Below are 47,003 nucleotides of genomic sequence, written 5' to 3'. Positions count from 1 at the left end.
GGCTGACATATACATTCTCTGAAACTCTGGGTGATGCGCTCCAGGTGCTTGGTCTGCCGCTGCCGGACCGGATGTAGACTGTTCCCTCCGGAACGCACAAAGCCTTCCGAAAGGAAGGCTTTGTGTGACGTCCCGGAAGGGATACCGCCCTTTCGGGCGGATTGCGAAGTAGTTGCTAACGATGCTTATGCTCCAACGAACCCGCGGGGGTTCTCTCCCCCGGAACGCACAAAAGCCTTCCGAAAGGAAGGCTTTTGTGTGACGTCCCGGAAGGGATACCGCCCTTTCGGGCGGATTGCGAAGTAGTTGCTAACGTAGCGTATGCTCCAACGAACCCAACGGGGGTTCTCTCCCCCGGAACGCACAAAAGCCTTCCGAAAGGAAGGCTTTGTGTGACGTCCCGGAAGGGATTCGAACCCCCGACCGTGCGCTTAGAAGGCGCATGCTCTATCCGGCTGAGCTACCGGGACATGATTTATGGATTTAAGGCAACGTTATATATTATAACCGATTGAGCGAATATTTCAAGACTGCAGATGAATATTTTGGGTAGAGGTGGCACTTTACTCAAGAGGAACGTTCAGAATTAAGGCGATATCCATCAAGGATACCGCCTGAAATGCGCCTCCAGCTCTTTTTTCAGATTGCCATAAATCAGCAGTTCCCGCTGGAACTTGGACCGCTCATCCTCCGGCGTCATAATAGGGCTACCCTCAAATGCGCTAACCGTCACATCCTCAAACGCCTGATGCATATTGTTGTCAAACCAGTCCGATGTGATGTCGGCATCATTGGTCAATATGCGGACAATCTCAAATCCCTCTTCACGCCGGTCCTCCACGATATATACCAAAAGCGGCGAATCGCTCACCGCACCAGGCAAAACACCCACCTCGGCACATGGTGCACCATCGAAGTCCAGCATTCTGCGGATTTTGGCATCCTTAATGTAATACACTTGTCATCCATCCCTTCTGCAAAAATCACTACCCCCTAGTGTTCGGATAAGGACATACATTTTATGCCTTCCTTCGGCATATATCTGTATTACTTGGCAAAAAAGCAAGGACAACAATCGCACACAAAGAGAGGATGAACCATCATGTGCGGAATAACCGGATTTATCCAGTGGCGCGGGGACTTGACACAGCATTCACAGCTGCTCGTGAGAATGACCGAAACCCTGGCCAACCGCGGTCCCGATGCAGCAGGAACCTGGATATCAGGTCCTTGTGCTTTTGGACATCGCCGACTTAGCGTTATTGATCCCGAGAACGGTGCTCAACCCATGATTACCCGCCATGAGGAGAATGTATACGCAATTGTATATAACGGTGAGCTCTATAATGCTCCTGAACTAAAAAAAGAATTAGTACAGCGCGGGCATCACTTCCGGACGGAATGTGACACCGAGGTACTGCTTCATGCTTACATCGAATGGGGGCCGGAATCGGTAGAGAAGATGAACGGTATCTTCGCTTTTGCCATTTGGGACGGCCAACGGGATCATGTCTTTTTTGCCCGCGACCGGCTGGGGGTCAAACCGCTGTTCTACAGTCAGGTAGATGATGTATTTATATTTGGCTCCGAACCTAAAGCTTTACTGCAGCATCCGAAGGTTGAACCGGCTGTCGGGCCGGAAGGTCTGGCTGAAATCTTCATCATTGGACCAGCGCGTACACCGGGGCATGGAGTATACAAGAACATGCTGGAGCTGCGCCCGGGTCATGCCATGATTTACAGCCGGGAGGGCCTGCGGTCGTATGCGTATTGGAAGCTTGAAAGCAATACCCATACCGATACCGTTGAAGAGACCGCAGCGAAAGTACGTGAACTCCTTCAAGATACTCTCGAGCGCCAGCTGGTTTCGGATGTTCCGGTCTGCTCGCTTTTGTCCGGAGGGCTGGATTCCAGTGCACTAACTGCTCTGGCGGTTGATTATTATAAACGGACAGGACAGGGACGTGTAGATACCTTCTCTGTTGATTACGTCGACAACGACAAGCATTTCAAAAGCCATTCCTTCCAGCCCGGCGCAGACGGCCCGTGGATTAAACGGATGGTTGATGAACTGAATACGAACCACCACTATGTGGATTTCGATACCCCGGAACTCGTTGCGGCTTTAGATAACGCACTGTATTCACGCGACTTGCCCGGTATGACGGATGTGGATTCTTCGCTTTATTTATTTTGCCGGGAGATTAAAAAAGAGGCCACGGTCGCCATTTCAGGCGAAGCCGCTGACGAGATCTTTGGCGGATATCCCTGGTTCCACCGTGAGGATATGCTCTCCTCGGGAACCTTCCCGTGGTCGGTAGCACCTAAAATGCGGGCAGGACTGCTATCTCCGGAGATCAATGAATGGATCCGGCCGCTGGAATACTTGGGAGACCGGTACAGTGATGCCGTAGCCGAGGTGCCTAAGCTTGCTGGCGAAACCGGGAAGCAGGAGCAGATGCGCGTCATGTCCTACCTGAATATCACCCGTTTTATGCCGACACTGCTGGATCGTAAAGACCGTATGAGTATGGGCGTCGGGCTTGAGGTACGTGTGCCATATTGCGATCACCGACTTGTACAATATGTCTGGAATATTCCCTGGGAGATCAAAACGACAGGCAACCGCGAAAAAGGCATCCTGCGCAAAGCCCTTGAAGGCGTTCTGCCGGATGATGTGCTGTATCGCAAAAAAAGCCCTTATCCCAAAACGCATAATCCTGCTTATTTGAACGCCGTACGCGAGCAAATGCTGAACATACTCGATGATGCGAGCTCGCCGATTCTACCTCTAATTGATGCTGCCAAAATCCGCGAGATCGCTGCGTCCCCGGAGTCTTCCAGTAATCTGCCCTGGTTCGGGCAGCTAATGTCAGGCCCGCAGCTGTTCGCTTATCTGTCTCAGGTCAACCTGTGGCTTCGGTCATACAATGTGAGTATCCGCTGAAAGAGATCCGTGATATTCCCCACATCCTTCGGGAGATAAATCCTCTACAACTAAGAGAGGAACTATCTATATGTGAAGGAGTTTCTCCGGAATGAAAATCAATGTCAGTACTAATAATCGGTATAGAAGCAATCTGATCCTGTTTATTGCTGTAACCTTCGGTTTCACATGGCTGTGCTGGCTTCCGCTGCTGCTTAACCGGCAGTGGGATGCCGGCCTTTCGGTGCTGCCGGGGCAGTTCTATCTGGGATCATTTGGGCCGCTGCTTGGAGCAATTATCACCAGGTTGAGACCAGGTGGAGCAGGCGTTAGAGCTTGGCTGAGGACGCTCTTTTCATTTGCTTTTCCGAAAAAATGGCTTCTGCTCGCCTTCCTTCTTCCCCTGTCTTACGGCGGCATCGCCATCGTGGCGCATATGTTCATTACCGGCAGTTGGCCGGATATGAACCAGTTCGGATTGACCTCCGATCTTCCACCAAGTTTTAATCTATGGATGACCTCTCTCGTATGGATGTTAACCTTTGGCATAGGGGAGGAAAGCGGTTGGCGCGGCTTTTTGCTTCCCGAACTCCATAGACGCTACTCTCTCTTCACCTCGGCGTTGATCGTTGCTGTAATCTGGATGGCTTGGCATCTGCCTGCGTTCTGGTTCAATGAAAGCTATCTTGGCATGGGATTTGGCGTACTGGGCTGGGCGATCAGTCTGACCTACGGTTCGGTGGTGCTGGCCTGGATTTGCGCTGGCAGCAAGTGGAGTATTATTCCCGTTATTGTGTGGCATGGTATCTTCGACCTGCTCACCGCAAGCGATCAGGCCGCCGAAGTAATGGCGATGGTGTGCAGCATGCTGGTCATTGTGCATGGCATCCTGCTGATGCGGACTTTGGGCAGACGCAAGAATCCTCCTAAGAGGTAGTAGCTGATATTCAGCGGTATTTCTACCGGTGATTCCGCTTGAATTGGCTCTTTTGCCTTACTCAGCGGTATCTCTCCCCTTCATTCTACCTGCTTCACCCCATTTGCCTTACCCAAAAGGATTTTCAGAGCTAACTTGCTCATTAATCCCTATTTCACACAAAAGCCCCGTCCTGCCGAAAACATCATTTCGGCGGAACGGGGCTCTATTAATCAAAAGTTAAAGTTATCCGGATCCGGGCCAAAACGATGGTTTTGGTTCAGATCTTCAATGGCTTTTACATCCTCATCACTAAGCGTGAAGTCAAAGATTCCTGCGTTCTCAGCGATGCGCTCGGCATGTACCGATTTCGGGATCGTGATTATACCCTGCTGCAGATCCCACCGGAGTACAATTTGTGCCGGGGTCCGGTTGTATTTGGCAGCCAGCTCTGACAGAAGCGGCAGATCCAGGTGGCCCTGCATGAGCGGACTCCATGCTTCAAGCTGAACCCCTTGCTTACGGCAGTATGCTAAAAGCTCACGCTGCGTCAACAGTGGGTGGAACTCCACCTGGTTCACCGCAGGTACTACGCCTGTATCCTCAATAATATCCTTCAGATGATGAACTTGAAAATTGCTCACGCCGACGGATTTGATATACCCTTCCTTTTGTAGATGAATTAGCGCCTTCCAGGTATCCAGGTATTTGCCCTTCACCGGCCAATGGATGAGGTAAAGATCGATAACATCCAGCCCAAGCTTGCGCCGGCTGACTTCAAATGCCTGTAGCGTAGATTCATAACCCTGATCGGGGTTGCGGACTTTCGTCGTTATAAACAACTCATCCCGCGGAACTCCACATTCACGGATAGCTTGTCCAACCCCATCTTCGTTATTGTACCCGGCTGCGGTATCGATACTTCGGTATCCGGTTTCCACTGCTGCTTTAACCGCATGAATTACTTCATCTCCGTCTTTAGTCTGCCATACTCCAAGACCTAGCCATGGCATCGTAACGCCGTCATTCAGTGTAGGTCCTCCTGAAAATGGTCCGTTCAATTGAGTCATCGTTATACCCTCCAACCCTATCTGATTTGGATAAGCTTACCCAAAATTAAGTATATCAGATCATTCCACCGTTACCAAAAAGCAAAGAAAGTCCCGACAATCCACCTAAATGGATTGCGGGACTTTGTCATTTCTTATTTCTCAATCATTTTGAAATCGTCAAAATGGAATTCCGGGGATACGATACAGGAGACAAGCACAGGCTCTTCGCCGAGTGGACGCGCGGCCTGCCATACTCCCGCAGGAACTACCACCTGTGGCTGCTGGCCGGAAGCGACATCCAGACCCAGTATAACCTCTTGCACATCTTCAGGCTGGTCCCCGCTCCCGCCAAGGCTGAGCACAATCGGGCTTCCGGAATGCCACAGCCAGATCTCATCGGAGAGCACTGTATGCCATTCAGAAGCTTCATCGGCGTGCAGAAGGAAGTAGATCGAGGAAGCCGATGCCCGGACTCCGGAATACTTGCCGCCAAGCACCTCCTGCGGGATGTCGAAGGAAGATTTCCATAGTCGTTTGTACCAGCCGCCTTCAATATGCGGCTCCAGCCCCAAAGCCTCTACAAGGGGGGATATTTGTTTTTGAGTCACGTTATTCAAACCTCCTAAAAGTTTTGCGAAGCAAAACTTGCTTCGTAAGCATGTGCTTTAAGTTTTGCGAAGCAAAACTCGCTTCGTAAGCATCTGCTTCATTGGGTTATGTAAATCCGCTTTGTTATATCAACTTTCGCCTTGCAGATATGATCACAAACAAAACGGCTTCGTAAGCCTTAATCGTTGTGTTATTTACTTTAACGGAATACGCTGCAATTGTACAATAGCTTTTTACTTGCCATCCTTGCTGGCTTTGAAAATTTCGGCGATCGCACCCAGACTTCCCAAAGTTTCGACTGCACTGGTTGGCAGGAAGATTTTGTTGGCTGGACCTTTTGCGATTTCTCCCAGCGCTTCGAAGGATTGATAAGCCAGTGTCCGCTCATCCAGCCCTGCAGAACTGATCAATCCGATACGGATTTTCTCAGCCTCAGCTACAGCCTGAATCGCTTTGGCCTGACCTAGTGCTTCCAGCTCTTGAGCCTGACGCAGACCTTCCGCCTGACGGATACGTGCTTCCTTGTCACCTTCCGCCTTCAGAATCTTGCTCTGCTTGTCGCCTTCCGCACGCAGGATCATATCCTGTTTGGCAGCTTCCGCTTCCAGGACGATTGCCCGTTTGCTGCGTTCTGCTTTCATCTGTTTATCCATGGCTTCCTGGATATCTACCGGTGGTTTGATGTCGATGACTTCCACCCGTTCAATCCGTACGCCCCACTTCTCGGTAGCTTCATCAAGCGCAAGGCGGATATCAGCGGAAATTTTTTCACGTCCGGACAAGGTTTCATCCAGCTCCAGCTTACCGATAATTTGCCGCATGGTGGCCGTTGAAATGTTCCGTACCCCGTATACATAATCGGAAATGCCGTATGTGGCTTCTTCCGGTCCTACAACCTGATAGAAGATGATCGTGTCGATCTGCACCTGTACGTTATCCTTGGTAATTACCGTTTGCGGAGGCACGTTCGCCTGTTGAATACGCAGATCGTGATACGTCCGGACATGGTCGATGATTGGAATTAGAATATTAAGACCCGGTGTGAGCAGACGGTGAAATTTACCGAGACGTTCCACAACCCCAACGCGCTGCTGCGGTACAATTTTGACTGTTAAAGCTACGAATACGACGACTACGATAAGTACAACCGCAATAATAGGCCATTGCATTAATTTGTTTCCCCCCATCGTTCTACTTCAATAATGGTGCTGCTTCTTCTCACAACCCTAACAATTTCACCTTTGCCAAATGCTTGAAGTGATGTTGCACTCCATGTGTCTCCGCCAACCTTCACCTGCCCGTATTGGCCCAACTCGATTGGCTCCACCACCACACCTTGCCGGCCGACGATCTCAGTTCCTATGTCCTTGAATCCGCGTGATGTGCGGAACCGCTCGACCAGCGGCTTCGAGAACAAAGTGAGCCCTAAAGCAACCAATGAGCCTAAGACAACCTGCAGCAAGAATGCATCCGGAAATATCAGGGATATCAGAGCCGCAGTCAAAGCACCAATACACAGCCACAGCAGATAGAACGTAAGCGTCATCATTTCTACAACAAACAGGACACCGGCTGCAATCAACCAGAATACCCAGACAACCATCGGTGAACCCACCCCTTCCGCTATATACTACTATAACGAAATAAACGGCAATGCGTTGCAAAAGTTTTATGATCCTGAGGAAGAAATCGCTTCGCTGTCCTTCTCATCAACAGAGACCGGTTCACAAGGAGCTGCATTATGAAAAAAAGCCTGCAGGATTCAGGCACACGCCTATTCTGCAAGCTTCTTCTCCGTTAGTTATTCCATTTCATATTTGTCCAGGCGGTACATACCCGGAGGATAATTTCTCTGTCAACAGCCGCAGCGCAGTGCCGCGATGGCTGATCTCCTGCTTCTCTGACATGGTAAGCTCAGCCATGGTTTTGCCGTAATCCGGCAGGTAGAACAGCGGGTCATAACCAAAACCTCCACCACCGGCAGGCTCAGACGTGATCCAGCCTTCTACCTTGCCCTCCGCAGTCCACTCCCGGTTGGTCGTTGGATCGTAGAGTGATAAAGCACATACGAACCGGGCCGTGCTCAGCAGAGGCTGGCCTGTATCCTCACCCTGCTTCAACCGCTCCAGTTCATCCAGCAGCTTCAGGTTATTGGCTTCATCGCCAGCCGATTCCCCGGCATATCTGGCCGAATAGACACCCGGTCGGCCGTCCAGTGCATCTACACAAAGTCCGGAATCGTCTGCGAGAACCGGAAGCCCCAGCGCATCGGCTACAGCTTTCGATTTCTTCCGTGCATTCTCCGCAAAAGTACCCCCGTCCTCCACAACATCCGGCAGGTTCGGATAATCGAACATGCTTTGGACCGTCAGTCCAAGGGGTGCAAAGGCATGCTGAAATTCACGTACTTTCCCCTGGTTCTTCGTCGCAACAATGAGAATTCCGCCGGCGGACTCCATCTTAGACCACTTGGCCCGGCTGGCCGCTTGGAATTTTGAGGGCAATAGCCCCTAAGGCTTCCTTCTGAGCCTCAATCAGTTCATAGATCCCTTTCTCGCCAAGCCCAAGCAGCTGATCCAGCTCCTGGCGCGTGAAAGGTCTCTCTTCTCCGGTTCCTTGCAACTCAACAAAAGCGCCTCCGCCAGTCATGACTACGTTCATATCAACCTTGGCTTTGGAATCTTCTTCGTAATTCAAATCAAGCAGTGCTTTATCGCCTACCACGCCTACACTAATGGCTGCCAGGTAGTCTGTTATCGGAAACACGGCAAGCTTGTGCTGCAGGGCGATTTTGTTAATGGCAAATGCCATCGCTACAAAAGCACCTGTAATCGAAGCCGTCCGCGTACCTCCGTCCGCCTGAATGACGTCGCAGTCGAGCGTAATGCTCCGCTCGCCCAGTGCATGCAGATTCACCACAGAACGGAGCGCCCGTCCGATTAGACGCTGGATTTCCATCGTCCGCCCTGTCAGCTTGCCGCGCGCGGCTTCACGCTGGTTGCGTGTTTGGGTGGCCCGGGGAAGCATCGAATATTCGGCCGTTACCCAGCCTTTCCCCTGTCCTTTAAGAAACGGCGGAACCTTCTCATCCACGGTTGCCGTGCAAATCACCTTGGTATCGCCCATCTCAATGATTACGGATCCTTCAGCATATTTATTCGTTTGGGTTGTTATCGTCAATGACCGTAGCTGGTCGTCATTCCGCCCGTTTGTTCTCATCTTTTCTGCCTCCTACGTCAGCTCATTTAAAGCAACCTTTATTCTACCAAAGAGCAGGCAAGAAAGCATCTTTTTGACCGAATTCTACATCGGCATTTCATTTATATATTCTGGTGCAGATACTGGCTTTCCATAATCCACATTATTGCTTCCGGTGACCGCTTCCTTGCCGTTCATTCGGATTTGCACTAATGAATCTTTGCTGTTCTGCGCAACGGTCAGGACCACGGATTCAAGCATATCCACCGGAATCTTGTCGCCGTCCTCGAACATGTCGTCCTTGATGGAGACCGTTATCACTCCGTTCTGTCCGGCTTCCACAGAGTCAAGCACTGTATCCTCCGTCATCACCATTTGCAGGCCCTTCGCGGATTCAGGTCCGGTGAGCAGCTCATTCAAGGCCGCTTTTACCGAATCCTGCCCTGGCGGAACAAACCGTGTCACAGGTACATAATATTGGATGCCATCGGGAGAAGCAGCAGAGAAATAGACCGTAACTGCACTGGAATTCATGGCCGTCATCCCATTCCTCGGCAGGTTAATACCCATGCTTCGCGACAGCGGGCGATCCAGCGGGGTACCTTTTAACGGCATTTCAGTCAGTTTCTTGCCGTCAACCCATAGCTGTACGCCCTGAATGCCTTCCTGCCCGGTAAGGGTCCAGGTTATAGCCTCCAGCAACTTACGTTCATCCGCAGGATCATAGTCAGCGAACTTGGCGTTAAACTCAACAACCGCAAGACCTTGTTCTTTATCAAGTGTAACGTTCTGAACAACCGTCCCGGCAGGAAGAACTCCCTGAAAGCCTGAAGGAATCGACGAGGCATAGGCACCTTTGTCAACCAGCAGGGTAAGTGAATCTTTTAGCAGGGCAGCTTTTTTACCTGAAGGGATACTAAGGGATACAGGAGCAAGCAGGCCATTGCCGTCCTCCAGATAGACGGTTGTCCGGGATGAAGACGCGGTGTTTACTGCAGTAGGCGCTTTAGCCGCATCCGTCTCTGTTCCATCCAGTGTTACCGGACCAAACACGCCGGAATCCAGCGGATCCCCACTCATTTCCAGCATTTGTGCCTCCACCCCGCTTGGCGGGGGATCCACTACGGCGGATTCCTCCGATCCGAACCAGTCGCAGCCGGATAAAGCCAGCGGAACAGCCAGCAGACAGGCTGCGGATATCCCGCGAATCTTGTGCAGATGTGTCATGATTATTGCCCCTTTCAGAGGTTAAATGGCATTTGTACTGCTATGTATACGAGCCCCCTCTGCAAAAAATAACAACAGCTTATCCTAAAAGTTTGGCAGGTGGACAATTGTAAGCGGTTACAGTACAATTTCTGTACCGGCGGGGATTCAGAAGGACTCCGCTGGAAATGATAGTAGACTAACGACTTATTTATGGAGGGACTGAACATGGCCGACGCAAAAATGCCCTACAGTCTGAACAGTAAAGCTGTCGCAGCGGCAACGAAAAACTGGCTGCAGAAGCGGGGGGTAACCATACTCGAAATCGCAGAGCTCGTTATGCTGCTGCAGAAGAAGTATTATCCCAACTTAACCATGGAAGAATGTGTTCATAACGTAGAAATGGTACTGAGCAAGAGAGAAGTGCAAAATGCGGTGCTGACCGGTATCCAGCTGGATATTCTGGCTGAAGAAGGTAAGCTCTTCCCGCCACTGCAGGATATGATTGAGAATGACGAGGGACTATATGGGGTTGACGAGATTCTCGCCTTCTCGATTGTAAATGTCTATGGAAGTATAGGTTTCACCAATTACGGGTATGTGGACAAACTTAAACCAGGGGTTCTTGAGCGCCTGAATAATAAGAGCACAGGGGAGATTCATACCTTTCTCGATGATATTGTCGGAGCTGTAGCCGCCTCGGCCAGCAGCCGGATTGCCCACCGCAAGCAGGCGGAGCGCGAGAAGGAGCTTGGGGAGCCTCATATGCCGGAGGACATCGAGGAAGCTGCCAAGCCGGGCATCATTCTTACCGAACCTCTGGAATAGACTTTTACAACCATGTATACCTAACGGATTAACGCAGAAACCTCCCAGGAACAGCAGGCAAGCTAAAGCTGCCTCAATCCGGGAGGTTTCTTTCGTTCAAATCAACCGATACCATATCTTGCCGTCTTCATCATATTCGACTGCACGCCCGCGGCGTACCAGCTCTTTCAGATGCGCCAGTGTTTCACTGAGTGCGAAGCGCAACTGATGAAGTGAAGTCACCCGGCTGCGGAACAGCTGGCTGCACAGCCCGTAACCGTTGAGCGGACCCAAAAGCAGCAACGATTCGGCTTCTTCCAGACGTTCCTCGTGATGGCGGAGCAGCTCATGAATCCGGCTGTTAAATCCTTCGAAGGGATCCAGATGACCCGCAAAAGCCATCCTTGTCTTATACTCCGACAGCTTGTGCAGGCTCTCGATAAATGTCAGCAGGGGCTGCGGATCGCTGCCCGGCAGCAGGCTGACATTCGGAGAAATGATCGGCAATACAGCATCTCCGCACAAGATCTGGCCGCTGTCCCTTTGGTAAAAAGACAGATGCCCCGGTGCATGGCCACCTGTTTCAACCGGAATCCAATCCCTCCCTCCCATAATGAAGGGAGCGCTTGTATTCACATAGCTGACCTCTGCGTGTGGTGATACCTGCGTCAAGAAGCTGTCCATATGCTCCTTCATCTCCGGCACCAGGGAATCTGGGAGACCATGCTGGACGAAAAAGTCCGGCAGAGCCTTGTTCATCCCCCCTGCCTCTCCCCACATAAGCTGCGTCTCGGCATACGCACGTTCCGACATCCAAACCCTGCAGCCCGTCTTGGACTGCATCCACCCGGCAAGACCGTAATGGTCGGGGTGATGGTGGGTAACCACGATACCGCTGATTGAACTCCATGAATACCCGAGCTCTTCAAGCGCTCCCTCCCAGGCCAACTCTGATTCTAAGGAACGAGGGCCGGGATCCACAATGCTCAACCGGCCGTTTTGATCCGGCAATATATAACTGTTCACCCGGCGCAGCGGCGGCTGCATGGGGACAGATACCCGGATCAGATTTCCTTCCCACTTTGTAATCTCCGCTCTTCTTAAGCTCTGATGCTGTTCACTCTCTCTATGGAATCCTCTCATACAGGTCTAACTCCAACAAAAATCATGCGGGTTGAAGTCTCCTCGTGATAGGTGTCTTCATCATAATTGCCATGGACCATATCCAATTGAAGACCCGCTTCGGCGAGCATTGCCCGGAATGCGTCTAATGAATACAGCTTCACACGTTCCTGATAGCAACGGGGAGTTCCGTCGGCTTTAGAAGTCAAAGTAATGTCTTTCTTCACATAACCATCCTCGATCCGGCGCTGCTCATCAATCAGATTATCACTGTCTTCACGGCTCGAATGAGGTACGAGGTTTCGAATTACATATCCCGGATTCAGAAAATCAATAATGAATTTGCCTCCCGGTTTCAGCATTCGTCTAATTTCACGCAGCACCTTGAGCTGCTCCTCATCTTCTTCAAAATATCCGAATGAGGTGAATAGATTGACGACCGCATCGAAGCCTCCATCAAGCGACAAACATCTCATATCGGAGCGAAGCCAGGTAACGGCTCCAGCCCCCTCTTGAGCGCGCGCTTCCCGCAGTAACGGCTCCGAGAGATCCACTCCGGTCACTTCGTATCCTGCTTCCGCAAGCACCAGCGAATGGCGGCCCATACCGCAGCACAGATCCAGTACTTTAGCTCCGCACGGCAGATTAAGCCAGACAATCATTTTATCCACTTCCCGACGTGCTCCCCCGAAATCCCGGTGTCTATATACAATGAGGTAATCTTCTCCAAAGCTATCCTCATACCACTCGCCCATGTCTTCTCTCCTTCCATGGACATTGGTCTGCCCATCACTCTATCTCATCGCTCGATGTGAATAAATATAACGCTTATTGTACCCCCTTTCAGGACCAAAAAAAAGGCCAACCCGAAACTTCCGGCCGGCCGGGGCCACAGATACAGGTGCGTTTGTGGAACCTGAACCGGGGGCAATTAAGTTAGCTTGTGCAGATATACTCTTGCTTCATAAGGACGGAGCTTGAACTGTCCGGGGCCTATTTCCCGATCCTTGGACGGCTCGTAGTTCGAGATGAGCAGCTCCATATGTGTGAGGGCCAGCTCCTCCACTGGCATTTCAAATACCGGTTCATGCCCGAAGAAGTTGAGGATCACCAGCAGCCGCTGATCCTCAAGTGTCCGGCTGAACGCATAAATCTCCTCATGGTCCGGGAGTAACAGCGCATATTCACCGTATACCACAACCTTATGTTTTTTGCGTAATTCTATGAGCTTCTTATAATAGTGATAGATAGAATCCGGGTTCTTAACCGCATCCGCCGCATTAATCTCTATATAATTGGAGTTAACTCTGATCCAGGGAACACCCGTGGTAAACCCGCCTTCATGGCTGCTATCCCACTGCATCGGGGTACGGGCGTTATCCCTGCTTTTTTTATGAATTGCCGCCATGATCTGCTCTTCGGGAACGCCGTTCCGGCGTTTCTCTTCATAATAATTCAAGGTCTCCACGTCCCGGTAATCATCAATGGAATCAAAAGCGACGTTGGTCATGCCGATTTCTTCCCCTTGATAAATATAAGGCGTGCCTTCAAGCATATGAACGAAGGTTGCCAGCATTTTAGCCGCCGGAATCCGGTAGTATAGATCGTCTCCAAACCGCGACACCGATCGCGGCTGGTCATGATTGCACAGGTAATTGGCGTTCCAGCCCCGGTTATGCAGAACCGTCTGCCAATTCGTGATGATCTTCTTCAGCTCCAGCAGACTCCAGGGTACGACATCCCATTTTCCGCTGCCTGCCGAAGCGGCATCCAGGAACATGTGCTCGAACTGGAACGTCATATTCAGCTCCCGACGCCCGTCCCCCACATAATCCAGTGCCTGCTCCGGCCCCAGTCCCGAGGTCTCGCCGACCGTCATAATGTCATAATAATAGAGTACTTTATCATACAGATTCTGCAGCAGCGTGTGCACATTCTCCAGATTCGAGAACATTTCATAGGCTCTCACAGTAGGAGCGCCATTCGGATTAAGGGCATCCGGATACCCTTCGGTTTTGACAATATGGGCGATAGCATCGAAGCGGAAGCCGTCCACCCCTTTTTTCAGCCACCACTGCACCATTTCATGAAGTTTATCGATGACCTCCGCATTCTCCCAGTTCAGGTCAGGCTGAAATCTGGAATACAGATGAAGATAATATTCATCCGTCTCCGGATCAAGCTCCCAGACCGAACCGCTGAAATACGATTCCCAATTGTTTGGCGGACCGCCATTTCTGCCTGTTCGCCATATATAATAATCTCGTTTAGGGTTGTCCTTCGACTTCCGGGATTCGATAAACCAGGGATGCTGGTGAGAGGTATGGTTCAGTACCAGATCCATCATCAGCTTCATTCCGCGTGAATGCATATCTGCCAGCAGTCGGTCGAAATCCTCCATCGTTCCGAATTCATTCATAATGTCACAATAATCGCTGATATCATATCCATTGTCGTGATTAGGAGATTTGTAGATCGGGCAGACCCAGATTACATTCACACCCAAATCCTGCAGGTAATCCAGCTTCGAGATAATCCCCCGAAGATCGCCAATTCCGTCACCGTTACTGTCCTTGAAGCTGATTGGATAGATCTGATACACAACGCTTTCTTTCCACCACTTGGGGTTCATGTCGTTGCCTCCTGGTTCTAGGAATAGTTGTCCCGGACATATTAATATATCTTAACCATTCCTGAGGGAAGCAATAACACAGATTTCATGCAGCTCTAATTCTCCAGCCCCTTCTGATATTGTGAGGGTGTAAGGCCGGTCCATTTCTTGAAGGTCGCACTGAAATGGCGTTCCTCCCCGTAACCCACCAGTCTGGCAACGGCATAGATCTTTAAATTGAGGCGCAGGAGCTTCTTGGCTTCCTCAACCCGGAACTGATGGAGATAGTCGAGGAAATTAATCCCGAGCTCCTGGCGGAACAGCGAGCTTAAATACGTATTGGACACAAATGCTTCCTTTGCGACAAACTCCAAAGTTAGATTGGTATTGTATTTCTGATGGATGACATCAAGTGCGGTGATCACAGTACGGTGCAGGGGACGATGCTTGGAGAACGCCGCCACGACATTTTGCATGATTTTATTCAGGATGGTCGACAGCTCTTCCAGAGTCTCCACCTGTGGAGCCTGCTCTATCCAATTGACGATATGCTGCTTCCATTCGAATTCATCCACCTGCTTCTCCTGCATCAGCCGCTTCAGCCTGACGACAAATGCCGTAGCCCGGATATTCACCTCTTGCTTGTGGCTCCAAGGGTTCCCCCGGAAAATATCGAGCCAACGCTCCAGCAGATCCAGCGCCCGCTCATAACCTCCTTCCGCAACAGCTGAAAGCATCTCATCCTCAAGTTCATTGAGTTCCGGGTCATTCATAATTCCGTCCATGGAGGCCTCAGCTACCTGTTTCCTGCCGTCCTCTGAGTAGAGGTACACGCCTTTTCCGTTCAAAAATCTGGATTCCAGAGCCTGACTGGCCTCCTTATAAGAAAGATGCACCACCGAAATATCCGGATGGCAAGAGCCGACGGCAATGCTGATGGAATGCTTCAGATAGGTCTCCAGATTGTGCTGGAGTTGTACCAATTGCTCTTTCAAATGATCGGGTGCAACAAAATCCGTATGTGAACTGCTGTCCGGGGACCCGCTGCCGATCCAGAGCAGATAATTACCGTCATGAAAAATCTCCACTCTTCCCTCATATACGGGTGCCAGCGTCTCGCTGATAATATTAAGCGCGGCATAACGCAAAAGGACGAAGTCCTGTCCGCTTCCCTGCCACGCAGAGGACTCCGGATCAAAGCTGACCAACCCGATTTGCGGCCCTTCAGCAGTAATTGCCATCGATAACTCTGATATGAGCTCCTCCCTCCGTTCCAGGGGGACGGGCGGATGATGAATCCATTGTGAAAGCACTTGGCTTTTGAGCAATGGGGCATTTTTATGCCAAGAGCGTTCGCGTATATGCTGTTCAAATTCAAGGCTGCGTTGAGCTTCAATGACCTTTTTGGCTTTAAGTACGGTGCTCAGAATTTCTTCAGGGCGGCACGGTTTTAGAATATAGTCGAGTACTCCAAGGGAAATCGCCTTCTTGGCATAAGAGAATTCGTCATAACCCGACAGCACAATAGTATGGAACTCGTATCCCCGGAGACGCGCAGCTTCAATCAGCTCCAGTCCGTTCATCAGCGGCATGCGTATATCGGTCAACAGCAGATCCGGCTCCTGCCTGTCCATAAGGGCCAGCGCTTCCTTACCGTTGCCCGCTTCACCGATGACATCAATTTGATGCGCCTTCCAGTCCACCATTTGCACGATACCCTCACGAATTGCTGCTTCATCTTCGGCAATCATCAGCTTCAGCTTCATGTTCACGGCCCCTCCACAGCGATTTGAATAATGATTCGTGTGCCTGTGCCTTGCGTACTTTCAATCTCAAATGAGGCTTCTGTAAAATATAGCTCCAGCCGTTCCTTCACATTCGCCAGTGCGAATCCCGGACGGCCTACGCCTTCCTGAACGTCAAGCTTATCTGGCTTAGCCAGATTTTGTTGAATCTCCCGGAGCTTATCCGGCTCAATACCAATGCCGTTATCCTGCACTTCAAGCATGATTCTGCGGTCCCGACGGTACGCATGCACCGCTATGAATCCGCCATTTTCGTGCAAAGGCTCCATGCCGTGAATGACAGCATTCTCGGCCAGAGGCTGCAGCAGCAGCTTGGGCACAATATAATCTCTAACCCCTTCCTCCAGTGAGATCTCGAACTGAAACCTTCCGCGGAACCGGTTCTTTTGCAGGAATAAATAATTGGTGACCAGCTCCATTTCCTGCGCCAGCGTATAAGAATCCCGCCCGTCATTGAGGCTGAGCCGGAATACCTGGGATAGGGAGTAGACCATATCGGCAATCTCTTTATCTCCTTTCTTCTCTGCCTCCCAGCAGATGGTATTCAGCGTGTTATACAAAAAATGCGGCCGGATCTGCGCCTGCAGCGTCTTCAGCTCCGCCTCCTTCTGCTTCAACCTGGAAGCGTATACATCTTTGATCAGTGAATCAATCCGCTGCACCATCAGGTTGTATCCGTGCCCGAGCAGCCCGATTTCATCATTGCCTTCAAAAAATACCCGCTGCGAGAAATCCCCTGTCTGCAGTCTGCGCATAGAGCGTGATAGCTTCTTCACCGGTTTCGTAATCGCCAGCGCTGCAAGCCAGGTAACCATTACACTGAGGGCCAGACAAATAAAAGCAATGGTGACTGTAACCTGAAGAATTTGTCCCAGTTCCTTAACCAGTTGAGCTTTGGAATGAACCACTACCACATACCAGCCTGTTGTCGGAGACTGCAGATACGATACAATCCACTGGTCATGATCAATATTCGATACCAGCCGTTCTTTAGTGCCTACTGCCCGGTCGCTGTCTACAAAATACGGCAGATCAATATCTTTTTTGCCAATCCAATCCTGGTTGGAGGCGGTTATAATTAGCCCGTCGCGGTCCAGAACGAACATATCGACGTTGTCCTGGGTGTTGTCTAGGTATTGGCTGGCGACTTTGCTTGCATCTACTCCAACTACAGCGATCCCCGCCGGCTCCAAGGTATATATATTTTTAATCACCCGGCAAAGTACGATCTTGTGATAGTGCTCTCCCACAAATATCCCGTCCGTTTGCCCTGTAACCTTAAAGGTAGAGCTGCCTGCAGCCGTTATTGCATCGATATAACATGGAGTCTTACGGAAATCGGCCAATTTCATAGCGGCAGTAAGACCTGCCTGATTGGCGGCAAAGGGCTCCGCCCCCTTATTCTGTTCCTTTAGGGAGTAGAGAATAATGGACTGGATGGAATTGCCGGCAACCATTAAATTCGTTACAGTCTTGAACACCACGTCGGGTCCATTCTGTGCTTCGGGGAAGGCCAGCAGCCGCTGTACCCCTTCGTCCAGAAACAGGGTGTTGGAAAAAGAGACCATATCAATGACCATTTCATCAATCTGTTCCGCGGTTTTTTTGGTCAGATGATCCTGTGATTGCTTCATTTTGTCCACAACTTGCTGAGAAGAAATCATGTAAGAGCTCCATCCCATAGCGGCAATCGTGAGAAGAAGGAGAGGAATGAACCAGAACAACAGCTTAAACTGCAGCGGCAAGTGGCGGTAGCGGCTTAAAGGGCGGATTCTGCGAGCCATAGAGGACCACCTTCATGTATAGTAAAAGACACATTCCCATGCGAAATTCCCTAGTTCTGTCAATAAAGCCATTATAACTTACATCGATATATCTGGAATAATTTTTTTAGTATAATGAGAAAAACAACCCTGTTCTTCTTAAGAATGAGACATGTTTAGGTAAACCGTAAGTAAGTATGATGAGTATAAAGAGTTCAGTCTAACGTAAGGGGGGGCCTGAATGGGAAAAAGACTGCGGCTCCTGGTGATTCTGCTGTTAACAGCAGGGCTGGCCGGCTGCGATGAAGCAAGGGCACCCGGCAGCTACACTTCTAGCGATACCGCCGCATTAGCACCTGCCGATGCAACTGATTTAACATCTGGCAATACTGGCGGTGAACACCCGGATCAAGTCCCTGGTGAATTAATCACGCTTAAATTCTTCACAGCCCTGGCCGACCGGGCCAATGGCTCTGGCAAGGTCGAACAGGACATTATTGATGCTTATATGATGTCACACCCTAATGTCCAGATTGATGTGGAGGCGCTTCAAGACGAACCTTATAAAACTAAGATCAAAGTGTATGCTTCCAGCAACCAGCTTCCGGATATTATACAAGCTTGGGGACAGCCATCCTTTCTCAATCCGCTGCTGAGCAATAATCTGCTGCTTGAGCTTGACCGTGCGGAATTTGAAGACGATGGATTCGTTACCAGTTCCATAGAAGGCTTCAGCCGGGATGGCAAATTATACGGATTACCGCGCAGTGCCGATTTCATGGTCATGTATTACAACAAGCAGATTTTTGCTGAGAACGGCATCACAGTCCCTAAGACGACCGCAGATCTGCTGGATGCCGCAGTCCGGCTGCGAAATCATGGAATCCTTCCGGTGGCCATTAATGGTCTGGACGGCTGGACGCTGCCCATCTGGTACGAATTCATGGCACAGCGCCACAACGGGGACTTCGGCAGGATGGATGACGCTGCAACGGGGACTATCCCCTTTACTTCGCCCGGATTTACAGAAGCCGCAGCGGAGATGCAGCAGTTCGCTTTCGCCGGAGGGTTCGCAGACGGCTGGCTGAGCACCGATTACGGTACGGCGCGCAATCTGTTCGTCCAAGGGCAGGCGGCCATGTTCTTCATGGGTGCCTGGGAGTCCGGTCTGGCTACGGATGAGAATTTCTCCCGGGAATTCCGCAGCAATGTGGGCGCATTCGCCTTTCCGGCTTCGGACTTGGGGAAGGCTAGCGACATTGCAGCCTGGTACGGGGGCGGTTATTCTGTCAGCCGGACTTCTAAACATCCGGAAGCCGCCGTGGAGTTCCTGAAATATTTCTTTGCTCCTGAACACTGGAGTAAGATGTTATGGCAGACAGGAGCAGGAACTCCGGCTCAGGACTTCGATCAGTTCCTAACAGGGAACGAGACTCAGCTCCAGAAAGAGTTGATTGAAATCTATAGTGCCATGACCTCATCCAGTGGAACACCGCTGCAGGACATCGGCGATGAACAATTCAAGCAGAAGGTTATGGAGTCTCACCGTAATCTCCTCTCCGGCATATCAACACCACAAGTATTTGTAGAAGAACTTAATGAAGCTGCGAAACAATTAGCCGGGCAATAATGATCCTTAGCTCATCAAATAGGCCGGTTGCTCAGAGGAACTTCCCTGAACAACCGGCCTTAGCTTTAGTCGCATTACATGTGATTTATATACCTGGCACTAATCTCTCAGGCCATTTATACCTGCTCTGTTCTTATCCCGCATCTCTCTTGCGATTCTGTTCTTCAAACAGCCACTCCACGAGCAGCGATTCAGGTACATTAACTTTGTACAGCTCCGCATACTCCCGGACCCGCTCCAGCAGTTTCACTATGATATCAGGGGTTACTTCAAAGCCTTGAGCTTCCAGTACATGGGCAACACCGCCGCTTCCGGAGTGTTTGCCAAGCACAAAACGATGCTCCCTCCCCACTTCTGACGGGTTGAAGGTTTGATAGGTGGCTGTATTCTTCATCAGTCCATCTACATGAATCCCCGATTCATGGGTAAAAGCGAGCTTGCCCACAATTGGCTTGGCATCTCCGACACTTCTTCCCGAAGCGGCAATCACGGTATCAGCCAATTTCTTCAGCATATCTGGACGGACCGCACAGTCGCCGCCATATAAATGGCGCCAGGCCATAGCTACTTCCTCCATCGCTGCATTTCCTGTACGCTCGCCTATCCCTGCGATCGTCGTACTAGCCCAAGTGGCACCTGCGGCAATACCGCTAAGCGTATTCGCCACCGAAAGGCCGAAATCATTATGGCAGTGAACTTCGAGTTCGATATCATTAGGAACGGCTCCGAGCAGTGTACTCACACGCTGTGCCATCTGTCCCGGATGATGGGCAGATACCGTATCTGCATAACGGAACCAACGAATTCCTTCCTTGTACAACGTATTCACCAGTTCAACCAGAAATCCCATACTTGCCCGGGATGAATCCTCCATTCCGATTGATACCGTCATGCCCAGCCGCAAGCCATATTCCGCTGCACGCTGCAATTTCTGAAGACCTTCGGCAGGAGTCAGACCCAGCTTGCCCTGCAGTTGAATTTCTGACACTGGAATGGATATATGGCTCCAGTTCACACCGGTATTCAAGGCGTTTTCGATATCGCTTGCCATGGCCCGGTTCCAGGTCATGATCTGCATGGGAAGACCCAGTTCGTTAATTGCCGCGATATCCTCCATTTCCCTCTTCCCCATGGCGGGGATTCCAACTTCTGCTTGCTCAACTCCGCTCTCCGACAGCAACTTTGCGATTTCCAGCTTCTCTGCCCTCGTGAATGAAACTCCAGCCGCCTGTTCACCATCCCTAAGTGTCGTGTCACAAAGCTTGAGACTTTTCACGGTCTACCTCCTTCTCCGCAGCAAGCGCAATTCGGATTACGGGATATTCGGACGCTATAGCAGGCGAAATCGAGTGAGTTGAAGCGATGCATTACGCCCGCATAAGTCGTCCCTACCCTTGTAATCCATTTTACGGCCTCAAGCGCGGCCAGACAACCCGCAATCCCGGAGGTAGCTCCCAAAACTGGAAATCCAAACGGCTCCCAAACCGGTTTCTCATCCGGATACAGGCACTCCAAACAGGGAGTCACCCCTGGAATAAACGTAGTCAGCGAAATCTCGAATCCGTACATTGCCGCCTCAACCATAGGAGTTCCTGTGTCTACGCATATCCGGTTCAATTCATACCTCTCCGGAAAATCATAACGAGCGTCGATAACGATATCGGCGCTCTCCACCCAAGGTCTGGCTTTATGATATTGAATCTTCGAATTATAGCCTTCAATTTCAACCCGCGGATTAAGGCGTTTCAGATGCTGCACTGCCGTACTCATCCGTTCCATGCCCAGATGCTCCTCGTCCATCAGGATCTGACGGTTCAAATCCGGAGGCACAATGACCCCTTCATGAGCCAGAATAAGTCTGCCGATTCCTGCCGCCGCCAAATATAAGGCAGCTGTACCGCCGAGACCGCCGATGCCGGCAACCATCACCGTCGCTTCCTTCAACGCCTTTTGTCCGCTCTCCCCCAGCAGCCTGAGCTGCCGGGCGTAACGTTCCAGCTCCAATCCTCCGGCATGCTGCTCCATCCCATTCTCCTCCTGTAATGTGCCTGTTGCCGAGATTATCCCTCCATGCTGAAGTAGCCATGTAGTGCGGTCATCTCACGATACTTTTTCAGAAATGCTATCCCTTCCTGTGCACAAGCTGCTCCATACCGTACAGCCTTGTCATAGGAAGTGAACGGAAAAGGAAACCCCGCACGCAAGCTTTTCAGCACAAGGATCACATGCCCGCTATAGAGCAACGCACGGCCAAAACCCTCGCTGTTAATCTCGGCGGTACTCTGGATCAGCCCACCGCTAACCTCCTCCATGACGCCTGCGACGGCCTGAAATAGCATCGGCACCTGCCCCCGCACTTTAGGAGAGACCGCACAGTTGAACTCCGATTGATTCTTATCTTCCGGGGAGGCCAGAAACAGCCTTTCGATTTTCTCCAGTGGTGATAGAGAGGCGTAACGTCCGAGGAAATCTTCCGCATCTAGTAGATTGCATAGGCGGCGAACAAAAGCATCCGCAAGCTCTTGATCAGGCTCCGGCTCTCTCTCTGACGTCCGGGTACGACGTTTAACCGCCGCTCCCTCCTGAACCATACGTCCCTGCAGCGCGGCATTCTCCTCAACCATGGGCGATCTCCCCTTCCTCTTCGGCTCGCAGCACTTTGGCCAGCCACATGGGCGGTTTACCCTGCAGCATTTCTACCAGCCGTTTGACCTGATCGTCAATCGGACTGCCAAATGGCACTTTTACGGGCATGATCTTCCGTCGGGTTACCTTTGCGGCTGCCGATGCACCAATCTGCATCAGAAAAACAAGTGTACAATCACCCACACTTTCCAGACGGCTATCGATTTTCCCCGCTTCATCCTGGTTCAGTATAAGCGGAACCCTCCGCAGCTCCACCAGTTCTCCTCCGCTTTTGGTCACATTGTAGACCGCGAACATGGGGCTTTGCCCAAAATGGGCATTCACCCGGACTCCGTCATCTGTGGCGAATGCTATTTTCACGGTGCTCAGCCTCCCTGCGTATTAGTAAATTACCTGCTTTATTGATCCACTCCATAGATCCCCGATAACCAATGGAAGCGGTCATGTACGCCCCAAGTTCATTCCACACCGGGAACCCTGCCGCCATGAATGCGGCTTCGATTCGCTTCGCCCCCGCCATTCCATGTGAGCTGCCAATCCATAAATCTGCACCTTTACCCAGAGCCTCCGCATCGTCAAGGTCGCCAACCCAGACCTCCCGCTCCATCCCTGTTACGGCTGGCGTCTCGCAGGAAGTGATTAAAGCCTTTTGTTCTACGCCTAGTTCATCGAGCCAAGCAGAAACAGAGTAGATGTGATCCGGCTCCAGCGCGGCTACCACCGATGTGCCCGCGAATTGAAAATGGGCATCCAGCATACTATCCAGCAGATTCTCGCGTTGCCAGCGGTAGCGGAGTGGTACTGGCTCACCACTGATTTGATGCAGGAAATGGAACAGCTCATCGGAAGCCTTAAGGCCCATTGCCCCGTGGAACACTTTATAGGGAGTGCCCAGCGCATTATGCAACCTTCTTGCCGGGCGCTCCATACTTCCCCCAATAGCAATGGTCAATCCGGATTGCTGGCTCTGCAGCATCGAATCCAGCGGAACTCCGCCGCGGGTTAGCGGTGAAAATCCGGTTAGCAGATGACCCGACAATGATGTGGAAATATCCGGTACTGCGATAACTTCAAAACCAAATGCTGAAATAATTTCTTTCAGCTCCATCACATCGGCAGGGGTAAGAAAGGATCCGGGCAGCAGGGTAATCTGCCGTGAATTTACCATTCTCGATTCCCGGTGTCCGGTCTGCTGAATTAATTCGTCTATCATAGCCTCTACGGTAGCACTGAAGCCGGTTTCCAGCGACCCTCGGAAATCAGGCAGCACGACTGAGAATGCCAGACCGCCGCGCAGATTCCGCTCTCTTTTATATGTTTTCAGCATCGTCTGGTAATCAACGCCCGCCACATCGGTCAGCTCTGTACCAATGATGCCGATAATATCCGGGCGGTGCTTGGTTAATACTGTGTTCAATGCTTCCTCCAGATTCCGGTTGGCATCAAAGATAACATCCATTTCCTGCAATGCCGTGGTCTGCACGGCAATCGGCTCGCGGAAGTGCCGGGTCATGAGCGCTTTCGGAAATGCGGAGCAACCCTGGGAGCCGTGGATAACCGGCATTGCCCGGTAGCAGCCCTGCAGTGCAAGTACGCCGCCGAGCGACTGGCCGATTTTGAGCGGATTAATTGAAGCTGGTTTGTTCCGTGTGTTAACGGTCATAGGGCACCTCCTTATCCCATGGGGCGGGACTGGCTGCAAGCTTCCAGATCGGATTGGTCAGCGAATAAGTCAATTCCTTGGCAAGACGCAGAAGTCCCTCATAACCCGCATAAGCTTTATGTCGCTCCTGATTAATATCCACAAACGGAATCTGTTCCTTCATGGCGACATACATATTCCGCCCCCCGGCAATCATGATATCCGCTTTACGCTCCTTGACGGTTTTGAGAATCCGGCTGGCTCCGCCCTCCGGTATATATTCGGCATCATCACCGATCCGGTCTGCGATACGCCGGACGTCATCCTCCGTGCTTTTGTTCGTGCCGATGCCCACCACTTGAATCCCAAGCTCCTTGAGCGCAGAAATAATAGACCAGCTTTTCACGCCGCCGGTATACAGTACTGCCTTTTTTCCTCTCAGCAACTTGCGGTATGGGCGAAGATCATGGCTAAGCCGGCTTTCCTCACGCTCAGTCAGACGGTCCACTCTGCGTTCCATCTCCCTGTCGTTCATCAAAAATGCCATCTGGCGCAGCGAATACGTCGTTTCTTTAGCACCATAAAAAGATCCTTCAAAGTATGGAATCTGATATCTGGACTCCATTTCTTTAGCTAGACCCAACAGTGCCCGGCTGCATACAACCATATTCACCTTAGCGCGGTGGGCCCAGGTGATTTCCTTATATCTGGCATCGCCCGTAATGCGAGACATCAGCGTAATTCCCGCCGCATTCATCAGCTTCTCGATATCCCACAGTTCACCCGCGATGTTATACTCCCCGATGAGATTCACTCCAGCCTGAACCTCCTGTTCGGGTTCGCCTGTGCCAATCACATACTGCAGCAGGGCATCGCCGGCCAGACGGTTGCCGAGATTCTTGCTCCCAACAAAACCCGGGCTGTTGACTGGGATCACCGGAATACCAAGCCGTCCTGCCGCTTCCTTGCATACAGCATCCATATCCTCGCCGATGAGCGCCGTAACACAAGTTGAATAAACAAATATTGCCGGAGGCGCGAATCGCCCGGCAATATAATCAATGCTTTCTTTCAGTTTCTTCTCTCCGCCAAAAATAATGTCAGTATCATTCAGGTCCGTAGCAAAGCCGTATTGGGAGAGAGAGGGGCCGCTAGACAGAGTACCCCGGCTCTCCCAGCTGTTGCCGGCACAGGCAATCGGGCCATGTACCAGATGTGCTGCATCCATAATTGGAAGCAGGGTGATCTGTGCACCGTCGAAGGAGCAGCCTCCTGCCGCCTCACCCGGTTTGGGTCTTGGACAGGGCTTGGATTTAGGAGCTTGGCTCCCGCAATCTTTTGCTTCAAACTCATCGTTTCGAATGGGTTCCACTGGCATAATCCCCTCCTTCGCTGTAGCTGAATGGTCCTTATGGTGAGAATTCTGCATATTGCCGTCACTACAGGAAATGTTGCACCTCCGGCCGCTGTTGTTCCCGAATTTCTTGATTTAACCGCCACGCGGTTGAAATCCGGTAACAAAGGCGGACGCTACGCTCCTCCAGTTGCAAAATTCCCCTCCGTGACTTCATTGCAGAATGTCTCAAGATAACGAGCAATCCATACGGCTCATTCGGCCGTATGGATATACACGATTTATTAACGAGCTAGAGCCGTTGTTAAATGTCGGACAAGATATTTCATAGAGTGTAGTTTCCTTCAACTCCACTTAAATCAACTAACTTAACTTAACTTAATGTCAGCTAGCGCTGTCCACTGTGTGCTTTTACCGCTCGCACCGGGTAGCGTACAAGAACGTACGGGATTGGCGTCCCAGAATAGACGTTTAGCGTTCCAGAACAGACAGATTAGCGTACAAGATCGGACGGATTAGCGCACAAGATCGTGATTGAAGCCGGAGGAATCATCGTCCAGACCTTGCAGGACTGTATTGACGATGGTGGTTAGCAGATTGAGCGTGCCCTGATAACCGGCGATCGGATACCGATGCAGATGATGGCGGTCAAAGATGGGGAAGCCCACACGGATGAGTGTTACGCCGGCGTCTTTGGCGGCATATTTCAAGTGGGAGCTGCCGAAGGCCAGATCGACAGGATCATCGATCAGCAGGGAACGCATATGCCACAAGTCATTTCCGATGTGCACTGTAGCTTCATCCCCGTACACGCTGCTGGCCAGCAGCGCTTCGGCTTCTTCTTTAAAACCGTTATCTCCGTTAGAGCAAATAATATGCACTGGCTCCATTCCAGTTTCCAGACAGAACTCAATGAGCCCAAGCAGCAGGTCAGGGTCGCCTACCAGCGCAATACGTTTACCGTGCAGATATGGATGGCTGTCCGTCAGTGCATCTACGACCCTGCCTCTTTCCTCCACAAGTGAGGCTGGTACGGGCAATCCGGTCAGCTCGCTGATGGCATCCACCAGCCGGTCCGTTCCCGTAATACCAATCGGTGTAGACATCGAAACCACATTTTGCTTCCAGGTGCCGCCAATATATTCGAGCGTCTTCTTGACGGAATACTTCTGCAGCGACAAGGTTCCCAGTGCATTCGCCGCCTTCGGCACATCCTCAAGCTTAGTACCCCCATAATAGTAGGAGTATTCTCCGGTTGCCGGAGAGTCAAAGTTACCGCTATGGTCTCCAAGGAAGGTGTATTGGGTATCAAAAGCATTCAAGATCTTTCGGACCTCGGCAAAATTCCCCGTATATGGTTCGAATCCAAGAATCACATTAATCTTCTCGCCGCTTTCCTCTCCACTGCCGGGAGCAGCTACCACACCCGAACGTTCATACAGGTTGCTGAGAATGGACTTCAGCATGGAGTCATACCCGGTGATATGTGAACCCACAAAGCTTGGCGTGTTCGCGTAAGGCACCGGAAGCTCCTCACTGATGACTCCCTTTTGCCGGGCTCCTGAGATAAAAGCCTGCAGGTCATCGCCGATAACCTCGGCCATACATGTGGTGGAGACAGCTACCATTTCCGGCTTATACAGCGCCATGCTGTTCTCCAGCCCGTCGATCAGGTTGGCCATCCCGCCGAATACGGCGCCGTCTTCTGTCATCGATGATGAGACTGCAGGTACCGGCTCTTTAAAATGGCGGCTGAAATGGCTGCGGAAGTAGGCAGTACAACCTTGGGAGCCGTGTACAAACGGCAGCGTCTTCTCGAAGCCGAGCGCAGCCATCATCGCTCCAAGCGGCTGGCACGCCTTATGCGGATTAACAACCAGCGATTGGCGGGCAAAGTTCTTCTCCTTATATTCCGTTGACTTGGAATAGGCCAGAGCTTCCGCGGTCTCCTCTTCACTGCAAGGAGCTTCGAAAGCCTTTTTGCCCTCGCGCTGCAACACATAGGGTTCGGTTTGAAATAACGTATTGTAATCAGGTATGTTCAACTTATCTTTCATACGGCTGCTCCCTCCTTCTGGAGTGATCCCGATGTTCCCGGTCTGAGCAATTTCCAAATCGGACTATTGATGGTCATATCCATATCCTTGGCGAATATTTTGAAGCCATCATATCCATGATAAGGACCGCTGTAATCCCAGGAATGCATCTGGCGGAAAGGGATGCCCATTTTGTGATACACGTATTTCTCCTTCACGCCGGAACCCATCAGATCAATATCCAGCTGCTGCGCAAGTTCTTCCAGCTCATATGCTGTAGGGTCATCATAGATGATCGTGCCTTCCGGCAGTTCAGGGAAGGTCTTCTCGTAGTCATCCTTATGAGCGAATTCATAACCAGTTGCCACAATTTCCATGCCTAGATCTTCATAAGCTCCGATGGTATGGCGGGCACGCAAGCCGCCGACCAGCAGCATGACCTTTTTCCCCTGCAGGCGCGGTTTGAATTTGGAGATGATGACTTCCATTTGCGCTTCATATTTGGCAATGACTTTCTCACAGTTCTCCTGGATATGCTCATCGAACCGGGCAGCAATCGCCCGCAGGCTTGCGGCTGTTTTAGTCGGACCGAAGAAATTATATTCCATCCACGGGATGCCATAGGCTTTCTCCATTGTGGTCACCATGTAGTTCATAGAGCGATGGCAGTGAATCAGGTTCAGCTTCGCCTTGTGGGCGATTGACAGCTCATTGATCGTACCGTCACCGGACCATTGGGCAATAACACGCAGGCCGATTTCCTCCAGCAGGATGCGGGAAGCCCAGGCATCACCGCCGATATTATAGTCACCGATAATATTTACATCATAAGGACCGGTTTCAGCCAATTCCTTCTTGCCCATGAGAAAATCGCGGATAGCGTCATTGGCGATATGATGGCCCAGGGATTGGCTGACACCGCGAAAGCCTTCGCAGCGGACCGGAATAACCGGAATGCCGAGCTCAGCGGACATTTTTTTGGAGACCGCTTCAATATCGTCGCCGATCAGACCGACCGGACACTCAGATTGAATCGAGATGCCTTTGGCCAGCGGGAACATTTCCTTGATCTCCCGGCAGATTACTTCGAGCTTCTTATCTCCGCCGAACACGATATCCGTCTCCTGAAAATCACTGGTAACCTGCATAGCGGTGAAGTTATCAATACCAAGGGTTCCGTTCGCATAATTACGGCGTGTGCCCCAGCTGTATTGGCCGCATCCGATCGGGCCATGGCTGATATGAACCATATCTTTAATCGGGCCCCATACTACGCCTTTGGAACCTGCGTATGCACATCCCCTTTGGGTCATCACACCCGGACGAGATTTCATATTGGATTTAATGGCGCATTTGCCGCAGTTGATAAGCTCCTCATTATTCACTTCGAAATGCTTCTGGCGGTCTTTGCGCGCCTTTTCCGGATAGGCTTCCAGCATCTCGGCAATGAGCTGCTTGTTCGCTTCAATATCCAGTCCCATGGTTGACCCTCCTTTTCTTTAAAAAAATCCGGCGAATCAGCTTCTCTCCACTCCCATCCACCGGATATTACCTTAATTATTGACCGGATGCCTGCAGCTTCTTGACCGCCGCTTCTTCATCCTCGATAATTCCGAATTCCATCAGCAGCTCTTCCAGCTCCTCCATAGAAATCGGAGTTGGAATCGTCAGCATTTCATTGTGCAGAATTTTCTCTGCCAGAATTTCATATTCTCTCGCCTGCGGGTGAAGAGGGTTATACTGGGCGACCGTCATACGGCGCAGCTCAGCATGCTGCACGACATTGTCCCGTGGAACGAAGTGAATCATTTGTGTATTCAACCGGCGGGCAAGCTCCTTAATTAGCTCATCCTCACGGTCCGTATTCCGGCTGTTACAGATCAGTCCGCCCAGTCTAACACCGCCGCTGTTGGCGTATTTCAGAATCCCGCGGGCAATATTGTTCGCTGCGTACATTGCCATCATTTCACCGGAACAGACAATGTAGATCTCCTGCGCCTTGTTCTCCCGGATCGGCATCGCAAAACCGCCGCACACTACGTCACCAAGTACGTCATAAGAGACAAAATCAAGACCGTCATAAGCACCTTGTTGTTCCAGGAAGTTAATCGCCGTAATAATCCCACGTCCCGCACACCCTACCCCAGGCTCAGGACCGCCGCATTCTACATTCAGAATATCTCCGTAACCCAATTGGACCACATCTTCAAGCTCCAAATCCTCAACAGTTCCTCGTTCAGCCGCCAGATGAAGCACTGAATTTTGCGCCTTTGTGTTCAAAATTAACCGTGTGGAATCTGCTTTCGGATCACAGCCTACGATCATCGTCTTTTGCCCGAACTTTGTTGCGAGCTGGGCCAGAGTATTCTGTGAAGTTGTAGATTTACCGATTCCGCCTTTACCATAGAACGCGATTTGACGCATGTTTCATCATCCCTTCGATATGTTCATATTTTCAAAATAAGAGCTGTACTTCACACTTTCGAGAATCATTTCTTCGATACCGCCCTTGCGGACGAGTGGCAATATTCCAGCTTTATTGAGGCTTGCGCGGGGTGCATCTCCTATACCGGAGCAGAGAAGTATACGGCAGTCATTTAAAATAGAGCAGATCTCCTGAAGTGTTGTGTTCTTATCACCGTTGCAGTCGGCCTTGCCGTGGCAGTAGGCCTGGATCTTACGGACACCCAGCAGCTGTACATCAGCTCCGTCGGTGTCATATATCATAAATTCTGTAGCGTGCCCGAAGTGCTGGTTGACCTTGTCTCCACCCCTGGTGGCGACGGCGATACGTGTCTTCCGACCATTCTCCGAAAGCCCGCTGCTTCTTAGCTGTTTAGTCTTCATACGCTGCCGAATCTTATCATCCAGCTCGCCTTGGAATAACGCCCTGGCGGTTTGATCCACCACCGGCTCCGGCACCATATTCTCCAGCAGGAAATCCTGGTTACGGTCCTGTCCTAGCAGCCCGATGGCATCCGCACGGCACTGGCGGCAGTGGCGCATCACTTTCAAACCGCCTTCCCGGCCCAGTAATTCCTGAAGGTTATGCAACTCCTTGGGACGTGGAGCTTTGCGGCCGTCCTTCTCATACTGGCTTCCTGGAGCAATGATAAGCGGTGTTACATTATGCAGCGCAGCACCCAGTCCCTTCACTGTTCTCGCGACTTCTGGAAGATGTTCAGCATTAACTCCCGGAATCATGACCGAATTCACCTTGACCAGAACCCCTCGCTCAGCCAGGAGTTCAAGTCCCAGAAGCTGGCGGCTGAGCAGCAGCTCCGCTGCTGCTCTTCCTTCATAACGTACGCCCTCATCGAACACCCACGGATAGATTTCACGGCCGATGTCCGGGTCTACAGCATTGATGGTAATCGTCACGTGCTTGATGCCAAGCTGAACGATTTGCTCCACATACCTGTACAGCGTCAGGCCATTGGTGCTCAGGCAGAGGGTAACATCAGGAACATGCCGCTTGACCCTTTCGAATGTTTCGAAGGTCCTCTCCGGATTCGCCAGCGGATCCCCTGGTCCGGCAATCCCGACGACAGATAGCTGCATCAGCTGTGCGGCCACTCCCTTGACCTTGTGTTCGGCCTGGACTGGAGTAAGCACCTCACTAACAACTCCCGGCCTGCTTTCATTCACACAATCGAACTTGCGGTTGCAGTAATTGCACTGGATGTTACAGGCGGGAGCAACCGGGATGTGCATCCTGGCGAAAAAACGATGGGCTTCCTCGCTATAGCAAGGGTGGCGGCTTATCTCCTCCTCCATTTCATTTGACAGACACGACGAGAGCAGCGGCTCCATTTTCCCACCTCCTTATTGATGGTGCATTTCCAGGGCAAAATATTAATGTTAATTTAAGTGACATAATCCTCGCTTGACTTGCTTTGATTAGTTACATCATATTTTCACGAAACATTAGCGTCAATTATGTTTTTAGTATAAAAGCACTCCATTTCCTTATGTTTGCAGTTTCGTCAAATCATACGTCAGCTTATCTAACTTATAGTTATCATGTTTGCGTTTCCACTGTATATATGGACGTCCATCGATTTTAGAAAAATGGGCTTGTTCATTTGACAAAGACTCTTGACTCATATATGATTTAATTAAGAATTGAAGTAAATCCTAAAATTGAATATTTCCCGTAAAGGGGAGTAGCTGTTAAATAAAGTCGTCAATACGAGAATATGAGGATATTCTCCGGCTTTATTGGCAATGAACTATTGTTAGCGAGACCTTTACCAAACAAGTTAGTCTTTATTCCAAAGGCTGATTAGTTTGGTAGAGGTCTTTTTTGTATACTTTTGGTCATGCTAGCAGTAGAAGCAGCTTCTGTTGTTCTAATTTCAGGGTTTAACTTTAGCAAAAATGAGGAGGAAGCAATTATGGAATTAGGTTTATTATTAGAGTATGGTTGGGTATTGCTCGTTCTCGTTGCACTTGAGGGGCTGCTCGCTGCAGACAACGCACTGGTACTGGCAATTATGGTGAAGCATCTTCCGGATGAAGAAAGAAAAAAGGCATTGTTCTATGGTTTAGCAGGAGCTTTTGTGTTCCGTTTCGGTTCACTGTTCGTGATCTCTTTCCTTGTTGATATCTGGCAGGTACAAGCCATCGGTGCAATTTATCTGTTATTTATCGCAGGGAATCACATCTTCCGAAAAGTGCTGTTCAAGAAACCTGTCACGGATGAAGCCATGGAGAGTGGTACAGATTCTGCTGCGGGGAAGAAGAAATCCAGCTTCTGGTTTACTGTACTAAAGGTTGAAGTTGCCGACATCGCCTTTGCGGTGGATTCCATTCTGGCCGCAGTTGCCCTGGCCGTTGCGCTTCCAGCGAGCGGACTTCCCAATATCGGAGGACTTGACGGCGGACAGTTCCTGGTTATTTTTGCCGGAGGATTCATCGGACTTGTGATCATGCGGTTCGCCGCTTCCTTCTTCGTTAAGCTGCTGCATTCACGTCCGGGTCTTGAAGTTGCCGCCTTCTTCATCGTTGGCTGGGTCGGCGTCAAGCTTGCCGTGATCACCTTGGCTCACCCTGCACTGGGTGTTCTGTCCGAGTCCTTCGCGCATAGTACCTGGTGGAAAGCCACCTTCTATGTTGTACTGGTTATCATCGCCGCTGTCGGCTGGTTCATGAGCAGCCATGTGGATGAAGATCATACGGGCGAGAATCCGATCGGAGAAGTAGACCAACAACTCGGAAAATAAAATGAATCAACTAAAAAACAGCAGGATGCTATCCGGTTAACGGAGCAGCACCCTGCTGTTTTCACTTCTTTTTATGTATTCCATCAGAAGATAACAATCATCCTCAGATGAGCCGCGCGATGTTCTCAATTTCCACTGCAGATGCCGCTAATTGCTGCATGGAAGCGGATATCTCCTCCGTAGCAGCAGCCTGGCGTTCGCTTTGCGACAAGCAGTCAATCAGAATTTCGTCGAGCGCGCCGATGTTCTTCTTGATCGTGCCCAGGATAACGGCGATTTCCTTAGCGGAAGATGCACTGGAAGCGGCCATTTTCCGGATCTCCTGCGCAACGATGCCGAAGCCCCGGCCATGCTCAGCGGCATGCGCTGCTTCGATAGCTGCGTTCAGACCCAACAGATTGGAGTTGTCCGCTACTTTTCTGATAAATTCCAGAATTTCGTCAGTCTTTTGGAGTTCTCCGACAACCTTTTGCCCCAGAGCCTTAACATCACTGATAATGCTCGCCAAATCCGATGCCGTAGTCGCAATCTCCACTGAGGTCGAATTGATCTCTTCCGAGGTAACCGCCAGCGCATTGGCCGCGTGGCTTAAAGTCTCCTGATTATTGAGGCTAATGCCCATCGTAAACACACCTTTTATCGTTCCGTCCTGCGCTCGGACTGGCAGGGAAGAAGATTTAAAGGGCACTCCGTAAATCTCTTTGGGAATATTGGCACTCACCGCTTCCCCGGTCTCAAGTGCCATCCGGATTCCGCCGCTGGGTGGTACGGGTGTCCCTTCACTGATCTTAATATCCATCTCATCTCCCGGCAGGTAATAGACAAAAGACTCTGTATCCGCCAGCGCGAACATCACATCAAGCGGGAACAGTTTTTGTACCAACGGGAGTGTTGCTTGTAATGATTCCAACAATTGACCGATCTCATGTTTATTCTCGTTACTCATACTTCCACAACTCCATGACTAATTTTAGTGCCCATTATAACATAGAGAATCTGCGTCCGATACTCGTTTCTCCATTGACTTCCTATGATTACGGTAGTTCCTTGACCCGCTGCATTACTTAAAAAAAGTGCTGTCCCGTCAGCCATTTCATGGCCCAAAGGACAGCACTTTAGGATTCTGTAAGACTATTGCGCGATCATCTGATCGGTCTTACCTTGAAGCTCTACCAGCTTCATAATAATAACGGCTGCTTGCGCGCGGGTTACGGCTTGCTGTGGATTGAAGTTGCCATTCTCGCCCTGCAGAAGTCCCAGCTTCAATACGAGTGCGGCCGCGCCTTTGCTCGTGATGGCAGCAGTATCGTTAAATTGTGAAAGCACTGCGTCTTGTGCCAGGAAGGTTGAGAGTTTGCTGTATTTCACAAAAGAGGTCAGCAGAACAGCCAGCTGTTCCTTCGTAAGCTTGTTATCAGGTACGACTACAGCGTCTTTGCTGAGCCATTGGCGCTCTACACTAAAGCTTACTGCATTGTAATATGAATTCTCAGGTTGCACTCCCGCTATAGGTTTGAGTGGCCCCGAATTGTTATAACTAGAATAGCTGGAGTAATACGGAGTCGAGGCCTTAGCTATAAATGTCAGCCATTCCCCTACGGTTATTTCTTGATCCGGATTCACTTTACCGTTCTCATCCGGAACAATCACACTGTATTTCACAAGCTCCCGAAGTTCCTTCTCCGCCTTATGTCCGGTGATGTCAGTAGCGGCAACCGGGGCTCCCGGCAGTCCTGCAATAGCATAGACATTCGACCATTTACCGGTGACGGCATCGAGCACTTCATAATTCGTCGAAGGTTCTACGGGATTAGGTGAATAGACCAGCTTCACTGAAGAATCGGCATAGATATTATTGGTCATGTATCCGCCGAACTGGCTGTATTGGAGCTTCAGCTTATACTGCTTCAGGTAGCTTTCCAGAGCCTCCTGACGGGTAACAACAGGGGTTGGTTCCTGGTTAATCTTCCCTGTATCTGCATTTTGATAATTACTGTAGCTTTGCAAGCGTCCATACAAATCAATTGTCAAAGATACGTTATTACCACTTATAGGTACCCCTTTATAAAATTGAACAAAATCATACCGGTACCCATTTCCATTCGGAAGCACACTCCAAGTACCACCGTGTTCTACAAGTTTCAGGTTCGCACTGGCTTTATTGTACAAACGGTTAATCCATTCAACCGCCTTCACTTTAGCCTCTTTGGAGGTTAGCTTTTTGGTTCCGGCAGGTACCGGTAATGTCGGAGTTTTCTCCGGATAAGAGAATTGCTCCACCTGAAATTGTCTGATTTCTCCTGTTACGGAATCAACCTCAGCAGTGCTTTGTTCAGGGAATCCTGCTCCCATGTATCCGCCATTCTTAGTCCAGTTTAATCTCCAAAGCTTCTTATCCTTGTTCTGGTAATCATCACTCAAGAAGGAGGAAGTCAACTTTCGGTCATTAGGGATCACGGCTGTTGACTGCACCAGTTTGGCTGCTTCATCTGCGGTAAGCTCCCTGCCGAATGCTTTTGGCTGAAAGACCACCTTGCCCTGCGGAACAGCCTCATACGACACGGATGTGGTGGGATATTCCATTCCTTCCCCGCTAATGATTTTGCCGGTCTGTGCATCGAGGGCATATACAGACGAATCCTGAGGACGCCAGCTTAGAATCCAGTTCGACAACGTTCCATCCTTGTACACAGGTATATACACAAGCTCTACCTTGAAATTCTCACTAAACTTCTTCTCGGCTTGCTCGAGGGTGATTTTAGGTTGAGACGACGGGTAAGCGAAATTGCTGGAAGGCTTGTAGAATTGCGTTACTTGTCCATTGCCATCCATCGTAACCGAGATGCTCTCCGATGTGGACAACAATCCGTTTCTAAGGACACGGAAATTGAAGTTGTATTGAACAGGTCCAAATAGAGCCGAATTGCTCGAATACAATGTATTACTATTGTCATCCAGCTGGAGCTCACCATTTTTTATGGATGGCGCAGCTTTAGCAACAAATTCCTTCGCCTTTTCAAGGGCCTCGGATTGGGATAACTTAGGCGGGTAATAGGCAATATTATCACCAGAGGGCATGGATATATATGTATTGATTACATCTCCGGTAATTGCATCTACCTCACTGCCAAAACCATATCCTGAGTTGCCTGTCCGGTATTCCCACTGGATGTTCCAGATCATTTGATTCGCCGGCGGAGGATAACTATTCGTTGTACCCAATTGAACGCTGTTTACGGTTGCATCTTTTAGAACTGGAAACAGCTCTTTCAGCTTGGCAATAGCCTGTTCCTTGGTGATCTTAGCCTTAGCCGGATCCGCCGCAGCGGGCGCACTAGGAGCAGAATTCGCGCTGACTGATACATTAGTAACCTTTACAGCTGAGCTGCTGACAGAATCAGCCCCTGCTAGTCCGGCAGGTAACAGCAGAGCAAGAGCCACCGTTGTTACAAGCGCTGTTCTTACCTTCTGATGAACAAAATGATGATTATGACTTCCCAAAAGATCTCATCTCCTTGACTCATGATCTTTCAAATTATACAGGTCATTTCATTATTTTTCCATATTTAATTAACGACAGGAAATTGCAACAGCAGGCAAAAAACAGCCTTTCAGAAACTACACAAGGCGAACGCGGACGGAATTTGATACACTACGAACAAACATCACACTTTACAAGCAGCTAGGGGATGGTCTTTATTAGTACCTGGAATGTTCAACCACTCGTTAATGTTATGACTGGTCTAGATACACGAAGCTGCCTGATTGTTCATCAAAACCAGGTTGTGCTGGAATATTACCGAAAGCCTCAGTACCGCGAGGAACCTGGAAAAATCAATTCCTGCACTAAAAGCGTACTGTCCACTTTAATTGGCATCGCTATGGAGCAGCAGCTGTTTCCTTATCCAGAAACTCCTATTTATGAATACTTTCCAATGCTTAAAGACGAAAGCGATGCCCGTAAACGCACATTCACCATTGACCATTTGCTAACAATGACCGCGGGCTTTGCGTGGAATGAGTTCGGAGGTCTCAATTCATTTCCGGCAATGAGTCATACCCCGGACTGGGTGCAGTATGTGCTGACACAACCAATGGCTGAAGATCCAGGCTCTAAAATGGTCTACAGCTCCGGCTGCTCCCAGCTGTTATCCGCCATTCTTCAGCAGACTACCGGGCAAACGGCAGCCGATTTCGCCGAAGAGCAGCTCTTCCGCCATCTCGGCATCGAGGATTACCACTGGGAGACCGATCCCCAAGGAATTCATACAGGCGGGTTTGGACTGTATTTGAAACCGTGGGATATGGTCAAATTCGGGCAGCTCTATCTGGGCCAAGGAACCTTTGAAGGGCGGCGACTTCTTACTCCTGACACCATTCGGGAGTTCACTGCTCCACGGATTGAGACAGAAGCTCCGCAAAAAGCACAATATGGCCGCCACTGGTGGATCTCGTCTTTTGCCACCGGGGAGGAGAAATCGGATAAAGAAATTCCCTATTACTACGCCCTCGGGTTTGGCGGACAATATATTATTGTCGTCCCATCCTTTGAGCTGGTGGTTGTCATTACGGCGGACAGCACCAAAAAAAAGAGGACAAAGGTTGACCTGTTCCGTCAACACATTGTTCCTCTTCTGCTTAATTCCGCCACTTCATAAACCTGGCATCCAGAATATCTACCAGCAAAAACAATATAAAACCGACCAGACTGAACAGCATGATTCCGGCATACATCTCCGGGTAATCCAGCCGCAGCCACGCATCCATGATAAAAAATCCCATTCCATGCTCTGTCCCGTATATTTCGGTGAAAAATAGTACGGAGATGGCTGTTCCCAGAGAAATGCGGATCGTACTTAGAATAACGGACAGCGCACCGGGTAGTGTTACATGCCAGAATTTCTGTGCGGAACTGGCATGTAGGCTGCTAAGCACATCATAAGTACTCTCGGGTATGGCTTTAATTCCATCCCTGACGGAGATGATGACCTGAAAGAGCAAAATCAGAATGATCATCAATATCTTCGAGGTTTCGCCCAGTCCGAAGAACAGCATGACTACCGGCAGCAGTGCAATTTTGGGAACAGGATAGGTTAAATACACCACAGGGTCGAGCAGCCTGTTCCAGAACTGGGATCTTCCCATCAGCAGTCCAATTAACAGTCCGATCATCAGCGCAAGCAGCACACCCGCGAAGATCCGGAATAAGCTATACCCCACATTGACGGCAATCTCAGCTGCACCGAGGCCTGCCATCGCACGATAAACCGCGAGGGGACTAGGCAGAATCGGGTGATTCATCAGCAGATATGCGATATACCACACTACATTCATGCACAAAAAAACAAATAAGAGCCTTGAAATATGACGGATCCGCCGTGTTCTCACCATTTCTCCTGCATTACCTTTCTGATCATCTTCGTCTGCTCAAAGAACTCCGCGCTAATCCGCTTATCTTCGTATTTCATTTGAAATACGGATTGATTATCCACGATCTCCGGTGATTCGTGCTTATCCGACGGCATGACGATAATCTTCTGGCCCAAGAGAATTGCTTCTTCCACATCATGGGTCACAAACAACGTTGTCGCCGGGTGGATAAGCCAGTTATCGAGAAATATCTGCTGCAGCGCTTCGCGGGTAATCGCATCCAGCGCAGAGAATGGCTCATCAAGCAAAAGAATCTTCGGCAGTATCGCGAATGCACGGGCAATCGCCACACGCTGCTGCTGCCCGCCGCTAAGTGAGAGCGGATAACGCTCTGCCAGATCAGCTATCCCCATCGAGGACAGCCACTCTTGAATCTGCGTTTCCTGTTCCATTTTATCCTGTGCTGAGGAACGGGTAATCTTCATCGCCAATCCAATGTTGGCTTGCACCGTCTTCCAGGGCAGTAGCCCGTAGTTCTGCGGCACAAGTCCGATCAAGGTTTCTTTGCTATGAACGGTGTGTCCATTAAACAGGATCTCTCCATGATAAGAAGGCAGCAGACCGGCAATCGCCCGCATCAGCGTAGATTTCCCGCTCCCGGATGGCCCGATCACGGTGTAAATCGAATGCTCAGGCAGTGACAGATTGATACTGTTCAGAGCCAGATTACCCCCGCTGTATTCCACCTTCAAATCATTAATCTGAAGTCCATTACTTCTTGAACTGGACATCGGAGATCACATCTTCCGTGGCAATATCTTTGGTCAGCAGACCTTTCTCCCGCGCCCAGGCAAACGCTGCTTCCACTTCCTTCACATCTACCTGGTTGGCTGGAAGATAGTCAGGCACTTTAATCTGATCCTTCAACGTATCCGGATAACCTACTTCTTTAATAATAAGATCAACGTATTCCGATTGGTCATGAGATTTCATATACGCTACCGCATCATCGTACGCGGCGTACATACCCTGGATCGCTTCGCCCTTGGCATCAATCGCACTCTGCGGGAATGCCAGCACGAACGGATTCACACCTGCCGCTACCGTAGAACTAAGCACACGCAGACCATCGGCCTTACCCATTGTCACAAAAGGCTCCGGCAGCACCGCAGCGTCGGCTTTGCCGTTCTTCAGCAGCTCCAGACGTGTCGGGATTTGCGGCACTTCAGTCACGGTGATGTCATCCTCGCTCAGACCCGCCTGCTTCAGAATCGTCGAAACCGTATATTCGGTCGAGGTATTCTTGGACAAAATAACTGTTTTACCCTTCAGATCCTTTACTTCCTTAACATCAGGATTCCCTGTCAACAGGTCAAACTCCCCGAAGGTAGTACTGGTAATCTTCACATCCAGCCCGGCTTCATTATAAATCGAGATGGCTACCAGATCAGCGCTAAGCCCGTCCACTTTACCGGCCTGAAACGCCACGTCACGATCCTTCGCACTCTTGAATGTCTGAATATCCAGATTCACACCATGTTCCTTGTCGAAGCCCTGATTGTGAGCAATGATAAACGGGATTGCATCTATAGATGGCAGCAGGCCCAAAGAAATCGTGGTCGGCTCTCCGCCTGCATTTCCCTTATTGTTCGCCGCAGCGTTATCTTCAGCGTTGCCGCAGCCCGCCGCAATTGCACTAATGGTGAGCACCGCCACCAGCAGTACTATCAATTTCGCAAATCTTCTCTTCTCCATGAATCTCCCAGCCTCCATCTGCTATCTATGTAATATAAATCACAAGTATAGCAATTTTACACCTTTGATAACATTTTGTATATTTCTAAATTGAAATGATTTCCGGGAATTTCCTAGAATGGATTGCCGATTTCAGCAATGACCTTTCCAATTAGCTTATCCTTGGCGACAAAGGGTGTGTCCCATAAATGAGCATCATAGCTGATATTGCGGTTATCTCCAAGGAAAAAATAATGATCTGCCGGCACTGTAACTGGTCCGAATGCGTATTCCATTTTACTTTCAAGATATGGCTCCTCGACTTTCACGCCGTTCCTGTAGAGCTCCCCTTCCTTGATCTCCACCGTATCTCCCGGTAGGCCGATCAAACGCTTAACGTACCTTTTATTCTCTTCTCCTGCCACCGGCGGGTTAAACACAACAATATCACCATGCTTCAGCGAGGTCAGCCACAGCATTTTCTCCACAATTAAGCGATCATTAATCTGGATGGTCGGGATCATCGATCCGGTTGGAACCTTCATCGCCTCCGCCACATAAGTCCGTACGAAGAGAAAGATAAACATAGCGATCAGGATGCTCGACAGCCAGTGCTTCATAAATTTCAACATGTTCAGTCACCTCACTATTTTGTTAGGAAAAGCTCATCTATAGACTAGTCTAGCTCATTCCTCCTCTCCATTTCCAGTTCACATAAGAAGAAACGGTACCGCCCTTAAAGGGACAGTACCGTTTACATATATTTACCATAGTCCTTGATTGTTACTTTGGTATGGCATACCACCTCTACCTCCGGGTACACTTTTCTCCAATCGAGATTTGTCCATTCTTTGTAGGATAAGCTATTCCTCACATAGATTCCAATCCCCAGGCTGTCGATCTTGTGCTGCTGCATTTGTCTGATCATCTCGGCGGCTTTGGAGTTGATATGGTCCGAAATTTCTCGTTCAACCTCATGACGCTCCTGGCCCTTGGTAAGATTATTGGGTCCGGTATATTCAAGTATCGATCCCTGGAGATTAGCGAAGAGATCTACTCTAAAGCGATTCTCACCGAGATGATGAACCTTGATCTTGCGTTTGCTCAAAATCGAAGTGAACATCATCATGACCTTCTTGCCTTTCTTTGGTTCCAATTGAAACGCCATCTCTCCTTGCTTCAGATCGCCCCTGAATAGGGCAAAGATAATCCCATCCTTGGCGGAAATCTTTGATACATAACGGTCATCCCGAAATAAGGCAATCCCGTCAATGACCGCCTTGTCACCCGCGTCCTTTATTATAGGCACGACCGGGTCTATTCCGTCATCATGGTAATCTCTTGAGAACTCGTACAAAGAAGTCGGCGGTATGCTCCGGACATGTCCTTCCTTCTCCACCAGATGGTTGATATATCTTCCTGTATCTACATGTGATTTGTACTCCTTGGATAGTAATTCACTGGCATCACCATTAACGACCGTCACTTTGACTCCCAGTGCAATGGATGGATCGCGCAGGAGTGTATCGATATAATCCTCCAGCCCTTCCTTCGCCAGTTCGAGACCGAATAAGAAATTTCTGATCTGCCCACTGACCACCCTCAGATCCGTCTGTCTTGAAAATTCTACTCTCGCTTCCTTCAAACTGTTTGTCTTGGCAGTAAGTATTTCTCTGCTGACACTCGAGTCAGGATCAATAACCGGAATACAAGAGGTGACCTTCAGCTTATGATCGTCCAGCAGATCAAAACTAGAGGTCTGAACCATCCCCAGCTTTTCCAGAATCCTTTGATCGCCCGAACAGCCGGTTAACAGGAACATTAAAAGGACAGCCGCCATTAGCTTACGCATGGGAAGTTCTCCCCTTCCCCTGAATAAGCAGCAACACAATCAAGATGACCGGTAAACAAAAAGCAATCAGAGTGGTTGCATATCCCAGATTAGTAATCCAAAGATTCACCTGATCCAAAGTCTTGGGAATAAAAGAAATTCCGTAAGAGATCGTTATCATTATAATAATCATCACCTTGTTCTTTAACTTGGGAACGACTCTTGCCAAAGCTTCCTGTGCCCCCCACCAGTACATAACCACTGTGATCAGGATTTTGAAGAGAAAGAAGCCGTACAGCATATTCTCCAGCCGTTCAATAAAAGGGAACTGGATATAGGCCAGCAGATCGATCAAAGGAAATAACAGTTTTTGCAACTGGCCCAGACTGAAGAATCCAAAACAGACTAGCGAAAGACAAATATAGACCACAGATAGATAGGCATTACCTATATAAATGCCCAGCATCGCTTTTTTCGTCCGGTCTATATAAGGAAACAGCAGAATCGATAATTCATACCCGAGATAAGCGGAATAGATCTCCTGGGCACCTTTAATATAATCATGACCTCCCTTGAGAACAAAAGGGGTTAGCCGGGCCCAGCTAAAAGACGGAACAAACCACAGCAAGAGTACAAACATCCATGCGGACATCCAAAAGAATAGCGTAGTTGCTTTGGTTATCCCATAGATTCCTTTAAGCAGCATTAGGAACAGAAGAATATCGACAGCCAATTTGAAGACCATGGGATTGGTTGTCGGAAATGAAATCATCTGAAATAAAAGCACATATTTCTTACCGATCATACAACCGAATATCATCCAAACAGAGGCCAAAAACAGGTAAACCGGATACAGTACAATCTTGGGCAGAGAATGTTCAAGAATTTCAAAGACTGAACGTCCCTCTCCGAGCCGATAGACAAGAGTGATCAAATAGATATTAAATGAGGTCACGAGCAGGCCCGGAAACAGAACGAGCCACCCATTCGTGCCAAAATAATCAGCTAATTGATGCGGCAGCGTGAACATAACAATTCCCGCTTGGATCATATACACCAGTACGGCAATTTGAAAGGGGCTTAGCTTCTCATTCATGGATCTCATCCCTACTTTCTCTTGATTTGCCTGATCGGATTAGGTGTCTTAACTTGGGATGGCCGCTTCGTCAGCATCCTGAACGGCGCCCGGATAAATACATCCTTCCAATCCCCCGGTTTCATTGGGGCCACCGGAATAACATAAGAGGTGCCCAGGCTGGTCAGACCGGATAGGTGGATGACAATCAGGGACATCCCCATGGCAAGCCCCATATTCCCCCAGATTCCGGCGAGAATGATCAGTCCGAATCGGATTAGGCGTATGGATGCGCTCATCATGTAGCTCGGAATGACAAAGGAGGCGATCGCTGAAGAGGCAACGGAGATAATCAATATATTACTGGTCAGACCGGCCTGAACTGCTGCTTGTCCGATAACAATACCGCCTACGATCCCGATCGTCTGCCCGATCTTGGTCGGCAGCCGTGCCCCTGCTTCCCGGAGCAGCTCGATCGTAATTTCCATCAAGAGCGCTTCATATACCGGAGGAAAAGGCACCCTGTTACGGGATTCCGCCAACGTCCGCAGCAGCGCTTCAGGAATCATCTCATAATGAAAGGTAGTGATGGATACATACATGCCAGTGAAGGCAATCGTTATGAGTAAAGCCAGCATTCTTAATAACCGGAGCGCAGTTCCGAGAGCCCAGCGCTGATAATAATCATCCGGCGAGGAGAAAAATTCAAAAAAAGCAGCCGGCCCGCTGATCACCGTAGGACTGTTGTCGATCATCACAATGATCCGCCCAGCTACAAGTTTGGAGACGGCGACATCCGGGCGCTCTGTTGTGAGAAATTGTGGAAATATTGAGTTGGGACTATCCTCTATATATTGGGTCAGTGTTCCACCGTCATTAATGGCATCAACCTCAATTCTTTGAATCCGGTTCTTCAGATTCTTAACGAATTCCAGATTAGCAATATCCTTGATATAGAGGATATACACGCTGCTTTTACTGATCTCTCCGACCGAGCATTTGATGACTTTCAGATGGGAGCTCTTTATTCTGTTGCGGATCAAGGAAATATTCGTACTGGCTGATTCTACAAATGCATCATGGGGGCCGGCAATAATTGTTTCGGTCTCCGATTGCTGAACATCACGGACCTCCGGTCCAAAAACATCAATTAAATAGACTTTATCCCGGTAAAATACGGCAGCGCAGCCATCCAGAATACCGATAACTGCTGTCTTTGGCTCACTTACTTCGACAAATTGGGATTGTCTCAATAACTCTTCAACCTCATGAAGCGAGGTATGAGTCAGAGGCTTTAAAATGTTCGAAGAAAACAGAAAGTTGTCTACCATACTGGGAAAATAAATGATATCGATATGTATCTCCGGAAATGTCCTATGCATGATATCTGTGCAGTCATTAAATTCATTCAGAATATGCGTCAATGAAAGACTGTCCTGCTGGCTCTGATCCATAACACTTCACCTCACTTTTAGAGTTGGATGAGCGTAGTATACCCATATATTTCTTGAATATTTAACCTTTCCAACACCAAAAAGCCTTCCCCGCCCCGTATGGGCAAAAGAAGGCTGCAACGCGTTATTTCAGAGGACCATTAACCGATAACAGTGGTGTCCTCATCACTTTTGTATTCTAGGATATCTCCAGGCTGACATTCTAAAGCCTTACAAATTGCCTCTAAAGTTGATAGTCGAACCGCTTTAGCCTTACCATTCTTCAGGATAGAAAGGTTAGCCATTGTGATTCCAACCCGCTCCGAAAGCTCGGTTACACTCATTTTCCGTTTCGCCAGCATCACGTCAATATTAATAATAATCGCCATTGTTATCACCTCAGACTGTCAGATCATTTTCAGATTTTAGATCGATAGCCTCTTTTAAAAGCTTTTGGAGAACGGCAGCAAACACGGCGATCACCATGGAGGCAAAAATAATGACCATTCCGATGACGATAACGCCTGGAGCATCATCTCTTTCCGCGAAGAGATAGAAGAGCGGCAGACCTGCTACAAACAAGCCGCTGATTGTGACTGCACAGTATTTAATAATCTTTAGCGCCCCTACAGATAAATCAGAGAATGCTTTGTTCTTGTCAATATAGCTCAGTAACTTAAACGCCTGATACAGAGCAAAGTAAAAAGGTAATGCCGCCGCATACAAATCAATAAAAATAAGATATTGGATATAACTATATTCCGGATATAATTCTGCTGTGTAACTCGCGATCTCAGGTACCACAAAAATGCATAATGCAAGAATTGGGATTCCAATAAGAATAACAGCTGCCCTTAAAAAGAGTGTTGTCCCTCGTTCCATAAAAAAAGCCCCTCACTTATCATTTAATTTAATTTGACTCTAACACAATATTTATTGTTTTACAATAAAAAAATATTAGTATTAGATATATTATTGTTGTTAAATAAAAAACCTTCCTCCGCCCATAAGGGCAAAAGAAGGCTGCAACGTGTCAATTCTGAAGCACAGCTATATTTTTTATTCCCGTTTCTTCCCGACTGCACCAAGATAAATAACAAATTCATCATCGCCGTCTAATTCCAGAATCTCATCAATTAACTTTTGATCATAGATTCCAATGGCGCAGGCACCTGCACCGATAGATTCACTGGCTAGATAAAGGTTCTGGCATACATGACCCACATCGATGAGGATTTTTTTGTGAGCTGAAATATCATACTTCCATTCGGACCGGTAGGGTGTTGTGCTCCAGGCAAACAGTACAGAAGCTCTTTTGGCAAAGTTAGGGACAAAGGGCTGATCTAGAGTAATAGCGTCAACCTTCTGTTCAAGCTCATCCAATTCAAACATAAATAAGAGTTTATGTTCCACAGGAAGGTATCTGTAGATTCCGGGGGAAATACCATCTACCCGCATAATCATTAAATAAGTTTCAAAGGTGTGTGTTGCCCCACTGCAGGGTACCGTCCGCAGCGTAAGCCCGATCTTATTCATATTTGTAATCCCTTGGGTCGCCCATAATAGATAGGATAATTCATCCAGACTTAAAGTTTCCGATGAATAAAATCTTGTACTTCTTCTTTGATCGATACAATCAAAAATGTTTTCTTTACTTATAATGTCTTTGCTGACCTTGGGCAGATCAATAATCAATGACTCCGAATCGAAAGGCTTAACAATCGGCGGCTGTGCAAGTCCTTTGATCTTATCTGTTTTTATATGTTTAAACTCATGAAAATTAGATTTCAGAAAGTGCCTTTGTTGTTCGTATCTCGTCATTACAGATCCTCCTGGATTCCCTTAATAGCTATAATTTATCATGTCATAAAAAATAGATTGTGATCTAACTCACCTGTTCCTCCCCTACCCCCTTTAGGCAAAGGCAATGAACAACAAAAAACCTTCCCCCGCCCCGTAAGGGCAAAAGAAGGCTGCAACGCGTCACTTCCGAAGCACGGCAGCTATATTTTCAGCTCCCCAAGCTTAATCAGCTCGACAACCGCTTGTGAACGGCCTTTTACGTTTAGTTTTTGCATGACGTTGGAGATGTGGTTGCGGACCGTCTTTTCGCTGATGAACAGAAGTCCGGCGATATCGCGGGTCGTTTTGTCTTGAACAAGAAGTTCAAAGACTTCACGTTCACGATGTGTCAACAGAAATTTGCTGTGGTGTTCGTTCCCTTTCAATGGTGTCACCCCTCCTTGCTCGGGTTTGTTTGGTATAACAAGGTAAAGGGATACAGTCAAACCATTCTATGTATGGAGCGGAGTAATGGTGCGGTTAAAGCCCTAAAATGGGCAGTAGCGGATATCTATTAAAGCGGATTCATACTACTCTCCGGTAAGTCACGCCGGCAAAATCAAAGACCGCTCCAGCCTGAATTCTTTCAGGCTGCCAGCGGTCTTATGTGAAAAAAGCACATTAGATTATATTTATAATTGAACCAGCAATTAATGGTAGATTACAGTCTTGATCCGTGCCTCTTCCTCATAAGTAAGCGCGCTTGGAAGCTGCGGTGTATGCAGGTGACGTTCTACGGAGAACTCGATTCTGTGATAGTCTTCATCTCCCGAAGTCATCCATGGCTGCCATAATCCGCTTACCCAATTTTTAAGTTCTTTAAGTCCTGCTAGCATATTCTCCATCCTCCTTGGGCGGTGATAATTTGGGTGCCCAACTGTTTTGGTTACGCTTTCATTATATCATGTCAGATTTGAAAATGAAAGGGGTGTCCACGATAAAAAGACAAAAATAAGAGAAAAAACCTTTACATAAAAGGTTTTGTGTCTGCCACAAAGAACAATGTCCTCTTACAGAGGACATTTGTCAGACGTATGATTCCATAGACAGAGATAGGAGTTCCACTGCCCATCCGAGGCATAGAAATTCCAAATCTTTACCGGTCCGTCACGCCCTTGCGGTCACGCCGGTTTCGTCCGGTAAAGCTGCTGCAGTGACAGTATAAAATAT

The 47,003-nt window shown here is 49.3% G+C and carries 43 protein-coding genes and 1 tRNA gene; 6 read left to right on the top strand and 38 right to left on the bottom strand.

Annotated elements, in window-relative coordinates; genetic code table 11:
- Nucleotides 1-396: 396 nt before the first annotated feature.
- Both ACAN55_RS08410 and ACAN55_RS08405 read right to left on the bottom strand, forming a co-directional pair.
- Nucleotides 397-470, bottom strand: a tRNA-Arg gene (locus ACAN55_RS08410).
- A 131-nt stretch (nt 471-601) separates the two neighbouring features.
- Nucleotides 602-958 (bottom strand): hypothetical protein, encoded by a 357-nt coding sequence (locus ACAN55_RS08405; RefSeq protein ID WP_379130750.1) that lies wholly within the window; start codon nt 956-958, stop codon nt 602-604.
- Nucleotides 959-1,102: 144 nt separating this feature from the next.
- On the opposite strand from ACAN55_RS08405, the gene asnB reads away from it, so the two are divergent.
- Nucleotides 1,103-2,947: an asparagine synthase (glutamine-hydrolyzing) gene (asnB, locus tag ACAN55_RS08400; RefSeq protein WP_379130747.1), complete on the top strand. Its 1,845-nt coding sequence runs from the start codon at nt 1,103-1,105 to the stop codon at nt 2,945-2,947.
- A 91-nt stretch (nt 2,948-3,038) separates the two neighbouring features.
- Nucleotides 3,039-3,863: a CPBP family intramembrane glutamic endopeptidase gene (locus tag ACAN55_RS08395; protein ID WP_379130745.1), complete on the top strand. Its 825-nt coding sequence runs from the start codon at nt 3,039-3,041 to the stop codon at nt 3,861-3,863.
- A gap of 212 nt (nt 3,864-4,075) precedes the next feature.
- On the opposite strand, the gene ACAN55_RS08390 is transcribed toward ACAN55_RS08395, so the two are convergent.
- From ACAN55_RS08390 to ACAN55_RS08360, 7 genes are all read right to left on the bottom strand, one after another.
- Nucleotides 4,076-4,912 carry an aldo/keto reductase gene (locus ACAN55_RS08390; protein ID WP_379130743.1) on the bottom strand — a complete coding sequence of 279 codons (837 nt, stop codon included), beginning with the start codon at nt 4,910-4,912 and terminating at the stop codon, nt 4,076-4,078.
- 134 nt (nt 4,913-5,046) lie between these two features.
- A complete protein-coding gene (locus tag ACAN55_RS08385) occupies nt 5,047-5,502 on the bottom strand; it encodes a cupin domain-containing protein (protein ID WP_379130740.1) in 456 nt (151 codons plus the stop codon).
- Between the two features lie 234 nt (nt 5,503-5,736).
- A complete protein-coding gene (locus tag ACAN55_RS08380; RefSeq protein ID WP_379130738.1) occupies nt 5,737-6,672 on the bottom strand; it encodes an SPFH domain-containing protein in 936 nt (311 codons plus the stop codon).
- Nucleotides 6,672-7,106, bottom strand: a complete 435-nt coding sequence (locus ACAN55_RS08375) for an NfeD family protein (protein ID WP_379130736.1) — start codon at nt 7,104-7,106, stop codon at nt 6,672-6,674. Before ACAN55_RS08375 ends, ACAN55_RS08380 begins: the two co-directional genes overlap by 1 nt.
- A 208-nt stretch (nt 7,107-7,314) precedes the next feature.
- Entirely contained in the window at nt 7,315-7,962 is a 648-nt protein-coding gene (locus ACAN55_RS08370) for an XTP/dITP diphosphatase (RefSeq protein ID WP_379130908.1), read from the bottom strand.
- A 1-nt stretch (nt 7,963) separates the two neighbouring features.
- Entirely contained in the window at nt 7,964-8,722 is a 759-nt protein-coding gene (gene rph / locus ACAN55_RS08365; RefSeq protein WP_379130734.1) for a ribonuclease PH, read from the bottom strand.
- An 84-nt stretch (nt 8,723-8,806) separates the two neighbouring features.
- The gene (locus ACAN55_RS08360) at nt 8,807-9,928 is read right to left on the bottom strand and encodes a GerMN domain-containing protein (RefSeq protein ID WP_379130732.1); all 1,122 of its coding nucleotides are present in this window, start codon (nt 9,926-9,928) and stop codon (nt 8,807-8,809) included.
- 207 nt (nt 9,929-10,135) lie between these two features.
- Here ACAN55_RS08360 and ACAN55_RS08355 point away from each other — a divergent pair, with 207 nt between their 5' ends.
- Nucleotides 10,136-10,735, top strand: coding sequence for a phosphatidylglycerophosphatase A family protein (locus tag ACAN55_RS08355; protein ID WP_379130729.1), 600 nt, complete (start codon nt 10,136-10,138; stop codon nt 10,733-10,735).
- 96 nt (nt 10,736-10,831) lie between these two features.
- Here the strand turns inward: ACAN55_RS08355 and ACAN55_RS08350 are convergent, their stop codons facing one another.
- From ACAN55_RS08350 to ACAN55_RS08330, 5 genes are all read right to left on the bottom strand, one after another.
- Nucleotides 10,832-11,857, bottom strand: coding sequence for an MBL fold metallo-hydrolase (locus ACAN55_RS08350; RefSeq protein WP_379130726.1), 1,026 nt, complete (start codon nt 11,855-11,857; stop codon nt 10,832-10,834).
- Nucleotides 11,854-12,591 carry a class I SAM-dependent methyltransferase gene (locus tag ACAN55_RS08345; RefSeq protein ID WP_379130724.1) on the bottom strand — a complete coding sequence of 246 codons (738 nt, stop codon included), beginning with the start codon at nt 12,589-12,591 and terminating at the stop codon, nt 11,854-11,856. The genes ACAN55_RS08350 and ACAN55_RS08345 overlap by 4 nt, the downstream gene beginning before the upstream one ends.
- A gap of 176 nt (nt 12,592-12,767) precedes the next feature.
- The gene (locus tag ACAN55_RS08340) at nt 12,768-14,468 is read right to left on the bottom strand and encodes a glycoside hydrolase family 13 protein (protein WP_379130721.1); all 1,701 of its coding nucleotides are present in this window, start codon (nt 14,466-14,468) and stop codon (nt 12,768-12,770) included.
- Between the two features lie 95 nt (nt 14,469-14,563).
- Nucleotides 14,564-16,213, bottom strand: coding sequence for a response regulator (locus tag ACAN55_RS08335; protein WP_379130718.1), 1,650 nt, complete (start codon nt 16,211-16,213; stop codon nt 14,564-14,566).
- Between the two features lie 2 nt (nt 16,214-16,215).
- Nucleotides 16,216-18,036 carry a cache domain-containing sensor histidine kinase gene (locus tag ACAN55_RS08330; RefSeq protein WP_379130716.1) on the bottom strand — a complete coding sequence of 607 codons (1,821 nt, stop codon included), beginning with the start codon at nt 18,034-18,036 and terminating at the stop codon, nt 16,216-16,218.
- A 220-nt stretch (nt 18,037-18,256) separates the two neighbouring features.
- Between ACAN55_RS08330 and ACAN55_RS08325 the strand changes: the two genes are divergently transcribed.
- Nucleotides 18,257-19,645, top strand: coding sequence for an ABC transporter substrate-binding protein (locus ACAN55_RS08325; RefSeq protein ID WP_379130713.1), 1,389 nt, complete (start codon nt 18,257-18,259; stop codon nt 19,643-19,645).
- Nucleotides 19,646-19,778: 133 nt separating this feature from the next.
- On the opposite strand, the gene ACAN55_RS08320 is transcribed toward ACAN55_RS08325, so the two are convergent.
- The 10 genes from ACAN55_RS08320 to nifB all read right to left on the bottom strand — a co-directional run bounded on the left by ACAN55_RS08320 (nt 19,779) and on the right by nifB (nt 31,136).
- Nucleotides 19,779-20,921 carry a homocitrate synthase/isopropylmalate synthase family protein gene (locus tag ACAN55_RS08320; protein ID WP_379130710.1) on the bottom strand — a complete coding sequence of 381 codons (1,143 nt, stop codon included), beginning with the start codon at nt 20,919-20,921 and terminating at the stop codon, nt 19,779-19,781.
- Nucleotides 20,918-21,670, bottom strand: coding sequence for a HesA/MoeB/ThiF family protein (locus ACAN55_RS08315; RefSeq protein ID WP_379130708.1), 753 nt, complete (start codon nt 21,668-21,670; stop codon nt 20,918-20,920). The genes ACAN55_RS08320 and ACAN55_RS08315 overlap by 4 nt, the downstream gene beginning before the upstream one ends.
- A 35-nt stretch (nt 21,671-21,705) precedes the next feature.
- Complete coding sequence (locus tag ACAN55_RS08310; RefSeq protein WP_379130705.1) at nt 21,706-22,269, bottom strand: DUF269 domain-containing protein; 564 nt, start codon at nt 22,267-22,269, stop codon at nt 21,706-21,708.
- The gene (locus tag ACAN55_RS08305; RefSeq protein WP_379130702.1) at nt 22,262-22,651 is read right to left on the bottom strand and encodes a NifB/NifX family molybdenum-iron cluster-binding protein; all 390 of its coding nucleotides are present in this window, start codon (nt 22,649-22,651) and stop codon (nt 22,262-22,264) included. Before ACAN55_RS08305 ends, ACAN55_RS08310 begins: the two co-directional genes overlap by 8 nt.
- Nucleotides 22,626-23,954: a nitrogenase iron-molybdenum cofactor biosynthesis protein NifN gene (gene nifN, locus ACAN55_RS08300; protein ID WP_379130699.1), complete on the bottom strand. Its 1,329-nt coding sequence runs from the start codon at nt 23,952-23,954 to the stop codon at nt 22,626-22,628. The genes ACAN55_RS08305 and nifN overlap by 26 nt, the downstream gene beginning before the upstream one ends.
- On the bottom strand, nt 23,944-25,311 hold the full coding sequence (gene nifE, locus ACAN55_RS08295) for a nitrogenase iron-molybdenum cofactor biosynthesis protein NifE (protein WP_379130697.1): 1,368 nt from the start codon (nt 25,309-25,311) through the stop codon (nt 23,944-23,946). Before nifE ends, nifN begins: the two co-directional genes overlap by 11 nt.
- 491 nt (nt 25,312-25,802) lie before the next feature.
- The gene (gene nifK, locus ACAN55_RS08290; protein ID WP_379130695.1) at nt 25,803-27,344 is read right to left on the bottom strand and encodes a nitrogenase molybdenum-iron protein subunit beta; all 1,542 of its coding nucleotides are present in this window, start codon (nt 27,342-27,344) and stop codon (nt 25,803-25,805) included.
- Nucleotides 27,341-28,804, bottom strand: a complete 1,464-nt coding sequence (gene nifD, locus ACAN55_RS08285; protein ID WP_379130693.1) for a nitrogenase molybdenum-iron protein alpha chain — start codon at nt 28,802-28,804, stop codon at nt 27,341-27,343. The genes nifK and nifD overlap by 4 nt, the downstream gene beginning before the upstream one ends.
- Nucleotides 28,805-28,880: 76 nt before the next feature.
- The gene (nifH, locus tag ACAN55_RS08280; protein ID WP_379130691.1) at nt 28,881-29,747 is read right to left on the bottom strand and encodes a nitrogenase iron protein; all 867 of its coding nucleotides are present in this window, start codon (nt 29,745-29,747) and stop codon (nt 28,881-28,883) included.
- A 6-nt stretch (nt 29,748-29,753) separates the two neighbouring features.
- Nucleotides 29,754-31,136 (bottom strand): nitrogenase cofactor biosynthesis protein NifB, encoded by a 1,383-nt coding sequence (nifB, locus tag ACAN55_RS08275; RefSeq protein WP_379130688.1) that lies wholly within the window; start codon nt 31,134-31,136, stop codon nt 29,754-29,756.
- Between the two features lie 584 nt (nt 31,137-31,720).
- On the opposite strand from nifB, the gene ACAN55_RS08270 reads away from it, so the two are divergent.
- Nucleotides 31,721-32,548, top strand: coding sequence for a TerC family protein (locus ACAN55_RS08270; RefSeq protein WP_379130685.1), 828 nt, complete (start codon nt 31,721-31,723; stop codon nt 32,546-32,548).
- A 103-nt stretch (nt 32,549-32,651) separates the two neighbouring features.
- Here the strand turns inward: ACAN55_RS08270 and ACAN55_RS08265 are convergent, their stop codons facing one another.
- Entirely contained in the window at nt 32,652-33,494 is an 843-nt protein-coding gene (locus ACAN55_RS08265; RefSeq protein ID WP_379130682.1) for a methyl-accepting chemotaxis protein, read from the bottom strand.
- 185 nt (nt 33,495-33,679) lie between these two features.
- Nucleotides 33,680-36,049 carry a YcdB/YcdC domain-containing protein gene (locus tag ACAN55_RS08260; protein ID WP_379130680.1) on the bottom strand — a complete coding sequence of 790 codons (2,370 nt, stop codon included), beginning with the start codon at nt 36,047-36,049 and terminating at the stop codon, nt 33,680-33,682.
- A gap of 188 nt (nt 36,050-36,237) precedes the next feature.
- Between ACAN55_RS08260 and ACAN55_RS08255 the strand changes: the two genes are divergently transcribed.
- Nucleotides 36,238-37,206, top strand: a complete 969-nt coding sequence (locus tag ACAN55_RS08255; RefSeq protein ID WP_379130676.1) for a serine hydrolase domain-containing protein — start codon at nt 36,238-36,240, stop codon at nt 37,204-37,206.
- Here ACAN55_RS08255 and ACAN55_RS08250 read toward each other — a convergent pair.
- The 12 genes from ACAN55_RS08250 to ACAN55_RS08195 form a co-directional block, all read right to left on the bottom strand.
- On the bottom strand, nt 37,187-37,882 hold the full coding sequence (locus tag ACAN55_RS08250) for an ABC transporter permease (protein WP_379130674.1): 696 nt from the start codon (nt 37,880-37,882) through the stop codon (nt 37,187-37,189). The genes ACAN55_RS08255 and ACAN55_RS08250 overlap by 20 nt on opposite strands.
- A 50-nt stretch (nt 37,883-37,932) precedes the next feature.
- The gene (locus ACAN55_RS08245) at nt 37,933-38,709 is read right to left on the bottom strand and encodes an ABC transporter ATP-binding protein (RefSeq protein ID WP_379130671.1); all 777 of its coding nucleotides are present in this window, start codon (nt 38,707-38,709) and stop codon (nt 37,933-37,935) included.
- Nucleotides 38,690-39,673: an ABC transporter substrate-binding protein gene (locus ACAN55_RS08240; protein ID WP_379130668.1), complete on the bottom strand. Its 984-nt coding sequence runs from the start codon at nt 39,671-39,673 to the stop codon at nt 38,690-38,692. Before ACAN55_RS08240 ends, ACAN55_RS08245 begins: the two co-directional genes overlap by 20 nt.
- Nucleotides 39,674-39,786: 113 nt before the next feature.
- Complete coding sequence (gene lepB / locus ACAN55_RS08235) at nt 39,787-40,284, bottom strand: signal peptidase I (protein ID WP_379130666.1); 498 nt, start codon at nt 40,282-40,284, stop codon at nt 39,787-39,789.
- Nucleotides 40,285-40,406: 122 nt separating this feature from the next.
- Nucleotides 40,407-41,504 (bottom strand): Ger(x)C family spore germination protein, encoded by a 1,098-nt coding sequence (locus tag ACAN55_RS08230; RefSeq protein ID WP_379130664.1) that lies wholly within the window; start codon nt 41,502-41,504, stop codon nt 40,407-40,409.
- On the bottom strand, nt 41,497-42,588 hold the full coding sequence (locus ACAN55_RS08225) for a GerAB/ArcD/ProY family transporter (protein ID WP_379130661.1): 1,092 nt from the start codon (nt 42,586-42,588) through the stop codon (nt 41,497-41,499). Before ACAN55_RS08225 ends, ACAN55_RS08230 begins: the two co-directional genes overlap by 8 nt.
- Nucleotides 42,589-42,590: 2 nt before the next feature.
- Entirely contained in the window at nt 42,591-44,012 is a 1,422-nt protein-coding gene (locus ACAN55_RS08220) for a spore germination protein (RefSeq protein ID WP_379130658.1), read from the bottom strand.
- A 140-nt stretch (nt 44,013-44,152) separates the two neighbouring features.
- Entirely contained in the window at nt 44,153-44,380 is a 228-nt protein-coding gene (locus tag ACAN55_RS08215; RefSeq protein WP_379130655.1) for a helix-turn-helix domain-containing protein, read from the bottom strand.
- Nucleotides 44,381-44,390: 10 nt separating this feature from the next.
- Nucleotides 44,391-44,873 (bottom strand): DUF2975 domain-containing protein, encoded by a 483-nt coding sequence (locus ACAN55_RS08210; protein WP_379130653.1) that lies wholly within the window; start codon nt 44,871-44,873, stop codon nt 44,391-44,393.
- A 177-nt stretch (nt 44,874-45,050) separates the two neighbouring features.
- A complete protein-coding gene (locus tag ACAN55_RS08205; RefSeq protein WP_379130651.1) occupies nt 45,051-45,812 on the bottom strand; it encodes a SagB/ThcOx family dehydrogenase in 762 nt (253 codons plus the stop codon).
- 182 nt (nt 45,813-45,994) lie between these two features.
- On the bottom strand, nt 45,995-46,219 hold the full coding sequence (locus tag ACAN55_RS08200; RefSeq protein WP_019908812.1) for a helix-turn-helix domain-containing protein: 225 nt from the start codon (nt 46,217-46,219) through the stop codon (nt 45,995-45,997).
- Nucleotides 46,220-46,483: 264 nt separating this feature from the next.
- Entirely contained in the window at nt 46,484-46,678 is a 195-nt protein-coding gene (locus ACAN55_RS08195; protein ID WP_379130645.1) for a hypothetical protein, read from the bottom strand.
- Between the last annotated feature and the right edge of the window lie 325 nt (nt 46,679-47,003).

Origin of the sequence: Paenibacillus oryziterrae (assembly GCF_042610485.1) — a bacterium.
GTDB lineage: Bacteria > Bacillota > Bacilli > Paenibacillales > Paenibacillaceae > Paenibacillus_AQ.
Note: the sequence above shows the minus strand (reverse complement) of the source record. Positions and strands in the feature narration are given on the sequence as shown.

Coding starts and splice junctions, on each gene's coding strand:
- ACAN55_RS08350 (WP_379130726.1), bottom strand. CDS start 11,857: ATGAGAGGATTCCATAGAGAGAGTGAACAGCATCAGAGCTTAAGAAGA.
- ACAN55_RS08210 (WP_379130653.1), bottom strand. CDS start 44,873: ATGGAACGAGGGACAACACTCTTTTTAAGGGCAGCTGTTATTCTTATT.
- nifH (WP_379130691.1), bottom strand. CDS start 29,747: ATGCGTCAAATCGCGTTCTATGGTAAAGGCGGAATCGGTAAATCTACA.
- ACAN55_RS08230 (WP_379130664.1), bottom strand. CDS start 41,504: ATGCGTAAGCTAATGGCGGCTGTCCTTTTAATGTTCCTGTTAACCGGC.
- ACAN55_RS08270 (WP_379130685.1), top strand. CDS start 31,721: ATGGAATTAGGTTTATTATTAGAGTATGGTTGGGTATTGCTCGTTCTC.
- ACAN55_RS08205 (WP_379130651.1), bottom strand. CDS start 45,812: ATGACGAGATACGAACAACAAAGGCACTTTCTGAAATCTAATTTTCAT.
- ACAN55_RS08220 (WP_379130658.1), bottom strand. CDS start 44,012: ATGGATCAGAGCCAGCAGGACAGTCTTTCATTGACGCATATTCTGAAT.
- ACAN55_RS08390 (WP_379130743.1), bottom strand. CDS start 4,912: ATGACTCAATTGAACGGACCATTTTCAGGAGGACCTACACTGAATGAC.
- ACAN55_RS08395 (WP_379130745.1), top strand. CDS start 3,039: ATGAAAATCAATGTCAGTACTAATAATCGGTATAGAAGCAATCTGATC.
- ACAN55_RS08310 (WP_379130705.1), bottom strand. CDS start 22,269: ATGGTTGAGGAGAATGCCGCGCTGCAGGGACGTATGGTTCAGGAGGGA.
- ACAN55_RS08370 (WP_379130908.1), bottom strand. CDS start 7,962: ATGGAGTCCGCCGGCGGAATTCTCATTGTTGCGACGAAGAACCAGGGG.
- ACAN55_RS08245 (WP_379130671.1), bottom strand. CDS start 38,709: ATGTCCAGTTCAAGAAGTAATGGACTTCAGATTAATGATTTGAAGGTG.
- lepB (WP_379130666.1), bottom strand. CDS start 40,284: ATGTTGAAATTTATGAAGCACTGGCTGTCGAGCATCCTGATCGCTATG.
- rph (WP_379130734.1), bottom strand. CDS start 8,722: ATGAGAACAAACGGGCGGAATGACGACCAGCTACGGTCATTGACGATA.
- ACAN55_RS08315 (WP_379130708.1), bottom strand. CDS start 21,670: ATGGAGCAGCATGCCGGAGGATTGGAGCTGGAACGTTACGCCCGGCAG.
- nifD (WP_379130693.1), bottom strand. CDS start 28,804: ATGGGACTGGATATTGAAGCGAACAAGCAGCTCATTGCCGAGATGCTG.
- ACAN55_RS08195 (WP_379130645.1), bottom strand. CDS start 46,678: ATGGAGAATATGCTAGCAGGACTTAAAGAACTTAAAAATTGGGTAAGC.
- asnB (WP_379130747.1), top strand. CDS start 1,103: ATGTGCGGAATAACCGGATTTATCCAGTGGCGCGGGGACTTGACACAG.
- ACAN55_RS08340 (WP_379130721.1), bottom strand. CDS start 14,468: ATGAACCCCAAGTGGTGGAAAGAAAGCGTTGTGTATCAGATCTATCCA.
- ACAN55_RS08380 (WP_379130738.1), bottom strand. CDS start 6,672: ATGCAATGGCCTATTATTGCGGTTGTACTTATCGTAGTCGTCGTATTC.
- nifN (WP_379130699.1), bottom strand. CDS start 23,954: ATGACCGTTAACACACGGAACAAACCAGCTTCAATTAATCCGCTCAAA.
- ACAN55_RS08330 (WP_379130716.1), bottom strand. CDS start 18,036: ATGGCTCGCAGAATCCGCCCTTTAAGCCGCTACCGCCACTTGCCGCTG.
- ACAN55_RS08335 (WP_379130718.1), bottom strand. CDS start 16,213: ATGAAGCTGAAGCTGATGATTGCCGAAGATGAAGCAGCAATTCGTGAG.
- ACAN55_RS08265 (WP_379130682.1), bottom strand. CDS start 33,494: ATGAGTAACGAGAATAAACATGAGATCGGTCAATTGTTGGAATCATTA.
- nifE (WP_379130697.1), bottom strand. CDS start 25,311: ATGCCAGTGGAACCCATTCGAAACGATGAGTTTGAAGCAAAAGATTGC.
- ACAN55_RS08240 (WP_379130668.1), bottom strand. CDS start 39,673: ATGGAGAAGAGAAGATTTGCGAAATTGATAGTACTGCTGGTGGCGGTG.
- ACAN55_RS08250 (WP_379130674.1), bottom strand. CDS start 37,882: ATGAATGTAGTGTGGTATATCGCATATCTGCTGATGAATCACCCGATT.
- ACAN55_RS08375 (WP_379130736.1), bottom strand. CDS start 7,106: ATGGTTGTCTGGGTATTCTGGTTGATTGCAGCCGGTGTCCTGTTTGTT.
- ACAN55_RS08355 (WP_379130729.1), top strand. CDS start 10,136: ATGGCCGACGCAAAAATGCCCTACAGTCTGAACAGTAAAGCTGTCGCA.
- ACAN55_RS08215 (WP_379130655.1), bottom strand. CDS start 44,380: ATGGCGATTATTATTAATATTGACGTGATGCTGGCGAAACGGAAAATG.
- ACAN55_RS08255 (WP_379130676.1), top strand. CDS start 36,238: ATGGTCTTTATTAGTACCTGGAATGTTCAACCACTCGTTAATGTTATG.
- ACAN55_RS08345 (WP_379130724.1), bottom strand. CDS start 12,591: ATGGGCGAGTGGTATGAGGATAGCTTTGGAGAAGATTACCTCATTGTA.
- ACAN55_RS08325 (WP_379130713.1), top strand. CDS start 18,257: ATGGGAAAAAGACTGCGGCTCCTGGTGATTCTGCTGTTAACAGCAGGG.
- nifK (WP_379130695.1), bottom strand. CDS start 27,344: ATGAAAGATAAGTTGAACATACCTGATTACAATACGTTATTTCAAACC.
- ACAN55_RS08225 (WP_379130661.1), bottom strand. CDS start 42,588: ATGAGATCCATGAATGAGAAGCTAAGCCCCTTTCAAATTGCCGTACTG.
- nifB (WP_379130688.1), bottom strand. CDS start 31,136: ATGGAGCCGCTGCTCTCGTCGTGTCTGTCAAATGAAATGGAGGAGGAG.
- ACAN55_RS08360 (WP_379130732.1), bottom strand. CDS start 9,928: ATGACACATCTGCACAAGATTCGCGGGATATCCGCAGCCTGTCTGCTG.